The following is a 42,636-nucleotide window of genomic DNA, read 5'->3' as shown; positions in this document are numbered from 1 at the left end:
TCTCCTAATATCAATTATTCTTTATTTAATTATACACAAAAGTACCCTACGGGATAGACTTTTTTTAGAGTGTCTATTCTATAGGGTACATTTTATAAATGAAAGAAGATAGACTTTTTTCTTATGAAAATTATGAAAGAATCATAAATGTTTAATGTTGGTAATAGTATAAAATACAGTTATAATAATAAAGAAGGTGATGGAAAATGATTAATAAAATTTACCCAAACATTTATAGACAAGAAATAACCCTACCTAATAATCCTTTAAAGGTATTAAATAGTTATATAATTACTTCTGAAAATAAGAATTTAATTATTGATACAGGCTTTAACAGGAAAGAATGTAGTGAAATTTTCATGGAAAATATTAAAAAACTTAACATTGATCTTTCAAAGACGGAATTATTTATAACTCATTTACATTCTGATCATTCAGGTCTTGCAGCAGAGCTTAGCAAAGAAGTGCAAAAGGTATATGCAAGTAGTTATGATGGGGAAGTAATTAATAATATGACAAGCAAGGAGTATTGGAACAGACTAGAGGAATTTAAAAAAGTTTTTGATTTAGAAAAGGATAATGTATCTTTAAAAGATCATCCAGGATATAAGTTTTCATCAAAGGAAATTATTAATTTTGATGAAGTTAAACAAGGTGACATTATTAATGTAGGAGAATATTCTTTTGAAGTTATGGAAATCCCAGGACATACACCAGGACAAGTTGGATTATATGAAAAAGAACATAAATTATTATTCTGTGGAGATCATATATTGGATAGAATAACTCCAAACATAGCTTTTTGGACCTATGAAAAAGACATGTTATCCATTTATTTTGAAAGTTTAAAGAAGATATATAAATATGATATAGAAAAAATATTTACAGCACATAGGGGACCGGTTGAAGATTATAGAAAAAGAATAAAAGAGCTCTTTAAACACCATGAGAAAAGACTTAATGAAGTAAGAAGTATTATAAAAAACTATAAATATTCAGTTAGAGATACAGCATCTAAGATGGATTGGGAATTAAGATATGATGATTGGGAAGAATTTCCCAATGCTCAAAAATGGTTTGCTACAGAAGAAGCCATGTCTCATTTAGAGTACTTATTTTTTAATGGGGAAGCCTCAAAAAGTATGAAAGATGGTATTTTATATTATAAACTTCAGGATTAAGGGATAGTCCAAAGAAAAGATTGATTAAAAATCAAATTTAATGTAAAATGATAGAGGAAGACTAGGTTTTTTACCTAGCAATTAGGACTTAGGAAAAATCCTAAGTCCTTTTATATAATAAATAATAATTTAATAATGTAATACATTAGTTAAAAAAATGTTAATAATATAATGTACAATAATATGATATAACTATTATTAGGATAAATATAATAAATATTTCTATTTAAAAATCAATTAATTTATTATAAAATGTATGTAGTATATGTGAAAGGAAAGGAATAATATGGTAAAAAATAGGAAGATAAGAAAGAAAAAGAAGAAATTTTCATTTAAAATATTTGCATGTTTTTTATTATTTGAAATTGTATTTACTGCAGCCAGTGCTCCTTTTTTAATTTACTATGGTCCTTTTAAAAATTTAAGAAAAAATTTAGTAGGGGCAGCTATGAGTACATTAAGTCATCAATATATAGCTACGGCATTTCTTTCAGATAAAAAAATCAAAGAAATTTTACAAGAAGATGTTGTAGAAGTTTTAGAACAAGGAAATTCAATAAAAGATGTACAATTTAATAATAAACATGATAAAAATATTGAAAGATACGATATAGATGGTGGCAAATTTAAAGGATATATGTTAGTTGTTCATGATGCTAGTAGGGTAAAAGTTGGACATAGTAGTAAAATTCCAAAGTCAGGAGAATTAACAAGCAAGATAGCAAAAGATAATAAAGCTATAGCAGCTATAAATGGTGGAGGGTTTACAGATAAAAATGACGATGGAAATTGGACAGGTACTGGAGGACAACCAGTAGGAATACTAATGAGTAATGGTGAACTCGTACATAATGATATTAAAGACTTAAATAAAAAAGAAGATGTAATGGCCATTACTTCAAAGGGAGTTTTGCTAGTTGGAAAGTATAGTTTAAATGAAATGGAAGATTTGGATGTAAAAGAAGCTATAACCTTTGGTCCAGCATTAGTTGTTAATGGACAACCTACTATTAAGTCAGGTAATGGTGGACAGGGTCCTGCGCCAAGAACAGCTATAGGGCAAAGAAAAGATGGGTCTATTCTTTTATTAGTTGTAGATGGAAGACAGTTTAGAAGTATCGGTGCTACATTAAAAGATATACAGGATATTATGTTGGAATATGGAGCTTATAATGCAACAAACTTAGATGGGGGATCTTCTGCAACAATGTATTATGATGGTGAGGTAATTAATAATCCTTGTGATCCATTAGGTGAAAGATCAATACCTTCAGTTGTATATGTTGAACAATAAGGGAGAGTAACAATGAAAAGATTTAAAAAAGTATTTGCATGGATAATATTATCCTTAATAGTTCAGAGTTCTATGTATTTTTATATAGATAAATATTATTTAACTAATAATACTAAATTAAAAGCCACTAAGGTTGAGAAAAAGAATAATGATGAAAAACCAGATTTAGAAATAAAATTACCTGATAATGCTAAGAATATTAATATGTCTTTTGATGGTAAATATGCTGCATACTATGATGGTGATATTTTGAAAGTATTAGATACTAAAACTAATGAGGAAAGAGATATAGCCTTCGATGAAGGTACAGATTTATCCTATTATAAATGGTTATCTGATAGAAATAGAATGTTGATTGCAGAAAAACACAAAAGTGAAAATGGAGGATATAGATTTAAATTATCATACTATGACGTAGATAAAGATACCAAAGAAGAATTTAAGGATCTAACTTGGGGAGACGAAGGCTCCATTGTGGAGGATATTCAAGAGTCTACAATAACAAATGTAATGTATGTAAAAGTTTCTAGAGGCGGAGGAAATAGTAGGTTATATTGGATCAATATAATGGCAGAAATGAAAAGAGTGCCTACTAAAGTTCAAATGATAGGAGATATAGCTTTAATTTATCATGAAGATAAACTTTTATATGAAAGTATGACCTATAATAAAATATATGTTACTAACAAAGAAGGAACAATAGATATAGAAGGAGTAGAAAAACCTAAATTACTAGGAGTAGATATAGACGATAATGTATATATAGGTAAAAAAGAAAATGATAAAATATCAAAAGTTTATTATGGGAATTTAGAAACTCCTACAAATCAGTGGAGGTCAGTTCCTTTTGATCAGCCTATAGAAGAAAAAGATGTTCATATAACAAAAGAAGGTAAAGTTTTAATAAATGATAATCTAAACGGAATAGTTAAAGATGTGGCAACAGGTAAGGAAACTAAATATAAAGGTAAATTTCTTCAAATATACGAAGGTGGAGTTTCTTCTATAAGTGAAAATAAATTAATAAAAACTAAATTTAATTAGTTATAAACTCACTGTAAGTAATTTGCAGTGAGTTTTTAACTAATATAATAAAAATTAAAGAAGGTGATTGTTTTGACAGGAAAGTTATTAGCAAAGATTTTAATTATACCAGCAATTTTAATAGGATTTACATTTCATGAATTTGCCCATGCTATAGTTGCCGATAGGTTAGGAGATAAAACACCAAAATTTCAAGGAAGACTATCTTTAAATCCAATAGTTCATATTGATCCCATAGGATTTATTATGATATTATTAGTTGGATTTGGATGGGCTAAACCAGTACAAGTGAACCCATCGGCCTTTAAAAATTATTATAAGGATGATTTAAAAGTTTCCATAGCAGGACCTATATCCAATTTACTTATAGCTTTTATATTTGGTGGAATTATGTTTCTTATGGGGAAATTTACTCCTGTATATGGAGGGCAAGTGTTTGGTATATTATATTTAATAGTGGATTTTACCATAAGTATTAATTGCATGTTAGCTTTTTTTAATTTGATGCCATTACCAGGTTTAGATGGGTTTCATATATTAAGAGATTTATTTCCAAGGAAATTTTATAAGTATGGAGAGCAAATATATAGATATCAGATGTTCATACTCATGATTTTTATATTGACACCATTATCTAACTATTTAGTTTGGAAACCTGCTAACGTGACCTATGGATTAATACTTAGACTATTCAATATTATCTAGTAGGAAATAGCTAATAGTCATTCACTAAGTAGAGGAGGATTTTATGCGACTTAGAAAAAAGTGGTGGGCTAGACCAGAAATGGAGGCTTCATCTTTAGTAATAACAAATCCAAAAGAATATAAAGGAAAATGGATGGAAGAATTTAAAAACAATAATAGTATTCATTTAGAATTAGGATGTGGAAGAGGAGGATTTATGCAAGAAAAAGCTCTTAAAAATCCTAATATAAACTATGTGGCGGTAGACTTAAAAGATGAAATTTTAATTTATGTATTAAGAAAACTGAAAGAAAAAGAAATAGAAAATGTAAGGATTGTACCTTTAAATATAGCTTTTATAAGTGAAGTATTTGAAAAGGATGAGATAGAAAAGATATATATAAATTTTTGTAACCCATGGCCTAAATTAAGACATAATAAAAGAAGACTTACTCATAATAAATTTTTAGATGAATATAAAAAATTTTTGAAGGGTCAAGGTGAAATATGGTTTAAAACAGATGACATAGGATTGTTTGAAGATTCCCAAGAATATTTTAAAGAAAGTGGATTTTCCATAGAATATATAACCTATGATTTACATAAATCAGATTTTAAAGACAATATAATGACAGAATATGAAACTAAGTTTACATCTATGGGAATGAAAACTATGTTTTTAATAGCAAAATTAAAATAACCAATAAATAAAGTTTTGAACCCCGAAATCCATATTATAGCTAAAGTGCAGCTTCCAGATATGGATTTTTGGGAGTAATATCAGCAAAATAGATATATAGGCGGTAAAGAAGCAGATAATAAACATTTAGGAGGATTTTTATGAATAAGAAAATATACTCAGTTTTAATTGTGCTATTTTTAATTGTTTCCATGGCACTAATTTATTTTGTGATGCCTGTTTTCTCAGTGAAATTTTATTCTTTCTATATTGTTTTTATAATAAATTCAATACTAATAAGCATTATTTTAAGTTTGAAGAAAAACAAAGATAAAGACAAAGCTAATTTTAAAATTTTTTTAATTCCAACTGCATTAATAGGATTATTTATTTTAATGTTTATAATTAGTTTACCAATATTTAGAGCTAATAGCTATAAAGGATTATTGCCAACGCCTAAATATGAGGAGTTTTCAAAGAATATAAATCCAATTGATATAAAAGAGATTCCAACAGTGAATCAAAGATATGCGGAATTATTAGCAGATAAAAAATTAGGAGAAGAAACTTCTTTAGGTAGTAAGGTAGAACTTGGTACTTTAACTTTGCAAAATGTTAACGGTAAGCTTTATTATGTTGCTCCTTTAGTACATTCTGGTTTTATGAAATGGCTTTTAAATGATAGCACACCAGGGTATATAACAGTATCTGCAACCAATGATAAGGATGTAAAGTTAGTAACAAAATTAAATGGAAAAGATATAAAAATAAAATATCAGCCAAAGGCTTTCTTAAATGATGATTTAAAAAGACATATATACTTAAAAGGAACAATAAATAAAGGTATAACAGATTTAACTTTCGAATTAGATGATAAAGGAAATCCATATTTTACAGCTACCATATATGAAAATAAAATAGGTTTATCAGGGCAGAAAGCAGTAGGGACAGCCATAGTTAACCCAGAAACAGGAGAGGTTAAAAAGTATACTGTAGAAAACACTCCTAAATGGGTAGATAGAATACAACCTGAGCCTCTTGTAGAAAATAATTTGAAAAAATGGGGAAAATACATTAAAGGATTCTTTAATTTTTCAGGTCAAGACAAGCTAAAAACTACAGAGGGTACAGGAGTAATATATAACAATGGGAAATGTTATTATTACACAGGATTAACTTCTATAGGTAAAGATGAATCTAGTATTGGTTTTGCTTTAATAGACACAAGAACTCAACAAACAAGAATATTTAAAATAGCAGGAGCTACAGAAACAGCCTCTATGAAATCAGCAGAAGGTAAAGTGCAAAATCTAGGATATACATCTACTTTTCCTATATTAATAAATGTGGATAATATACCTACTTATTTTACAACTTTAAATGATAAAAATGACCTAACAAAAATGTTTGCTATGATTTCTGTAACAGATTATAATATCATAGGAACAGGAGAAAATATTACAGAATGTAAATCAAACTATATTAAAAACCTAGCAAGTAAAGGGAATTTAATAAATGTAGGTTCTACAGGAAAGGAAGAAAATATAACAGACACTATAGAAAGAATAAATTCCTATGTAGTAGGTAATTCTACAATATATACATTTGTATTAAAAAGTCATAAAGATAAAATATTTAATGCTGGAATATCTATTTCCGACGAATTACCTATAACTAAAGAAGGGGACAAGGTAAATATAAGATATGTAGATACAAAGCAGGATATTATTAATATAACTAGCTTTGATAATATAGAATTTAGTCAACAAAGTGATAAATAAAATATTAAAACAACAAGAAAGTGGCATTTTAAAATTTAAACTGCCACTTTTAATTTTCTCTTAGATTATTTACTAAATCATTATATATGGATCTTACACCCTTATGCCAATTTTTATCTTCAGCGTATTTTCGATTTATCCATTGAAAGGGGTCTTCACCCTGTGGTCTATCTTCGCATAAGTTTATCACTGTCCTACAGGCTATTTTTGAGGAATCAACAATATCTGTATTATATTCCATCCAACTATGAAAAACGTTAAAGGGATTGTTGGCAATTTTTTTAGAGGACTTGTCCGTTTTAGGTACAAAACTTTGTTCTTGTCCAGTTATAGCAAATAAAATTAAAGGATTTAAGTTAAATTCTTTTGCAGAATTAATAATAGAAGAAAAATAAGGTTCTTCTGATAAAAGAGAATTTCTATTTATTAAAAAAGTTTTAAGTTTTTCATTATCTATTTCTATATACTTAAAATAACTAGGAAGACTAGTAGAATTATTATTTTCAATTTTAGATATTAATAAATCATAATTAATAGTAGCTACATTTTCTACTTTATTAGAGAAAACATAAGAAGATACTTTTTTATAGCTATGGGTTAAAATTAGAATAAAGAATGTACATATAAAAAATAATATTAATTTATTATGGCGAAGCTTGAACACATTTTTTCTATTATTATTTTTAATAATGGAATTCTGCCAAATAGAAATCTCTTCACTAGAAACTATATCTTTAAATATATCTGATGTAATAGTATTATATATATCAAAATAAGAGATATTATCTTTATTATTGAATATAGTGTTTTTTAATAAAGATATTTTTATTTGTTTTTTATTACAATTTTTAATACCTATAAGGTGTTCTTCCAAAATGGAATGGATAGTTTCTGAAAGAATATTGGCTTTTTCTTTAGGGGTTTTTTCTAAGTGTTCTATATTTATAGTATGTCTGATTTTTAGAATTTCTTCTTTAGTTATTATTTTTTTATTGTTAAAATTTTTTCTATTGTTTACATACATTAAATCACCCTTTAATTAATTAACAATTGATGTTTAGCAACGCTAAACGAGTTTTCCATAGTGCAACTATCTGCCTTACATAATAAAATTAAAGACTTTCTGACGATAGGAAGAAAATTTTCATTAATTATTCATTGTCCATTATTAGTTATTCACTATTTAAAGGTTATCGTAAAAAGCATTAAATACTTTAATTTTGAAAATAAAAAGAGCCCGTATTAATAAATACAAGCCCCTTATATAGTTAATTTTATTTAGCGTTTTTAGCAGCTTCCAATACTTTTTCAAAATTAGGTTGATTTCCTATTTCACTTACATATTCTACATAAACTATGTTATCATCACTATCTATTACAAATACAGCTCTTGCAAGAAGACCTAGTTCTTTAACGTAAGTTCCATAATTTTTACCAAAGATTCTATCTTTAAAATCTGATAGTGTAGTTAAATTATCTATTCCGTTATCACCACACCATCTAACCTGTGCAAAAGGTAAATCCATGGAAATAGTATATATAGTTACATTTGGAATAGCACTTGCTTCTTTATTAAAAGTTTTTGTTTCTAAATCGCATACTGGAGTATCTAAAGACGGAATAGCTGAGATTATCCTTACTCCTTTTGTATCCTTAAATGAAAAATCCTCCATATTATTATTTACTACAGTAAAATCAGGCGCTTTATCACCTATTTTTAATTCATTACCTACAAGGGTAACAGAGTTTCCTTTAAATGTTACGTTCATAATATTGCCTCCTCAAATTAAAATTTATATTAGCTAATAATTATTATCTTTTATTTTTATATGTATATATTACCATATAAAAATAACAAAATCAAATTATCTTTGAAAAATATTCAAAGAGTTAATAATTGTGTATAATTATAGTGTCTACAATTTAAAAGGAGTGTATACATATGAAGAATAAATTTTTAAATGGAAAAGTAGCATTAATAACAGGAGCTTCTAGAGGTATTGGAAGAGGAATTGCAATTGAATTAGCAGATAAGGGAGCTTGTGTTATTGTAAATTATAGAAAAGATTTAAAAGGAGCAGAAGAAACAAAAAAGACAATAGAAGAAAGAGGTGGATATTGTAGAATAATTAAATGTGATGTAAGTTCATATGAAGATACTAAACTAATGATTGAAAAGATAATTAGAGATTTTGGGAAAATAGACATTCTTATAAATAATGCTGGTATATCCAAGATTGGATTGTTTATAGATATGGAGGAAGAGGATTGGGATAATATAATAAATACAAATTTAAAGGGTGTTTTTAATTGTTCTAGAAATGTTCTACCTTATATGATTGGTGAAAAAAATGGAGTTATAATAAATATATCTTCTATGTGGGGAAGCGTTGGAGCTTCTTGCGAGGTAATTTATTCCGCTTCAAAGGGAGGAGTAGATTCCTTTACTAAAGCTTTAGCAAAAGAAGTAGGGCCATCCAACATAAGAGTAAATGCAATTTCACCAGGAGTTATAAACACTTCAATGAATGAGTGGATGAGTTGTGAGGAAAAGGATAGCTTAAAAGATGAAATTCCATTATGTAGATTTGGTGAATGTGAAGATATAGGTAAGGCTGTAGTATTTTTATGTAGCGATAACGCAAAGTACATAACAGGTCAAATCTTAACAATAGACGGTGGGATGATATAAGCAATCAAATAACATATTGAACTCTAGTTTAGAAAATCTGATCTAAGCTAGAGTTATCTTAATATATATCTATATTTTCAAATAATTTTACAGATTTATTGATTAAATAATACATAAATAATAAAAATACACATACTTTCAATGGTGCTATATTGTTCAATTTTGAAATTGAATCGGATAAAAAAGATGGCTTTACAAGAAAAAATATAAATATAAGTGAAAAATAAAATAACATTATATATAAATTATATAGAAATATGATTATTGTGAATACAAAATTAGATAATATCATTAACGAAAATAAATCTTTTATGTTTAAAGTAAAAACTATTAAATCAGTATTTATATAATGCATTAAATTAGATAAAATATATAAGAAAGCTATAATAAATATATAATTTATATTAAAAAATATAAATTTACTTAAAATTATTTCCTTTCTTGTAACAGGTAAACTATTTATAGTAGAGTTAGATTCATTTAAAGATGAAATGGATAATATAATATTAAAAAATAAAATCATACTATAGTAAATAAATTTGTTAAGTGAAGCATTTCCCAAAAATAATTTCACACCTGTAGGCAGAAAAAATAGTACAATATATAATAAATGTTTTTTAGTTAGGTATAAATCTTTTAAAAGCATATTTTTCAAGGTTGCAACCTCCTGTCATGTTTTATAAATCTTTATCTTCAAATAATTTAATGGATGAATATATGGATAAGAAGATAAATAATAAAAAGAAACATAATCCCAAAGGACTTATTGAGTTTAAATTTGGAATTAAATTAGATAAAGAATAGAATCTTGAAACCATAATAAAAAATAAAAGAAAAATTGAAAAATTGAAGAATATAGGCTCTAGATAGTATAGTGGTATAAGTGTTCCAAATATAATATTTGCTAATAATATTAACGAAAACATATCTTTAATGCTAAAAATTATAAGTGTGGAATTGGCATTTATATAATTTATAAAATGACAAATTGTCCATGTAAAACCTATAACAGAAATAGAAATAATATTTAATACTATATATTTACTTATAATTATTTCCTTTCGAGTTATGGGTAAACTAATTAAAATGAAGCTGGATTTTTCTATGGAACAAATTGATAGCATGAGAATTGAAAGTACTATAATTTTATAATAATAAAATATATCCAAATCATTATTATGAAATAATCTTATAAATATTATAGGTATATGAATTAATATTAGAAATAATATTTGCTTTTTAATCAGATATAAGTCTCTTAAAATTATATTTTTCATATCTATCCACCTTTATTTAAAGTCTTTATTTTTTACTATAAACATGCATATTAAAATAGATAAAACTGTTAAACATAAAATAATAATTAGATATTTAAAATAATTATAGAAATTAAAACTTAAAAAATATTTTGAAAGCTTTATTGAGAGCATACCACCTATATACATTAAAAAAAATGAAATTACATTAATTATTTTTCTGAAAATAAAATATAGAATGAAGTGAATAAAACACCATGTTAATGCTATTAATGTGGTTAAACAAAAATAATTTATAGATATAAAAATAGCATTAGATACATTTGTTCCCGAAAATACTATTATTGAAAATAATAAAAAATAATATAAAAATACTAATATTGATGACAAATATTTAGAAATAATAATTATTTTTTTATCTATTGGCATACTTAAGAATAATTTAATTGAATCATTTCTGTCTTCTTTTGAATTCATGGAAATGTTGCAAATAAGGGAGGGAATCAATACAAGTATAGCAAAAGTTATATGAAAAGCTGATGTTTCAAAGATTCCACCAACCATAAAAAATAGCAGCATTGAACATACAAGCATTTCTGGTAATATAAGCTTAAAATTTTTTAATATAAGTGTCTTCAAGAAAGCCACCTCCTTATTATTCTATATCCATATTTTCAAACAATCTAATAGATGAATGCATAGATGAATACATAATTAATAAAAATAGAACTATACTAATAGGATTTAAAAAGTTTAACTTTGGGATTAAATAAGTGCTTATTGGATTTAATGAAAAAAATAGTGGAAGTAGTGCCAAAAGCAAGATATTAATATTATTTATTGAATAATATAAAGGTATAGTTATTGCACATATTATATTAGACAAAAATATAAAGGAAAGTATATCTTTTAAGCTTAAATTTATAGTACATAAATTAGAAAATTTAAAATAAGTTATATAGTTGATTAAAATTATAGAAAAAGCTATAAAGATAATAAGTAAGCTTAATATTATATACTTACTTATAATTATTTCTTTTCTAGTTATAGGCAAGCTATTAATAATAAAGCTACCTTTAATTTTATCATCGTTATATATAAGTCTTATTGATATTGCAATGGATAAAGCTAAAGGAATAAAATAGCCAAGGGCTTCAATACCATTATTTAAGATTAATGCTATAATTAAATAAATAGGAATTGCAAATATCCATCTTTTCATTATATATAAATCTTTTAAAATAAGATTTTTCACAAAAATCACCTCTTAACTATTTTTGGAGGTAAATACCATGATGTCATCTAAGGAAGCTTTATCTATTATAATAGAATCTCCAAATAAGTTTTGTATTTTGTTAACATCATCTGTTAAAGCTTCAAATCCAAAGGCATTTTCTTTTATTCCTATAAATTCATTCTTTAAATTATTGGTTAATAGATTTTTGTCACCTTTAACTAAGGCATAACTATCCATTATTTCTTCCCTACTTTTAGAAAAAACTATATTTCCTTTATTTATATAAGTTATATAATCAGCAATTCTTTCAAGATCAGTAGTTATATGAGTAGAAAAGAATACACTTTTATTTTCATTTTGCATTAATTCTAATAAAATATCTAAGATTTCCCTTCTAAACACAGGATCTAATCCCGAAGTTGGTTCATCCATTATAATTAAATCTGCATTATGAGAAAGGGCTATAGCCAGTGAAAATTTTATTTTCATACCCTTAGAAAGGGTTTTAATTTTTTTATCTGTATTCTTTAAATCAAATCTTTCTAAATAATTTTGAAAAGTTTCTTCATCCCAATACTTATAAAAAGGGGCTATTATTTTTTTCATTTCCTCCATAGTGAAGTTCTCATAATAATAGTTTTCATCATAAACAAAACCTATTTTTTCTTTTATTTCTTTTTCAAATTTTATATGATCTTTTCCAAATATTTTTATTTCACCTTCATCTTTTTTCAAAAGATTCATTATAAGTTTTATGGTAGTGCTTTTACCAGAACCATTTGGGCCAATAAATCCCATGATATACCCCCTAGGAAGGGAAAAGTTTATATTATTTAAGCAAAAACTTTTTTTATAATTTGACCAATCTGTAAACTCTTTTTTTAAATTAATAACTTCCAAAATATTGTCCATGATATACTCCCCTTAATAAATTATTTTTATCATTTCCATAATTTCTTGCAAACTTAAGTTCATAAGTTTACAATCATTAATTACCTCTGTTAATTTTTTTTCTATAATACTAAGTCGTCGTTCTCTTAAAAGTTCTTTGTTTTGGCTTGCTACAAAGGAACCTCTACCAGGTGTTGTTTCTATAAAACCTTCTTTTTCAAGTTCATCATAAGCTCTTTTAGTAGTAATAACGCTTATAGATAATTCTTTAGCAAGGTTTCTTATTGAAGGTAAAATTTCACCTTCCTTTAGCTTATTTGATAATATTAAGTTTTTAATTTGAGTTGCAATTTGCTCATAAATAGGTTCTTTTGAAGAATTTGATATGATTATTTTCATTTTTAAAATCCCCTTGTGTATATACTGTGCATATCGTATATATACAGTATATACAAAAAGGAATATATTGTCAACGGATTAAGAAAATATTAAGAATAAAATTAGTAAATTATTATAAATTTATGATATTATAAAGGTTATAGGGAGTATGAATGAGGAGTTGAAAAGTAGTGAATAAAAATACTATCATTGTAGTAGATGATGAAAAAGAAATAAGGGACTTAATATGTATATATTTAGAAAATGAAGGCTATAGAGTAATTAAAGCAGAAAATGGTATAAAAGCATTAGAATTATTAGAGAAAGAAAAGGTAGATTTAATAATACTTGATATAATGATGCCAAATATGGATGGAATTGAAGCATGTACTAAAATTAGAGAAGAAAAAAACATGCCTATAATAATGTTATCAGCTAAAACAGAAGATATGGATAAAATATGGGGACTTACTGCAGGAGCAGATGACTATATGACAAAACCATTTAACCCTTTAGAACTTATAGCAAGGGTAAAATCTCAATTAAGAAGATATAAAAAGTTTAATGTTCAAAATGGTTATATTAATGATGATATAATAGAAATAGATGAACTTACAATTAATACCGCAACCCACGAGGTTCAGGTTGGAGAAAAAAAAGTTAGACTTACTCCTAGAGAGTTTGATATATTAGAATTACTAGCTAGAAATAAAGGAATAGTATTTAGTATAGAAAAAATATATGAAAGAGTTTGGAAAGAAGAGTTTTTTAAATCAGATAATACAGTTATGGTACACATAAGAAAACTAAGAGAAAAGATAGAGGAAAATCCTAGAAAACCTAAGTATGTAAAGACTGTATGGGGTGTAGGCTATAAGGTAGAAAAGTTATAAAATTAAAGAGGTAAATATGATAAGAAAATTGATAAAATTTATATGGAGAGTTATTACCAAACCTTTTAGATATATATTTGGTAAAATAGGTATTAGATTAAAAAGATTATATAATAAATTATATATAATCTATGAAAATTTAATGGAAAAAATAAATAAAAATATAAGATTTCAATTAATAGTAACTTTTGGAGTGTGTCTATTTCTTTCATTTATACTTTTTACTATGTTAAGTTCATATTTTTCTAGTAAAAATGTTCAAACTACTATAGATTATAATGAGGATATAAAAAGAATATCTGAAAATGCTTTCAGAATTGGAGAAACTTTAGATAAAGGTAAATTGTCTTCAAAAGATGATGAAAAAATAAATCAATTAATAGATCAAAATTATGGAGAAAGATATAAAATATTAATAACAGACTTAAAAGGAAATATTATTTATAAAACCAAGAATACTTATGAAACCCAAGTTGATATATATACAGTTATAAAAAATGCTATGGCAATTGGAGAAAGAAATAGATATGAAGAATTAAATACCAACAAAGAAGTTGTGACTTTTTATCCTATAGAATTTACAGATGTAAGAGGATATGTAATAGTCAAAGCTTACCCAGAAGGAATAGTAAAAACCCATAGATATACTGATGGTGGAAAACCTTTTTTATCATTGGTAATATCAATAATGTTCTTTTTAGGGCTATTTTTTTATTTAACTGGTAAGAAGGTTCACTATATACAAGAAATTGCTGATGCCGTTAAAGAAGTTGCTAATGGGAATTTGAAATATAGGGTACAAAGAAAGGGAAATGATGAGATTTCCAATTTAGCAGACAATATAAATAATATGACAAATGAATTAAACAAGAGAATAGAAAAGGAAAGAGAAATAGAAAAGACGAAAAGTGAACTTATTACTAATGTGTCTCATGATCTAAGAACACCTTTAACATCAATACTTGGGTATTTAAACTTAATAAAGGATGGAAAATATAGTGGCGAAGAAGAAATGTTAGAGTTTATACAAATAGCTTACAATAAATCTGAAAAACTTAGAGTGTTGATTGATGAATTATTTGAATATACAAGACTATCTAGTGATGGGATTAAAATAAGTAAAGTAGAAATAGCACTAGATGAACTTATAGAACAACTTGTGGAAGAATTTATACCTGTATTTTTAGAAAATAAAATAGAGATTAAAAGAAATATAGAATCTAACATTAAGATAGATGCAGATGGAGATAAATTGGTAAGGGTTTTTGAGAATTTATTTATGAATGCAGTAAGGTATAGTTATAAACCAGGATTAATAAAAATAAACTTGATTAATGAATATGGATATGCTAAATTTTCTATAACCAATAAGGGGAAAAGTTTAAGAAAAGATGAGGTAGACAAATTATTTGATAGATTTTATAGAGTAGAAAAATCTAGATCTGAAACCACAGGAGGAACTGGCTTAGGTCTTGCCATATCTAAAAGTATAGTTTCACTTCATCATGGAGAAATATGGGGCAGTTGCCAAGGGGAAGAAATAACATTTTATGTTAAATTAAAAATAAGTGAAGGCAATTAAAATAAAGTAATGTAGGGGGATGATTAAAATAGAACAAATTAATTTAGAAAAAAGTAAAGGAAGAGCAGTGGCATTTATGCTATTATCCTCTTTTTGTTTTGCCGTTATGGCAGCTTTAGTAAAATTATCTGGAGATGTTCCATCTATAGAAAAAGCTTTTTTTAGGAACTTTGTAAGTTTAATAGTATCAATATATATAATTTTAAAAAATAAACAAAAACCTTGGGGGAAAAAAGAAAATAGAAAATACCTCATATTAAGAGGAATTATGGGAACAGCAGGACTGGTATGTTATTTTTATTGCATAGATAATATGATATTAGCGGATTCCTCTATGCTAAATAAAATGCATCCTTTTTTCACTATAATATTTGCAGTTATATTTTTAAAGGAAGATATATCTTTGATTCAAATTTTTTCTTTAATATTATCTTTTTTAGGAGCATTATTTATAATAAAGCCTAAATTTGATATGAGTGTTATACCAGCACTAATAGGTGTAGTTTCAGCGGTTTTCGCAGGAGCGGCATATACTCTTGTAAGACATTTAGGAGATAAAGAGAAAAGTTATACTATAGTTTTTTATTTTTCATTAATATCTGTAATTTCAATATTACCTTTCATGATATTAACATATAAACCTCTAAATTTATTTCAATTTATAGCATTATTAATGGCGGGGATATTTGCATCAATAGCTCAATATTCATTAACCTATGCATATAAAATTGTAGCAGCTTCTGAAATATCCATATATAATTATACAAATGTTATTTTTTCTCAAATAATAGCCTTTATTATTTGGAAAGAGTTACCGGACATATATAGTTTTATAGGATACGTGTTAATAATAGGTTCTTCTTATATTACTTATAAATATATGAAGAAAAGAAACTAAATAAAAATTTTGTGAAGCAAAATTTTTATTAATGAATAAGGAATAATGAATATTGAACAATTATGGATATTTTTTCTCCATTGACATTACGAAAAAATTTTAATTTTATAAAGACTTGATGTTTAGCTTTGCTAAACGAACTAATTTATAGATTAACTATATATCTTATTTAATAAAATTAAAGATTTTCTGACGAAAGGAAGAAAGTCCACCTAAATTATTCATTGTTCATTGTTAGTTGTTCATTAAAAAAAGCTGCGTCTCAGTTTTTTAAAACTGAGACGCAATTTTTTTATTTTTCAACAACTATTCCTGCTTGCACAAGCTTAACTCCATTTTCAATACTATCCCCTACTGGGCAAGTTTTCTCTATAAATTGTGCAAATTTGTTCAATTCTTCTTCGGAAGAATTGCTCTTGAAATGCATTTTATATCTAATTTCTGAATATCCAGGTCTTACATCAGATAATCCTAAGAAACCATCAGCATCAAAATCTCCTTCTAAGTCAACCCAGAAATCTTCAAGGTCTATTCCATTTTGTTCAGCAAAGGCAAAGGCAACAATAGTTTGGCATGCTCCAAGAGCACATAAAACTAATTCCATAGGATTCATTCCCTTATCTGTTCCGCCTAATTCTTCAGGCTCATCTAATAAAACTTTAAATCCTCTTGAAGTTGAATTTACTTGAAGGCCTTCAGGTAATTTTTTAGTAGTAGCTTTTAAAGTTTGTAACATTATAAAATCACTCCTTAAATTTCCATACTAATAATTGCTATTACAATTATTAGTATAGCAATTAATAATAAAAAAAACAATATAGAAGATAAATAATATTTTAAGTTATCATATATTATTTGCAAGAGATTGCATTAATATAATGTTTTCTGCCAAATAATAAAAAAGAATGTCTTAAAAGACACTCTTTGTATAATAGAATATTACAATTATTTATTGTCAGACTTTAATTCGTCTAAACATCCTTGACACACATTCTTACTTTTATAATGAACTACATCTTTTGCATTTCCACAAAATATACATGATGGGTTATATTTTTTTAGTATTATATGTTCTCCATCCACAAATATTTCAAGAGAATCTTTTATTTCAATATCAAGATTTCTTCTCAATTCTATTGGAATTACTATTCTTCCTAACTCATCTACTTTTCTTACTATTCCTGTTGATTTCATGTGTATTTACCTCCTTTATACAAAATTCGACTTTATTTAATTAAATAATAGCAAAAATAACATAAAAAGTCAACTATTTTTTTTCATAGATTAAGATAAACTTAACAACTTATTATACTTAATAAAATATTATAGAAGGATTAATTTATAAATTAATTACCAATAATAGATATATGCTATAATTATATAACATTAGAATTATAAGGAGGAATTAAATTTTATGTTAGAAATCGGAAAGATATATAATGGTTTTAAACTCATAGAAAAATCAAGATTAGAAGAAATAAATTCGGAAGCATTAGTATTTCAGCATGTAAAAACGGAAGCGAAGCTATTAAAACTTATAAATGAAGATGATAACAAAGTATTTGCTATATCATTTAGAACTCCACCAGAGGATAGTACAGGGGTGGCACACATATTAGAACATTCAGTTTTATGTGGATCTAGAAAGTTTCCATTAAAGGAACCCTTTGTGGAACTTATTAAAGGTTCTTTAAATACTTTTTTAAATGCAATGACATTTCCAGATAAAACCATGTATCCTATAGCTAGTAGAAATAAACAAGATTTCTTTAATTTGATGGACGTATATTTAGATGCAGTATTCTATCCTAATATATATGAACAACCTGAAATATTTATGCAGGAAGGCTGGCATTATGAAATAGAGAATAAAAATGAAGATATAGAATATAAAGGGGTAGTATATAATGAAATGAAAGGAGCTTTTTCTTCACCAGAGTCCATTTTATCAAGAAAAATAATGGAAACATTATATCCGGATACAGCTTATGGCGTAGAATCTGGAGGGGATCCTGATTATATACCAGAATTAACCTATAGTAAATTTATAGAATTTCATAAAAGATATTATCATCCATCTAATAGTTATATATATTTATATGGAGATGGAGATACCTTAGAAGAATTAAAATTTATAGAAGAAAATTATTTGAAAGATTTTTCAAAGCTAAAAATAGATTCTACTATAGAAGAACAAAAACCTTTTGATAGTATGAAAGAGATAAAAGTTGAATATCCTATATTACCAGATGAAAAAGAAGAAGATAAAACATTTTTAAGCTTAAATTTATCTATAGAAAAATCTACAAATAAAGAGCTTTATTTAGCTTTTGATATATTAGAACATCTTCTGTTAGAAACACAAGCAGCACCATTAAAGAGAGCATTAATACAATCAGGTATAGGTAAAGATGTATTTGGAAGCTATGAAAATAGTATATTACAACCTTTCTTTAGCATAATAGTAAAAAATTCTAATGCAGATAAAAAAGAAGAGTTTAAAAATGTAGTAATGAATACTTTAAAGAACTTAGTTAAAGATGGAATAGATAAAAAATTAGTTGAGGCTTCTATCAATATAAAAGAATTTGGATTAAGAGAGGCTGATTTTGGTGGTTATCCAACAGGACTTATATATGGTATAAAGTGTATGGATAGTTGGTTATATGATAAGGAGCCTTTAATGCATTTAAGATATGAAGAACAATTAAATAAAATAAAAACAAATGCTTTAAATAATAATTACTTTGAAAATTTAATAGAAAAGTATTTATTAAATAATTCTCATAGTTCTCTATTAATAGTTTCACCAGCAAAAGGAATTGCAGAAAAGAAAAATGAAAAAATAAGAGAAGATCTAAAAAACTATAAAGAAAGTCTATCAGAGCAGGATTTAGATAATATTATAAAAGAAACTAAACTTTTAAAAGAAAGACAAATAACTCAAGATAGTGAAGAGAATTTAAAGAAAATACCTTTACTATCTATAGAAGATATAGATAAAGATACAGAGAAGCTTCCAATAGAAGTTAGAGAAGAAAAAGATATAAAAGTATTAAAGCATAATATATTTACTAATAAAATAGCATATGTAAATTTGTATTTTAATATTTGCAATGTTCCTCAAGAGTTTATACCTTATGCTGGACTTTTATCTGGAATAATAGGAAAAGTTGATACTAAAAACTATAGTTATGAAGAGCTTTCAAAGGAAATAAATATCTATACAGGTGGAATAAGCTCTTCAGTGGACATATATTCAAACAGCAAGAAAGTAGATAAATTTATACCTATGTTTAAGGTGAGATCTAAATCTATGATTGATAAATTACCAAAACTTTTTGAGCTTTTAAAAGAAGAACTAATGCATAGTATATTTAAGGATCATAATAGAATTAAAGAATTAATATCTGAAATGAAATCTAGAATAGAAATGATTATATTCGACAAAGGACATTTAATAGCTGCTGGTAGAGTAGGTTCATATTTTTCAGCTGCAACAGATTATTCTGAAAAAGTATCAGGTTTAAAATTGTATAATTTTATCTGTGAATTAGAAAGAGACTTTAATGGAAATGAAATAGAGAATAAACTTAAAGAACTATGTAAGATTATATTTAATAAAGAAAATTTAACTGTGAGTGTAACCATGGAAGAAGAAGATTATGAAGAATTTAAAAAGAACTTTGATATATTATATAATGAACTAGGAAATAACAAAATGATAAATTGTAACTATGAATTTAAAGAACAACAGCTAAATGAGGGATTGATGACATCTGGTAAAGTTCAATATAATGCAAAGGGATATAATTTTAAAAAATTAGGATATGAGTATTCAGGTGCAATGAGGGTATTAAAATCTATAGTAAGTTATGATTATCTGTGGAATAAAGTTAGAGTACAAGGTGGAGCTTACGGATGTTTTGGGGTCTTCAATAGAAATGGAAATATGTTTTTTACATCTTATAGGGATCCAGCATTAAAAAATACTTTATCTGCATATGATGGAATGAAAAATTATATAGAAAATTTTTCAGGAGATGAAAGAGAAATAACTAAATATATAATAGGAACTATAAGTGATATAGATACACCCCTAACTCCATCAATGAAGGGAGAAAAAGCGGCAGCGGGTTATTTTAGTGATATAAGTTATGAGGATTTACAAAAAGAAAGAGAAGAGATATTAGATGTAAAAATAGAGGATATAAGGACACTTTCAAAGTTAGTTGACGATTGTATGAAGAAAAACTATATTTGTGTACTTGGAAGTGAAGAAAAGATAAGAGAAAACAAAGAAATGTTTAATAACACTCTAAATGTTTTCGAATGATGTGAGTCTTATGTTGAGTATTGGAAGCACTATCTTTTTAAAAGATAGTGCTTTTAAAAAGAAATATTAATCTAAATTTTGAGAAAAATTTAACAATTATATTGAAACAAGTCACCACATTTGTTAATATAATCTTAGATATGGGTAAAATTTTAAAGGGGGATAAATTTTATGAAATTTAAATTTAAAAAGACATTAGTTTTTTTTATGTTACTTATTTTTTCCTTTAGTATTTTAGGATGCAGTAAGGGTACTTCAGGTTCAGAGAAAAAATTTAAAGCAGGCAAATATACAGCTGAAGCAAAAGGACATAATGCTCCACTAAAAGTAGAAGTAGAAGTGGACGACTCATCAATTAAGGAAATAAAAATATTGGAACACAAAGAAACGCCGGGTATAAGTGATGCTGCATTAAAAGATATACCTAAAGGTATAGTAGAAGCACAAACCCTTGCGGTAGACACTATTTCAGGAGCTACTATAACAAGTAATGCAGTTATAGTAGCTATTACTGAAGCTTTAAAACAGGCAGGTGGAAATATAGATGAATTAAAGAAAAAAAGCAAAGATGAAGATGTAAAAAAAGAACAGGTTACTAAAGAAACCGATGTTATAGTTGTTGGAGCAGGTGGAGCTGGTATGTCAGCAGCGGTAGCAGCAGCTGAAAAAGGAGCTAAAGTAATAGTTCTTGAAAAAATGCCCATGATTGGTGGAAACACCATAAGATCAGGAGGAGCTTATAATGCTGTAGATGTTGAAAGACAAAAGGCTCAAGGAATAGAAGACTCTATAGATAAACATTATACTCAAACCTATGAAGGTGGAGACAAAAAAGGAGAATCCAAATTAGTAAAAATTCTTGTGGAAAATTCATTAGAGGGTAAGAAGTGGTTAGAATCCTATGATATGAAGTTTAATGATAAAATAGGATCTGTTGTAGGATCATTATGGCCAAGAACTCATCAAGCCTCTGACCCAGCTGGAATAGGATATATGAATGCTTTAAAAAAAGCGGCAGATAAACATAAAGTTGAAATACTGTTAAATACAAAAGCTACAGAATTAATAATGAATAATGGAAAAGTTGTAGGGGTTAAAGCAGAAGGAGAAAAGAATTTATACGAAATAAAGAGTAAAAAAGCTGTTGTAATGGCATCTGGAGGATTTGCAGCTAATGTGGAGATGAGAACAAAATATGTTCCAAACTTAACTAAAGATATGAAAACCACAAATCACCCTGGAGCAACAGGAGATGGAATAGTTATGGGAGAAAAGGTAGGAGCAGATTTAGTTGGAATGGAATATATTCAACTTCTTCCTATGGCTATAGAGCTTACGGGACCTACAATAAATGTTGAAAATTCAATATTTATAAATAAAGAAGGAAATAGATTTATAAATGAAGATAATAGAAGAGATAAATTATGTGAAGCTATATTAAAACAAAAAGACGGTCAATATTATATGATAAATGATTCTCAAATTGTAAAAGAAACTAATGAATTAGGAGATAAAATTTCTGAATTAATAGAAAAAGGAGTAGTTAAAAAAGCAGATAATTTAGATGAACTTGCAAAAGCGATAGGAGTACCTGTTGAAAATTTAAAAAAATCAGTAGAAGAATTTAATAAAGCAGTAGATAAAAAGAGTGATGCTTTTGGAAGAGGAGTATGGAAAAATAAAATAGAAAAAGGACCTTTTTATGCTACACTAAGATATCCAGCAGTACATCATACTATGGGTGGATTAAAAATAAATGAAAAAACCCAAGTTTTAGATAAATCAGGAAAAGTAATCCCAGGATTCTATGCAGCAGGAGAAATTACTGGTGGTATACATGGTGGAAATAGATTAGGTGGAAACGCATTACCAGATACAATTGTTTTTGGTAAAATAGCAGGGGAAAATGCAGCCAACGAAAAATAATTTAATTAATATACTATAAAAGCCCTTATTTGAGGGCTTTTATAGTATATTAAGGAGATGATTGAGAATATGAAAGAAGAATTCTTTTTTTACAGCAAAGATAATACTAGAATATATTGCACTAAATACATTCCTAAGGATAAGTTAAAAGGAGTAGTTCAAATAATTCATGGCATGGGGGAAAATAGTAGTAGATATGAACATTTAGCTATGAAATTTATAGGAAATGGATATGCTGTATATATGCATGATCATAGAGGACATGGTAAAACAGCAGAAGTAAGAGAAAACTTAGGGCATCTAGGAAATGGAGATGTATTCTTAAAAATGATATATGATATGAAAGAAGTTACTGACATAATAAAAAGTCAATTAGGAGAAGTGCCTGTATTTTTATTGGGGCATAGTATGGGATCTTTTTTATCCCAAAAATATATTTCGCTTTTTGGTAAGGAGCTAAAAGGGGTAATACTTATGGGAACAGACGGAAGGAAAGGAAGAATTTTAGATATAGGCATTGCACTTTCTAGAAAAGAAATAAAAAAACATGGTAGTAAGCATAAAAGTAAGAAATTAAATAGAATATGTTTTTTAAATTGTCATTTAGCTTTTATTCCAAATAGAACTAAGTTTGATTGGCTAAGTAGTGATACAGAGGAAGTAGATAAATTTATAGAAGATGATTTTTTAGGATTTTATTATGATAATTTATTTTTTTATTACTTTTTTAAAGGATTAAAAGATATACATAAAAAAAGTGTAATGAATAAAATACCAAAGAATCTTCCAATATATATATGTGGAGGCTCAAAAGACCCTATAGGAAGGAATGGAAAAGGGCTTTTAAATTTATATAATATGTATAAAAACATGGGTATCAAAAGTTTAACTTGTAAAATATATGAAAATGGAAGACATGAAATATTAAATGAAAAAAATAAAGACAATGTTATGGAAGATATAATAATCTGGATAAATAGGCATGTATAAATTAGGGCTTATGGAAAAGTAAGCCCTAAAATTTTACTTTATGCAATATTTCATTTCAAGTTTGTATGGATTATAAGAAAGCTTAGATTTTCTAAGTCCTTCTATTCCTAAATCTTGTTCACGATTTATATAAGTAATATCATCTAAATATTCTTCTATAAATGTCCTATTTATAAATGGATATAAACCTCTTACATTCACATCAGCTTTTTCTATATGAATTATTGCCATATCACTATTTACCTTTTCACCTAGAGTAAAGGCAGATAATTTATCATTTACATAAACAGCCATTCCCATAACATCTAATTTATCAAAGTTTTTTAAAACATCTTCTATTCCAGAAATTTCATGTAAAAGATAGCCTTTACAATCATTTTGACGACACCATTCCATAGCGGTATTAAGACATTCATTTGCTATGCTTTCTGTAATTTTAGCAGTTCTATACTCATAATTTTTTATAAAAGCATTATAATGATTTTTTTTGGAATGAAACTTTTTACCAGAAAGGTTTTTTAAATCTTCCTTTAAGTATATATAATCTGCATTATCCCTATCCTCTTCTATTGTAAAATTATTATCATAAAGTTCTTTAAAGTCCTTTACAAACTCTTCTTCTGCATCCTTAAAAAGATAATCCATATTATGTTTTTGCCTATATTTTATAAGTTCGTCTACTATCTCTTTTAGATTTTCTTTTTCATAGCCTATAGGTTGAGTAAATTGAGTAGTACCATCATAGTCAACTTTTTTTATTATTAAAACATCATTTAAAATAGTATAGGTTACATCAGAACCTTTTCGCCATAAATATTGATTTGTAAAGGAATACTCACTTGTTTTAAATTTATATGGCTTTATATATTTATCAAAAATTTCTTTATCCTCTAATGTTAGAGGGCTAAATTGTAACATAAAAACACTCCTTTTAGGTAAATACAATGTTAACCAATAAAGTATATTATATTATAAATCATAAAATAAAAAAAGGGTAATTAAATTATTTACATAGATAACTATATAATATTATAAACACATATTATACAATATATCAAAATTTTAAAGTAAATTGTTATAAAACAAAAAGATATACGGAATATCTATTTCCGTATATCAGTAAAGGGGGAGGTTTAATACAAACAAATGTATTAAATTATTATATATATTTATCTTGTAGCATGTTTATATTATACTGGTTAAATATTAAAATTAATTTATAAAACTATTAAGTTTTAATAAATTTTACCTTTCTAGATTCATATAATAGTTAGAGATTAATTAAAGAAAGGTATGAAAGTTTTGATAGGAGAAGAAAAAATAAGAGAATTCACAAAAGAAGTGATTTTACAATTTGGAGAAGAAATTCAATGCATATTACTTACTGGCAGCTATGCTAGAGGTGAAGTTTGTGAAAGTAGCGATATAGATATGTGGTTATTCTTTAAAGAAATAAGTTTTGATATATTAAAAACTATAGCCTATATATTAAAAGACCTTCCTAGAACACCTAAACTGACCCCTAAATGTACAACCTTTCAAGAAAGCCTAAATAAACATTTTGCTAAGGAATATAATCCATTACAGTATAGAACAGATGGTATTGTATTATATGGTAAAATTCAACTTCCATACCCCAAAAAAGAGGAATTCATAGAAGAAAGTAAATATTTATCTAACTACGTTATCATGGGAATAAGACATTATATAGCAATTGGAGAAGATGAAGAAAAATTATTGAAAAGAAAAATACAAAGAAGGATTTTAAAACCTTTAATGTGGGCTTTCAGATATAAATATGCAGGAAAATATGGTGAGTATCATAAAAAATTAGATAAATTAAGATTGGTTTGTAATAAGGATGAAAAAGTACTTATTGATATATATAAAACTGCTTTAAGGGGAGATTTAAAAGGGTATGAAGGCAGGGTAGATTATATATTTACATTGTGCTATAGGGTTTGTAGTAATATCCTAAATTGGTAATAAAATGTAATATTAATTTATTTACAAAATATATATAGAATAGGGAAAAAACCTTTAATATAATCTGATTTTTAACAAATATTTGGAGGGGAACAGATGGAAAAAAATAATTATTCAAAGGAAGTTAAAAAAACTTATACTCCACTACTAGCAATAGAGGAAGCTTCAAGATGTCTTTTATGTTATGATGCACCCTGTAGTAAGAATTGTCCTGTAGATACGAAACCAGATGAATTCATAAGATCTTTAAGATTTAAAAATTTAAAAGGGGCAGCAGAAACCATCAGAAAAAATAATATATTAGGTGGAGTATGCTCAAGACTTTGTCCTTATGATAAATATTGTCAAAAAAATTGTACAAGAGGAAAAATTGATAAGCCTATAGATATAGGATCACTTCAAAGATATTTAATAGAATTTGAGAAAAACATAAGATTAGATACGTTAAATAAAGTTGAAATTAATAAGGAAAAGGTGGCCATTATAGGATCGGGTCCTGGAGGATTATCAGCGGCTGCATCTTTAGCTCAAAAAGGATATAAAGTTAATATTTTTGAGAAGAAAGAAAAATTTGGTGGTTGGTTAACTTATGGAATACCAGAATACAGATTACCACAAAATTTAGTGGATTATGAGATTGATATTATAAGGAAATTAGGGGTGGAATTTAAGGCTAATTGTAATGTAGGTAAAGATATTACGATAGACGATTTAAAAGAGAAAGGATTTGAAGCTATTCTATTAGCTTGTGGACAACAACAAAGTAAAGAATTAAACATAGAAGGAATAAAGTTAAAAGGAGTATTAAAGGGAACAGAATTTTTATCTGAGGCTAAATTAAGTAATGGGAACTTAGAAGTAGGGCAAAAGGTTATAGTTATAGGTGGTGGAGATGTGGCTATAGATTCCGCAGTAACAGCTAAATTACTTGGAGCGGAGGATGTGAAAATAGTATATAGAAGAAATATAGAAAAAATGCCCTCAAATAAAAATGAGAGAATCTATGCACATAATTTAAATATACCTATATTTACGGGAATAAAGCCTTATAGCTTAATAGGAAATAATGAGAAGGTTATTAGTTTTAAAGGTGTAGGGATGTTTGATGATTCTAGTTTAGAATTGGAAGTGGATACAGTTATATTTGCTATAGGGCAAGAATTAGAAGATCTTTCCTATATAGATGAATTAAAAATTGAAAATAATGAGGTTCTGGTGGATGAAAATTTAAATACCAGCATAGAAGGAATATTTGCCTGTGGAGATATTATAAAAGGAAATAAAACAGTAGTGGATGCAGTTGCAACGGGTAAAAGAGTTGCTATAGAAATAGAAGAATATATAAGAAGAAAGGGAGATGTTAGGTAATGAAAAAAGTAGATTTATCCATTGAATTTTGTGGGGTGAAATGTGAAAATCCATTTTTCTTATCATCTTCTCCTGTTGGACACAATTATGAAATGTGTGCTAAGGCCTTGGAAACTGGATGGGGAGGAGTAGTGTTTAAAACCATAGGATTTTATTTACCAGAGGAAGTTTCTCCAAGATTTGATAATTTAAGAAAGGAAAGCACATCTTTTTTAGGATTTAAAAATATGGAGCAAATAGCAGAATATCCATTAGAATATAATCTAGAGCAGATCAGAAAAATAAAAAAGAATTATCCTTCAAAGGTTCTTATAGCTTCTATAATGGGAGAAAATGAAAAAGAATGGACAGAACTTGCTAAAATGGTAACAGAGGCAGGAGCTGATATTATAGAGTGTAACTATTCTTGTCCACAAATGGCTAGTGGTGCTATGGGATCAGATGTTGGACAAAGTCCAGAACTAGTAAAAAAATATTCTAGGGCAACTAGAAAAGGTAGTAAACTTCCTATACTTGCTAAAATGACTCCTAATATTGGACATATGGAGATACCAGCTATTGCTTCCATTGAAGGGGGAGCTACAGGTATTGCGGCTATAAATACTATAAAGTGTATTACAGGAATAAATTTAGATAATCAAATATCTCTTCCAATAGTGAATGGAAAATCGTCTATATCAGGATATTCAGGTAAAGCTATAAAACCAATAGCTTTAAGATTTATAGCACAAATGAGTCAAAATGAGAAATTGAAAGGCGTGCCAATTAGTGGTATAGGGGGAATAGAAACTTGGGAAGACGCACTAGAATTTATAATGCTTGGAGCTAGAAATGTTCAAGTAACTACAGCCATTATGCAATATGGATATAGAATAGTAAAAGATATGATAAAAGGAGTATCTTATTATATGGAAGAAAAGGGATTTAATAATTTAGAAGAGCTTGTTGGTATAGCATTAAATAATTTAATTCCAGCAGAAGAATTAGATAGAGGATATATAGTTTACCCTAATTTTCATGAGGAAAAATGTATAGGATGTGGAAGATGCTATATCTCTTGCTATGATGGAGGACATCAAGCTATAGAATGGAATACTGAAGAAAGAACAGTAAAGTTAAATAAGGAAAAATGTGTGGGATGTCATCTATGTTCTAATGTCTGCCCAGTGCAGTGTATAGATTATGGAGAAATAGAATTTAAAGAAGGTAACAAAGAAAGAGAAGTAATTTTATAATGGATGATTAACAATGAACAATGAATAACATATGGATATTTTTCTTTGTTTTACTCTGAAAAGTTTTAAATTTAAGTTTGTTAAGCTGAAGTTTAATATGGCAGTTTATATAATTAAAAATTTTTCGTAATGAAAATGGAGAAAAGTTATCCGTAGTTGTTCATTATTCACTGTTCATTAAATAAAGGTTTTATCTTTAAATGTATTTACAACTATTGCATCAACTAATGCTATGCCAACAAGCATGAAGCTTTGCTTTAGGACGATAACTGGAGATAGTGCGAAAGTAAAGCTAGATAGCATTACACAATACATGATGCTTCCACTTGATTTATAAAGAGCGGTTAGTAGTATACTTATTCCAACTAAATATGCTGCGAATTGTGCATAAAACTGCGGTAGTATGATAAAATTTGGTATATAGATAAGTGGTAAAAACCATAGCGACCAAAAAAGCCCTGTTGTAATACAGGATTTCCAAAATCCATTTCTTTCTTCGTAGTTTGGTTGTACTATTCCCCTCCATCCAATTTCTTGAGAACCTAGTATAACTATCATTATAGGAAGATAACGAAAAAAATCTATAATACTGCCATATTTATAGACATTTTTTAAAAGAATGGCAAAACCATAATGTGTAATTAAAAATATTGGGATTAAAACAATGGCTTTTGGAGCTGTAACTTTTTTTAACTTAGCTGTAAATCCTCTTATTCCACCTAGAGTTTTTTTATTCAAAGCATATACAATAAAAGCTGAAATAAGTGGGCCTAAACATCCAAGAATAAAAAAGGATAGATAAAGAGGATTACTAAATATATCCTTGAATACAATCTTAGAATAAACTATTATGCCAAAACATATATAACTTATGATAAAGGATATTAATAAAAATTGATTAGAACTCTTTTTCAAGATTTGTCCTCCAATAATTTATATTTGGTCGATGCTTGTAGACAATCATTACAATTATATTACCATATTTATATCTAAATATCATTATTTTTGGTATTTATACTTAGTTTTAAATAAGTTATAGAATTTTCGTGATATTAATTATTTAATTGCAATTATTACATTTGAACTCATCAAATCATAAAATATATGAATTATTCAGAAAATAAAGTTATTTTATATTGACATTCCATATTTTTCATTATACAATTAAATTGGTCGGTGATGTATGATGCATCATGCAAATATATATTGAATTTCAAGGAGGAGTTTTGTTATGGATTATATGGATTTAAGTAAGTACCCTGCAGAACCTTTTAAAATTAAGAGTGTTGAGCCTGTTAAAATGATTTCAAGAGAAGAACGTGAAATAGCTATGAAAGAGGCTGGATACAACACATTTAATTTAAGATCAGAGGATGTATATATTGATTTACTTACTGACTCAGGAACCAATGCTATGAGTGATGCTCAATGGGCAGGTATGATGATTGGAGACGAAGCTTATGCTGGAAGTAAAAACTGGTTATTTTTAGAATCAACTATAAAAGAATTATTTGGATTTAAACATGTTGTTCCTACTCACCAAGGACGTGGTGCAGAAAATCTCCTTTCAAGTATAGCTATTAAACCAGGGCAATATGTAGCAGGAAATATGTATTTTACAACTACTAGATATCATCAAGAAAAAAATGGTGGTATTTTTGTAGATATAATAAGAGATGAAGCTCACGATGCAAGTATAGATATTCCTTTTAAAGGTAATATTGATGTTAATAAATTAGAAAAACTTATTGAAGAAAAAGGTGCAGAAAACATAGCTTATGTATGCCTTGCTGTTACTGTAAATCTAGCAGGTGGACAACCAGTTTCTATGGCTAATATGAGAGCAGTTAGAGAACTTACAGCAAAACATGGAATTAAGGTATTCTATGATGCTACTAGATGTGTTGAAAATGCATATTTTATAAAAGAACAAGAGGAAGGATATGCAGATGTTTCAATTAAAGATATAGTACACGAAATGTTTAGCTATTCCGATGGTGCTACTATGTCTGGTAAAAAAGATGGTATTGTAAATATCGGTGGATTCTTAGCAATTAATGATGAAGAGTTATTTGGAAAAGCTAAAGAAATAGTAGTAGTTTACGAAGGTATGCCATCCTATGGTGGTATGACTGGCCGTGATATGCAGGCTATAGCAATTGGATTTAGAGAAGCAATGCAATATGAATATATAGAACACAGAATAAGACAGGTTAGATATCTTGGAGATAGATTAAAAGAAGCGGGAGTTCCTATAGTTGAACCAGTTGGAGGACATGCTGTATTCTTAGATGCAAGAAGATTTTGCCCACATCTAGATCAAGAGCAATTCCCAGCTCAATCACTAGCTGCTTCACTTTACATTGACTCTGGTGTTAGATCAATGGAACGTGGTATAGTTTCAGCAGGCAGAGATGTTAATACAGGCGAAAATCATAAACCAAAATTAGAGACAGTTAGACTTACTATTCCAAGAAGAGTTTACACTTACAAACATATGGATGTTGTTGCTGAATCAGTTATACATCTATATAAGCATAAAGAAGATATAAGACCACTTAAATTCACTTATGAACCTGCACAATTAAGATTCTTTACTGCAAAATTTGATTATGCAGACTAATTAGAATAAAAATTTATTATTCTATATTTCCAGGCACAATGCCTGGAAATATAGAATATATATTATAAAGAAATATAACTGATCAGAAATAAGAATACTACTTTATAATGACTCCTATTATAAGGTTAAAAGTGGGGAGGAAATATATGAAAACTGAAGTTACTCAAAATACTCAAAAAGTTGCTAAGTTTGAATCCAAATGGGGATTTGTATTAGCATGTGTAGGTTCTGCCGTAGGTATGGCCAATGTCTGGGGATTCCCTTACAAATTAGGTAGCAACGGTGGTGGAGCATTTTTAGTAGCTTATATTATATTTATAGTTCTTTTTAGTTATGTAGGACTTTCTGCAGAATATGCAATTGGTCGTAGGGCAAAGACTGGAACACTTGGTGCCTACGAAAATGCTTGGAGGTCAGGTGGTAAAGAAGGCATTGGAAAAGTTGTGGGTTGGCTTCCTCTTGCAGGTTCTATGTGTATAGCAATAGGATATGCAGTAATTATTTCTTATGTATTAAAAGGATGGAGTCAATCTGTTACAGGTACCCTTATGACGGTTGATACAGGTGCATGGTTTGAGTCCTTTGCTATGACAGACTATTCAGTTGTTCCATATCATTTAATAGTTGTTGTTGGAACATTGCTGACATTGACACTTGGTGCAGATAGTATTGAGAAGTCTAATAAAATTATGATGCCATTGTTTTTTATATTATTTGTAATTCTTGCTATTCGTGTAGCTTTATTACCAGGGGCAGTAGAAGGATATAAATTTATGTTTATGCCAAGATGGGAAGCCTTGAAAGATCCTATGGTCTGGGTTTGGGCAATGGGTCAAGCCTTTTTCTCCTTATCTGTAACTGGTAGTGGTATGATTGTATATGGTGCATATCTATCAGACAGTGAAGATATTGTAGATGGAGCAAAAAATACTGCCATATTTGACTTAATTGCAGCAATGGTTGCAGCATTAGTTATTATACCTGCTTGTTTTGCATATAATGTAGACGTTGGATCAGGCCCAGGACTTCTTTTTGTAACCTTACCCAAAATACTACAAGATATACCAGGAGGCAGAGTATTTGCAATAATATTATTTACAGCAGTAGTATTTGGTGGGGTATCCTCTCTACAAAACATGTTTGAAGTAGTTGGAGAATCATTAATGTATAAATTCCCTAAATTAAAACGTATTCCTATGCTAATATTACTTTGTATAATTTGTTTTGGTATAGGTGTTAATATGGAACCTATATTTAAATGGGGACCATGGATGGATCTTATATCTATATATATTATTCCAATTGGAGCAACTTTAGGTGCTATATCTTGGTTCTGGATTATGAAAAAAGAAGATCTACTTGATGAAATCAACTTAGGAGCCAAAAAGAAACAAGGAGACTTATGGTATAATCTAGGCAAATATCTTTATGTACCCTTTGCAACACTTTTATGTTTAGTTGCTCTATTTATGAAAGTATCATTTTAAGGTTTAATAAATATTTTAAGGAGGTTGTGGTGAATTATCGCTCAACCTCTTTTGTTTACATAATAAAAAATTAATGGTATAATATATCAAATTAATTTATTTTGCTTAATAAAAAAGACAGGAGTAGTAATGTGTTAATTAACAAAAAAACTTTAAGTGATCAAATTTATGATATATTAAAAATGGAAATATTAAAAAGGGAAATTCCATTTGGCTCAAAGCTTGTAAATAGGACATTACAAAAAAAATTTGGAGTTAGCTCATCTCCTATTCGAGATGCTATAAACCGTCTAAATCAGGATGGACTTATTACATCTATCGACAAATCTGGAGCAACAGTGGTTGATTTTGATTACGATTTTTTTCTTGAGGTCAATGAGGTGATTTTATATGTAGTTAACACCGGTGTAAAATTGTCTTTTGAGAAATCCGACACCGAAGAAGTATGTAAGTATTTAGAAAAGTATTTATTACTTCAAGAGAAGTATATAGGTACTGATGAATTCTATGATTATGATTATAAGTTTCATAAAACATTTATTAAATACTCTAAAAATACTAGATTAGAAAAGATTTTTAAAGAATACAATGTTCTTCATGAAATGCTTGTTAGGAGTTATTATGAGCCTGAGACCTTTCAAATTCAGGAAGATAGTATTAAGATGCATAAGCAAATATTAGATGCGTTCAGAAATAAGAACTATGGATTGGCAATGACATTTACCGAAGAACATTATAAAGGTGCTGAAAAGATTTTTAAGAAAATGTTTGAAGAGAAGAAAGAAAAACTGAAAGAGGGCAATTGAGGTGATGCATTTATGAAAAAAATAAGAAATAGTATAAAAAAGATAAGTTTTATATTTATAATAGTAGCTATGATTTTTTCAATGGTTGCTTGTTCAGAAATAGGTGAACAAAGTTCTACAAGTAAATCAAATAATGGAATTTTAAAAGTTCATTACATTAATGTTGGACAAGGAGACAGTATATTAGTACAGCAAGACAATGAAAATATGTTAATAGATGCAGGTCCCAACTCTTCATCAGAAAAATTAGTAAATTATTTAAAACAAAATGGTATTAAAGAAATAAAATATTTAGTAGCCACACATCCTCATGAAGATCATATAGGAGGAATGAACAAAGTAATAAATAATTTTAAAGTGGAAAGTGTTTATATGCCTAAAAAAATTGCTAATACAAAAACTTTTAAGAATATGGTAGAAGCTATGAAGAAAAACAATTTAAAAGCTAAAACACCTCGTGTTGGCGATAAAATTAATTTAGGTGATGCTAAGTTTACTATATTATGGCCAAATGAACAAGAGCAAAGCAATACAAACAACTATTCTATAGTTTTAAAAGGGCAATATGGAGAAAATACTTTCTTATTTACTGGTGATGCGGAACAATTAGCTGAAAAAAGTATATTGAGAAATAATACGGATATTAGAGCAGAAGTTTTAAAGTTAGGACATCATGGAAGTAGTACATCTACATCAGACAAATTTTTAGAAAAAGTAAACCCTAAATATGCAGTTGCTAGTTGTGAAAAGGGTAATAGTTATGGACATCCACATAGAGAAATTGTGAAGAAATTAAAAGATAAAAATATAAAACTTTATAGAACAGATGAAAATGGAGACATTGTATTAATAAGTGATGGTAAGAATATAAAATTTAATGTAGAACCTGGAAGTTATAATTCAGGAAGTAGTAGTAAAAAGAAATGAAGGGATTTTCCTTTCGTTTCTTTTTTATTTAAGAAAAACTCATAAAATAATATAGTGGGAATATCTTTATAATAATGAACATCTAACAATGAATAATTTCTGTTTATAAGATAATACAAATAGTTAATTAAATAAAAGTGATAGTTACTTAATATAGAATTTTTTACTAATATGGGTTATAATGATGATGTAGGAATTTTTAATAAATAGCAAGATTTATTTCAAAAAAATGATATAATAATTTAAAGGGGGCATTTCATGGGTAAAAAGAAAATGAATCTTGTAACTAAAATTATGCTAGGATTAATACTGGGTGTTTTTGTAGGTTTATTTTTTACTTCGTCACCTGCCTTTGCAATAAACTATATAAAACCTTTTGGAACTTTATTTTTAAATCTTATAAAAATGACCATAGTTCCATTGGTTTTTGCATCTTTAGTAGTAGGGGCAGCTAGTATAGGAGATGTAAAAAAACTAGGTAGAATTGGTGGAAAGACTATGATCTACTTTTTTGTAACTACAGCTATTGCTATAGTTATAGGATTGGTGCTTGCTAATGTATGTAAACCAGGTGTTGGAGTGCCACTGGCAGTAGATGCACAAGTAAAAGCAACAGAAGCACCCTCCTTAGTAAAAACTTTATTAGACATAATTCCGACAAATCCAATAGACGCTTTAGCTAAGGGGAATATGCTACAAATAATATTCTTTGCAATATTTACAGGAGTTGGGGCAACTTATATAGGTGAAAAGGGGAATGCATATTTAAAATTTTTTGATAGTTTAGCAGAAATAATGTATAAAATAACTGAAGTTATAATGGGATTAGCTCCATACGGAGTCTTTGCACTTATGGTTCCAGTAGTTGCAGAAAATGGTCCAAAGGTTTTACTACCTTTATTAAAATTAATAGCTGTTTGTTATTTAGGATTTATATTACATGGTATACTAGCCTATTCCTTATCCGTTGCAGTATTTTCTAAAATATCACCTTTAGAATTTTTTAAAGGAACATCAACATCTACCATGATAGCTTTTAGCACCAGTAGTAGTGCAGGCACATTGCCAGTAACTATAAAAACTGTTAGAGAAAAATTTGGAGTGTCTGAAGGAATTGCAAGTTTTATTTTGCCATTAGGAACTACTATTAATATGGATGGGACTGCTATATATCAAGGAGTATGTGCTGTATTTATAGCCCAAGCCTATGGAATGAATTTAACTCTAAGTCAACAATTAACTATACTTTTAACAGCATTACTTGCATCTATAGGTACAGCAGGTGTACCAGGAGCAGGATTTATGATGCTTATGATGGTATTAAGTTCAGTTGGACTTCCATTAGAAGGAGCAGCTTTAATTGCCGGTATAGATAGAGTTTTAGATATGGGAAGAACTGCTATAAATGTTACAGGAAATGTAGCCGCCTCAATTGTAGTAGGAGCTAGTGAAAATGAAATAAACTATGAAAATGCAAGCATAAAGAAAACAATGAGTAGTTAAAAAGGCAATGTCTTATGAGTAAAATAGTAGGGATAATTGGGGGAATGGGGCCTAAAGCTACGGTAGACCTTTACAATAAAATTGTAGACTACACAGATGCAAGCTCTGATCAAGATCATTTACATGTTGTAATCGACGGCAATGCTAAAATACCTGATAGAACAAGTTATATATTGGGGAATGGAAAAAGTCCTTTAGATGAACTCGTAAAAACTGGAGAAAGGCTTAAAAATGCAGGAGCAGATTTTTTAATAATGCCCTGTAATACAGCACATTATTTTTACGATGAATTATATGAAAAGCTTAATATGCCTTTTATTAACATGATAGAAGAAGTAGGAAAATATATTGTAACTAAACATGGAAAAATAAAAGTTGGGCTCTTGGCAACACTTGGAACATACCAAGGAAAGATATATGAAAGATATTGTAAGGAATTAGGGTTAGATATAATTATACCAAGTAAAGAGGTAAGACAAAAAGTTTCAGATGCAGTGTATATAGTAAAAAGTGGACAAAGAAATTTTACTAAAGAATTTGCAATGGATATGTTAAAAGAGTTTAATGAAAAAGATGTAAATGCAGTTATATTGGGATGTACTGAATTACCTCTAATATTTCAACCTTTAGAAAATGATTTAAAAGATTTTGAGTTCATATCTTCCACAGATATTTTAGCCAAGGAAACAATAAAAAGGGTTAAAAAATAGCTATTTATTCAAACTTTATTTATTTAAAATAGTATAAGGGAGGAATTTTATATGCAATACAGATTAGAAAGTGATTCAGTAGGTGAAAAAAGAATACCAAAGGATGCTTATTATGGTGTGCAAAGTCTTAGAGCACAAGAGAATTTTATGATAACAGGAAAAAAAGTCCACACGGAAATGATAAAAGCATTAGCAGAGGTAAAAAAAGCAACAGCTATGACAAATATGCAAGTGGAACTTTTAAGTAAAAAAGCAGGTAACGCCATTGTAAAAGCTTGTGATGAAATAATTGAAGGAAATTTACAAGAACAGTTTATAACTGATCCTATACAAGGTGGCGCAGGAACATCTATGAACATGAATTTAAACGAAGTAATTGCTAATAGAGCAGTAGAAATATTAGGTGGGGAAAAGGGAGATTATAGTATAGTTCATCCTAATGATCATGTAAATATGGGACAATCTACTAACGATGTTATTCCTACAGGGGGAAAAATAGCAACTATAAGACTTTTAGATAGAGCATTAATGTCATTAGAAAATTTAGTAGATGCACTTACAAATAAATCTAAGGAATTTGATCATATTATAAAAATGGGGAGAACTCAAATGCAAGATGCTGTACCAATAAGATTAGGACAAGAATTTAAGGCATATTCAAATGCTATAAAAAGGGACATAGTTAGAATTAAGAGAGCAAAAGAAGAATTATATCATGTAAGTATTGGGGCTACAGCTATAGGTACAGGTATAAATGCTGATGAGGAGTATGTAAAAAATATAACACCAAATTTATCAAAAGTAACAACACTTAGCCTAATTCAATGTGAAGATTTAGTAGATGGAACTCAAAATCTAGATTGTTTTGCTTCAGTATCATCAAATTTAAAGGTTTGTGCTTTAAGTTTATCTAAAATAGCTAATGATTTAAGACTTATGTCCTCAGGACCTAGAACCGGTTTTGGAGAAATAAATCTTCCAGCAAAACAAAATGGGTCATCTATAATGCCAGGAAAAGTAAATCCAGTAATAGCTGAAGTTGTAAACCAAGTTGCATTTAGTATTGTAGGAAATGATGTAACTATTAGCATGGCTGTTGAAGCAGGACAATTAGAATTAAACGCATTTGAGCCGGTGTTATATTATAAGTTATTTGAATCTATTGAAATATTGAAAAATGGTGTGGATACATTTATTCATAATTGTATAAATGGTATAACAGCAAATGAGGAAAGATGTAAAAAGTTAGTGGATAATAGTGTTGGAATAATTACTGCAATATGTCCACATGTAGGATATAAAAAAGCAGCTAAAGTAGCAAAAACTGCTATACAGACTGGAGAATCTGTAAAGGAGCTTGTATTAAAAGAAAATTTATTATCAGAAAAAGAATTGGATACAATACTTGACCCATTTGGAATGACTAAACCAGGAATATCTGGGAAAGAGCTGTTAAAAAAGTAAAAAGGTTATAAAAAGTCTGCAAAAATGCAGACTTTTTATTTACTAGATGGTAAAATTTAATTAGGATGAATATAAGAAGGAGGAAGAATCATGTATAATTTTGATGAAATAGTTGATAGAAGAAATACATCAGCCGTTAAATGGGATAAGCCTAAAATACTATACAACAGAGATGATATAATTCCCATGGGTATAGCTGATATGGATTTTAAAACTGCTCCAGAAATAATTTCTGCAATAAAAAATAGGGTGGAACATGGAGTGTTTGGGTACTCTTATTTAGACGAAGATTACTATAATGTTTTAATAAATTGGTTGGATAATATACACAATTTTCAAATAAAAAAAGACTGGATATGTACAGCACCTACAATAGTTGCAGCTATAAGTTGGATGATTCAAAGCTATACAGAAAAAGGCGATAAAATAATAATACAATCTCCTGTATATCATCAATTTAAAAGATGTATTGAAAGTGATGGACGTATTGTAGTAAATAATCCATTAAAATATGAAAACAATAAATACTTTACGGACTTTGAAGATTTAGAAAGTAAGATAGATTCAAAGGTAAAAATGATGATTCTATGTAATCCTCATAATCCAGGAGGAAGGGTTTGGAAAGCAGATGAATTGAAAAAGTTAGGAGATATATGTTTAAAGCATAATATTTTAATAATATCTGATGAAATACATTGTGATTTAGTATTTAAAGGTCATAAACATATACCTTTAATCAATGTAGATGAAAAATTAAAAGATATATCCTTAATATGTGTTTCTCCAACAAAAACTTTTAATTTAGCGGCACTTCATGTTTCAAATGTTATTATTCCAAATAAAGATTTAAGAGATAAATATTTAAATACAGCATATAAAAATGCAGTAGAGGGCATAAATGTATTTGGAATAGAGGCTATGAAGGCTGCCTATAAGTATGGAGAAAAGTGGTATAGGGATATGTTACAGTATGTAGAAGATAACTACAATTTTCTATGTAATTATATAGAAAAAAATATACCTAAACTAAAAGTATCTAAATCAGAAGGAACATATTTAGCATGGATAGATTTTAGGGCTTTATCTATGGATTGTGAAGAGTTAAGAGATTTTATGATAAAAGAAGCAAGAGTTCTTTTTGATGAGGGGCATGTATTTGGTAAAGAGGGACAAGGTTTTCAAAGAATAAACTTAGCTTGCTCTAGAATACTTTTAAAAGAAGCTTTAGATAGAATATATAAAGCTGTAGAAAATATTAACAAACTGTAAACAATGTGGAAAATTTAAAAAAAGTAGTTGCAAAAGGATAATAATTATTATATAATAACAATTGTAAATAAGAGATATATGACAGGAGGAATTTAAAATGAAAAAATTTGTATGTACAGTATGTGGATATGTTTATGAAGGGGATGTGGCACCAGAAAAATGTCCGCAATGTAATGTTCCATCAGATAAATTCGTAGAACAGGTTGAAGGAGAACTTGCCTGGGCAGACGAACACGTAATAGGAGTTGCTAAAGGAGTAGATGAGGAAGTAATAGAAGGATTAAGAGCTAACTTTGTAGGGGAATGTACTGAAGTTGGTATGTATCTTGCAATGAGCAGACAAGCAGATAGAGAAGGATTACCAGAAGTAGCAGAAGCATATAAGAGAATAGCTTTTGAAGAAGCAGAACATGCTGCTAAATTTGCAGAATTATTAGGAGAAGTTGTAACAGATTCTACTAAGAAAAACTTAGAAATGAGAGTAGAAGCTGAGTATGGAGCTTGTAGTGGTAAAAAAGAATTAGCAACACTTGCTAAAAAGTTAAACTTAGATGCAATACATGATACAGTTCATGAAATGTGTAAAGATGAAGCAAGACACGGTAAAGCATTTAAAGGTTTATTAGATAGACATTTCAAATAAATAGAACTTTATATAAAACGCAAAAAACGACTTATATAGGTCGTTTTTTGCGTTTTATATAATTCAAAATACTGTAAGCATAAGATATAATGTAAAGTATAGTATATAAAAAGGAGAGGATTATATGTACAAATTAATAGCATTGGATATAGATGGCACTCTTCTAAATAGAGAACATGAAATTTCAGATGAAACCATAGATACAATAAAAGAATCAATGGATAAGGGAATAAAGATAATTTTGGTATCTGGTAGAGATTATTCTGCTGCGGAACCATATATAAAAAAATTAGAAACAAAAGATTTGTTTTTAGGTTTAAATGGAGCTAATATATATGATAATGAAGGTAAGATTATTCATAGTGAATATTTAGATAAGGAAATAGTAGAATACATAATAGAACTATGTGAAAAAGAAGATATATATATTGTTCTTTTTATAGAGAATAATACTTATGTAAATGAAATTTCAGATTTTATGGGAATAGATAATTATGTATTTAACTCCATAGAAGTTGGACAAATTTCAAAGTTCTACAAGGAACAAAATGTAACAAAAATTCTTTTAACACATAAAGAGGAAAAACTTATACCTATTAAAGAAAAATTAGATTCTAAGTACGGCAGTAAAATAAACTCTCAATTTTCATTACCTCAATTTTTAGAAATATTTAATGGAAAAATAAATAAGGGGGTTGCTTTAAAAAGGATATGTGAAAAGTATAAAATACCCAAGGAAAATGTTATGGCAATAGGAGATTGGGACAATGATATAACAATGATAAAATATGCAGGATTAGGTATTGCAATGGGAAACGGATCAGAAAATATTAAAGAAGCAGCAGATTTTATAACAAATAGCAATGAGGAAAATGGAGCTGCTTATGCTATTAAAAAATTTGTACTAAGGAAGTAAGAGTTTGAATAAATGATTAAATTTATTGACTATAAAAAATAACTATGATACCATGAACATGTAAACAATTAAATAAATTTAGGGGAGCTTATAAAAATAGGCTGAGAAAGAGATGTTATCTCTGACCCTCATAACCTGATTTGGCTAATACCAACGTAGGGAACATTGTGTATTGTAGTTATGGCATAAGTCCATAACAATATCTATACATATGTATTTTGAGGGAAAGTTTAAAACTTTCCCTTTTTTATTTTAATAAAAAGGAGAGGAATAAAATGAATTATACAACTCAAATGGATGCTGCTAAAAGAGGAATAGTTACCAAGGAAATGGAAACTATAGCTAAAAAAGAAGGCATAGATGTAAAAAAAATAATAGAATGTGTAGCAAAAGGTAGTGTTGCTATACCTGCAAATAAAAATCATAAAAGTTTAAGTGCCGAAGGAGTAGGACAAGGGCTAAGAACTAAAATAAATGTAAATCTAGGTATATCAAAAGATTGTTGTAATGTAGATAGAGAACTTGAAAAAGTAAAAAAAGCTATAGATATGAAGGCTGAAGCCATAATGGATTTAAGTTGTTTTGGAAAGACACAAGAATTTAGGAAAAGATTAATAGAAATGTCACCAGCCATGATAGGAACTGTTCCAATGTATGATGCTATTGGATTTTATGATAAAGAGTTAAAAGATATTACCGCAGAAGAATTGCTAGATGTAATAGAAACTCATGCAAAAGATGGAGTAGACTTTATGACTATCCACGCAGGACTTAACAGAGAAGCTGTGGAAATATTTAAGAGAAATGAAAGACTTACTAACATAGTATCCAGAGGAGGGTCTCTTCTTTATGCATGGATGGAACTTAATAATAAGGAAAATCCTTTCTATGAACATTTTGATAAAGTACTCGATATATGTGAAAAATATGATGTTACAATAAGCTTAGGAGATGCTTGTAGACCAGGTTCAATACATGATTCTACAGATGCAAGCCAAATAAAAGAACTTATGACTTTAGGGGAATTAACTAAAAGGGCATGGGAAAGAAATGTTCAAATTATAATAGAAGGACCTGGACACATGTCCTTAGATGAAATAGAAACAAATATGAAATTAGAAAAAAAATTATGTTATAATGCACCTTTTTATGTATTGGGGCCTATAGTTACAGATATAGCTCCTGGATATGATCATATTACAAGTGCTATAGGAGGAGCAATTGCTGCAACTTATGGAGCAGACTTTTTATGCTATGTAACTCCAGCAGAACACTTAAGACTTCCTGATTTAGATGATATGAAAGAAGGTATAATAGCAACTAAAATAGCAGCTCATGCAGCAGATATTGCTAAAGGAATAAAAGGGGCAAGAGAATGGGATAATAAAATGTCCGTTGCAAGAAAAGAGTTAGATTGGGAAAAGATGTTTGATTTGGCTATAGATAATGAGAAGGCAAGAAAGTATAGAAAGAATTCAACACCAGAGGTTAACGATAGTTGTACAATGTGTGGAAAAATGTGTGCTGTTAGAAATATGAATAAGGTTATGCAAGGAAAAGATATAAATATATTGAGAAACGAGGATAAATAAAAATTTTGCGTGACAAAATTTTTATTTAATGAACAAGGAATAATGAATAATGAACAATTGTGGATATTTTTTCTCCATTAACATTACGAAAAAATTTTAATTATATAAAGACTTAATGTTTAGCTTTGCTAAACGAACTAATCCATAGATTAATTATCTACATTATCTAATAAAATTAAAGATTTTCTGACCAAAGGAAGAAAATCCACCTAAATTGTTCATTGTTCATTGTTAGTTATTCATTAATAAAAAAGCTGTGTCGTAGTTTTTTTAAAATGTACCCTATAGAATAGACACTCTAAAAAAAGTCTATCCCGTAGGGTACTTTTGTGTATAATTAAATAAAGAATAATTGATATTAGGAG

At 27.9% G+C, this 42,636-nt stretch carries 39 protein-coding genes and 1 riboswitch; of the genes, 27 read left to right on the top strand and 12 right to left on the bottom strand.

All coding sequences use genetic code 11. The features are described 5' to 3' along the window. Positions 1-206: 206 nt before the first annotated feature. The 6 genes from B5D21_RS12730 (at position 207) to B5D21_RS12705 (ending at position 6,663) form a co-directional block, all read left to right on the top strand. On the top strand, positions 207-1,181 hold the full coding sequence (locus tag B5D21_RS12730; protein ID WP_011099052.1) for an MBL fold metallo-hydrolase: 975 nt from the start codon (positions 207-209) through the stop codon (positions 1,179-1,181). 286 nt (positions 1,182-1,467) lie between these two features. Continuing rightward, entirely contained in the window at positions 1,468-2,475 is a 1,008-nt protein-coding gene (locus tag B5D21_RS12725; protein WP_011099053.1) for a phosphodiester glycosidase family protein, read from the top strand. Positions 2,476-2,487: 12 nt separating this feature from the next. After that, on the top strand, positions 2,488-3,519 hold the full coding sequence (locus B5D21_RS12720; RefSeq protein ID WP_011099054.1) for a hypothetical protein: 1,032 nt from the start codon (positions 2,488-2,490) through the stop codon (positions 3,517-3,519). Between the two features lie 66 nt (positions 3,520-3,585). Further along, a complete protein-coding gene (locus B5D21_RS12715) occupies positions 3,586-4,224 on the top strand; it encodes a site-2 protease family protein (protein ID WP_035110536.1) in 639 nt (212 codons plus the stop codon). A 43-nt stretch (positions 4,225-4,267) separates the two neighbouring features. Then, positions 4,268-4,903 (top strand): tRNA (guanosine(46)-N7)-methyltransferase TrmB, encoded by a 636-nt coding sequence (trmB, locus tag B5D21_RS12710; protein WP_011099056.1) that lies wholly within the window; start codon positions 4,268-4,270, stop codon positions 4,901-4,903. Between the two features lie 140 nt (positions 4,904-5,043). After that, the gene (locus B5D21_RS12705) at positions 5,044-6,663 is read left to right on the top strand and encodes a hypothetical protein (protein ID WP_011099057.1); all 1,620 of its coding nucleotides are present in this window, start codon (positions 5,044-5,046) and stop codon (positions 6,661-6,663) included. 49 nt (positions 6,664-6,712) lie between these two features. Here the strand turns inward: B5D21_RS12705 and B5D21_RS12700 are convergent, their stop codons facing one another. Further along, on the bottom strand, positions 6,713-7,687 hold the full coding sequence (locus B5D21_RS12700; protein ID WP_011099058.1) for a hypothetical protein: 975 nt from the start codon (positions 7,685-7,687) through the stop codon (positions 6,713-6,715). 250 nt (positions 7,688-7,937) lie between these two features. Beyond that, positions 7,938-8,432 carry a thiol peroxidase gene (gene tpx / locus B5D21_RS12695; RefSeq protein WP_011099059.1) on the bottom strand — a complete coding sequence of 165 codons (495 nt, stop codon included), beginning with the start codon at positions 8,430-8,432 and terminating at the stop codon, positions 7,938-7,940. Between the two features lie 173 nt (positions 8,433-8,605). Between tpx and ymfI the strand changes: the two genes are divergently transcribed. Beyond that, complete coding sequence (ymfI, locus tag B5D21_RS12690) at positions 8,606-9,355, top strand: elongation factor P 5-aminopentanone reductase (RefSeq protein WP_011099060.1); 750 nt, start codon at positions 8,606-8,608, stop codon at positions 9,353-9,355. 58 nt (positions 9,356-9,413) lie between these two features. Here the strand turns inward: ymfI and B5D21_RS14510 are convergent, their stop codons facing one another. The 6 genes from B5D21_RS14510 to B5D21_RS12660 are packed head-to-tail and all read right to left on the bottom strand — an operon-like array spanning position 9,414 to position 13,138. Beyond that, entirely contained in the window at positions 9,414-10,001 is a 588-nt protein-coding gene (locus B5D21_RS14510) for an ABC-2 transporter permease (protein ID WP_242651285.1), read from the bottom strand. A gap of 31 nt (positions 10,002-10,032) precedes the next feature. Next, positions 10,033-10,632, bottom strand: coding sequence for an ABC-2 transporter permease (locus B5D21_RS14505; protein ID WP_011099062.1), 600 nt, complete (start codon positions 10,630-10,632; stop codon positions 10,033-10,035). Positions 10,633-10,644: 12 nt separating this feature from the next. Further along, positions 10,645-11,250, bottom strand: a complete 606-nt coding sequence (locus B5D21_RS12675) for an ABC-2 transporter permease (RefSeq protein ID WP_035124750.1) — start codon at positions 11,248-11,250, stop codon at positions 10,645-10,647. A gap of 16 nt (positions 11,251-11,266) precedes the next feature. Further along, positions 11,267-11,866 (bottom strand): ABC-2 transporter permease, encoded by a 600-nt coding sequence (locus tag B5D21_RS12670; RefSeq protein ID WP_035127877.1) that lies wholly within the window; start codon positions 11,864-11,866, stop codon positions 11,267-11,269. A gap of 12 nt (positions 11,867-11,878) precedes the next feature. Next, positions 11,879-12,760 (bottom strand): ABC transporter ATP-binding protein, encoded by an 882-nt coding sequence (locus B5D21_RS12665; RefSeq protein WP_011099065.1) that lies wholly within the window; start codon positions 12,758-12,760, stop codon positions 11,879-11,881. A 12-nt stretch (positions 12,761-12,772) separates the two neighbouring features. Next, complete coding sequence (locus B5D21_RS12660; protein WP_011099066.1) at positions 12,773-13,138, bottom strand: GntR family transcriptional regulator; 366 nt, start codon at positions 13,136-13,138, stop codon at positions 12,773-12,775. A gap of 170 nt (positions 13,139-13,308) precedes the next feature. On the opposite strand from B5D21_RS12660, the gene B5D21_RS12655 reads away from it, so the two are divergent. The 3 genes from B5D21_RS12655 to B5D21_RS12645 are packed head-to-tail and all read left to right on the top strand — an operon-like array spanning position 13,309 to position 16,490. Further along, the gene (locus B5D21_RS12655; protein WP_011099067.1) at positions 13,309-14,010 is read left to right on the top strand and encodes a response regulator transcription factor; all 702 of its coding nucleotides are present in this window, start codon (positions 13,309-13,311) and stop codon (positions 14,008-14,010) included. A gap of 16 nt (positions 14,011-14,026) precedes the next feature. Then, positions 14,027-15,592 (top strand): HAMP domain-containing sensor histidine kinase, encoded by a 1,566-nt coding sequence (locus tag B5D21_RS12650; protein ID WP_011099068.1) that lies wholly within the window; start codon positions 14,027-14,029, stop codon positions 15,590-15,592. Between the two features lie 19 nt (positions 15,593-15,611). Then, a complete protein-coding gene (locus tag B5D21_RS12645; RefSeq protein WP_011099069.1) occupies positions 15,612-16,490 on the top strand; it encodes a DMT family transporter in 879 nt (292 codons plus the stop codon). 292 nt (positions 16,491-16,782) lie between these two features. Here the strand turns inward: B5D21_RS12645 and B5D21_RS12640 are convergent, their stop codons facing one another. Both B5D21_RS12640 and B5D21_RS12635 read right to left on the bottom strand, forming a co-directional pair. Further along, complete coding sequence (locus B5D21_RS12640; protein WP_011099071.1) at positions 16,783-17,226, bottom strand: OsmC family protein; 444 nt, start codon at positions 17,224-17,226, stop codon at positions 16,783-16,785. 209 nt (positions 17,227-17,435) lie between these two features. Then, complete coding sequence (locus B5D21_RS12635) at positions 17,436-17,684, bottom strand: AbrB/MazE/SpoVT family DNA-binding domain-containing protein (protein WP_023437649.1); 249 nt, start codon at positions 17,682-17,684, stop codon at positions 17,436-17,438. Positions 17,685-17,904: 220 nt separating this feature from the next. Here B5D21_RS12635 and B5D21_RS12630 point away from each other — a divergent pair, with 220 nt between their 5' ends. The 3 genes from B5D21_RS12630 to B5D21_RS12620 all read left to right on the top strand — a co-directional run bounded on the left by B5D21_RS12630 (position 17,905) and on the right by B5D21_RS12620 (position 23,742). Further along, positions 17,905-20,826, top strand: coding sequence for an insulinase family protein (locus B5D21_RS12630; protein WP_011099072.1), 2,922 nt, complete (start codon positions 17,905-17,907; stop codon positions 20,824-20,826). A gap of 171 nt (positions 20,827-20,997) precedes the next feature. Further along, a complete protein-coding gene (locus B5D21_RS12625) occupies positions 20,998-22,752 on the top strand; it encodes a flavocytochrome c (protein ID WP_011099073.1) in 1,755 nt (584 codons plus the stop codon). 69 nt (positions 22,753-22,821) lie between these two features. Continuing rightward, entirely contained in the window at positions 22,822-23,742 is a 921-nt protein-coding gene (locus B5D21_RS12620) for an alpha/beta fold hydrolase (RefSeq protein ID WP_035110248.1), read from the top strand. Between the two features lie 33 nt (positions 23,743-23,775). On the opposite strand, the gene B5D21_RS12615 is transcribed toward B5D21_RS12620, so the two are convergent. Beyond that, positions 23,776-24,660, bottom strand: coding sequence for a DUF2156 domain-containing protein (locus tag B5D21_RS12615; protein WP_035110247.1), 885 nt, complete (start codon positions 24,658-24,660; stop codon positions 23,776-23,778). Positions 24,661-25,035: 375 nt separating this feature from the next. On the opposite strand from B5D21_RS12615, the gene B5D21_RS12610 reads away from it, so the two are divergent. From B5D21_RS12610 to preA, 3 genes are all read left to right on the top strand, one after another. Continuing rightward, entirely contained in the window at positions 25,036-25,728 is a 693-nt protein-coding gene (locus B5D21_RS12610) for a nucleotidyltransferase domain-containing protein (protein WP_011099076.1), read from the top strand. Positions 25,729-25,824: 96 nt separating this feature from the next. Next, on the top strand, positions 25,825-27,096 hold the full coding sequence (locus B5D21_RS12605) for an NAD(P)-dependent oxidoreductase (protein WP_011099077.1): 1,272 nt from the start codon (positions 25,825-25,827) through the stop codon (positions 27,094-27,096). Beyond that, a complete protein-coding gene (gene preA / locus B5D21_RS12600; protein WP_011099078.1) occupies positions 27,096-28,331 on the top strand; it encodes an NAD-dependent dihydropyrimidine dehydrogenase subunit PreA in 1,236 nt (411 codons plus the stop codon). The genes B5D21_RS12605 and preA overlap by 1 nt, the downstream gene beginning before the upstream one ends. Before the next feature lie 177 nt (positions 28,332-28,508). On the opposite strand, the gene B5D21_RS12595 is transcribed toward preA, so the two are convergent. Continuing rightward, positions 28,509-29,246 carry a CPBP family glutamic-type intramembrane protease gene (locus B5D21_RS12595; protein WP_011099079.1) on the bottom strand — a complete coding sequence of 246 codons (738 nt, stop codon included), beginning with the start codon at positions 29,244-29,246 and terminating at the stop codon, positions 28,509-28,511. Positions 29,247-29,562: 316 nt separating this feature from the next. Here B5D21_RS12595 and B5D21_RS12590 point away from each other — a divergent pair, with 316 nt between their 5' ends. The 11 genes from B5D21_RS12590 (at position 29,563) to thiC (ending at position 42,271) form a co-directional block, all read left to right on the top strand. Beyond that, complete coding sequence (locus B5D21_RS12590) at positions 29,563-30,954, top strand: tyrosine phenol-lyase (RefSeq protein ID WP_011099080.1); 1,392 nt, start codon at positions 29,563-29,565, stop codon at positions 30,952-30,954. Positions 30,955-31,100: 146 nt separating this feature from the next. Then, positions 31,101-32,441, top strand: coding sequence for a sodium-dependent transporter (locus B5D21_RS12585; RefSeq protein ID WP_035110243.1), 1,341 nt, complete (start codon positions 31,101-31,103; stop codon positions 32,439-32,441). Between the two features lie 131 nt (positions 32,442-32,572). Then, on the top strand, positions 32,573-33,247 hold the full coding sequence (locus tag B5D21_RS12580; protein ID WP_035124756.1) for a GntR family transcriptional regulator: 675 nt from the start codon (positions 32,573-32,575) through the stop codon (positions 33,245-33,247). A gap of 12 nt (positions 33,248-33,259) precedes the next feature. After that, on the top strand, positions 33,260-34,174 hold the full coding sequence (locus B5D21_RS12575) for a ComEC/Rec2 family competence protein (RefSeq protein WP_011099083.1): 915 nt from the start codon (positions 33,260-33,262) through the stop codon (positions 34,172-34,174). A 258-nt stretch (positions 34,175-34,432) separates the two neighbouring features. Further along, positions 34,433-35,677 (top strand): dicarboxylate/amino acid:cation symporter, encoded by a 1,245-nt coding sequence (locus B5D21_RS12570; RefSeq protein ID WP_011099084.1) that lies wholly within the window; start codon positions 34,433-34,435, stop codon positions 35,675-35,677. Between the two features lie 14 nt (positions 35,678-35,691). Next, the gene (cuyB, locus tag B5D21_RS12565; RefSeq protein ID WP_011099085.1) at positions 35,692-36,387 is read left to right on the top strand and encodes a cysteate racemase; all 696 of its coding nucleotides are present in this window, start codon (positions 35,692-35,694) and stop codon (positions 36,385-36,387) included. A gap of 51 nt (positions 36,388-36,438) precedes the next feature. After that, complete coding sequence (locus B5D21_RS12560; RefSeq protein WP_011099086.1) at positions 36,439-37,851, top strand: aspartate ammonia-lyase; 1,413 nt, start codon at positions 36,439-36,441, stop codon at positions 37,849-37,851. A gap of 90 nt (positions 37,852-37,941) precedes the next feature. Continuing rightward, on the top strand, positions 37,942-39,120 hold the full coding sequence (locus B5D21_RS12555) for a MalY/PatB family protein (protein ID WP_011099087.1): 1,179 nt from the start codon (positions 37,942-37,944) through the stop codon (positions 39,118-39,120). A gap of 97 nt (positions 39,121-39,217) precedes the next feature. Beyond that, positions 39,218-39,763, top strand: a complete 546-nt coding sequence (locus B5D21_RS12550; RefSeq protein WP_011099088.1) for an NADH peroxidase — start codon at positions 39,218-39,220, stop codon at positions 39,761-39,763. Between the two features lie 124 nt (positions 39,764-39,887). Beyond that, a complete protein-coding gene (locus B5D21_RS12545; protein ID WP_011099089.1) occupies positions 39,888-40,679 on the top strand; it encodes a Cof-type HAD-IIB family hydrolase in 792 nt (263 codons plus the stop codon). Positions 40,680-40,749: 70 nt separating this feature from the next. Beyond that, a riboswitch (TPP riboswitch) is annotated at positions 40,750-40,858 on the top strand. Positions 40,859-40,954: 96 nt separating this feature from the next. Next, a complete protein-coding gene (gene thiC / locus B5D21_RS12540) occupies positions 40,955-42,271 on the top strand; it encodes a phosphomethylpyrimidine synthase ThiC (protein ID WP_011099090.1) in 1,317 nt (438 codons plus the stop codon). Positions 42,272-42,636: the final 365 nt, after the last annotated feature.

This window comes from Clostridium tetani, assembly GCF_900167265.1.
GTDB classification, from domain to species: domain Bacteria; phylum Bacillota; class Clostridia; order Clostridiales; family Clostridiaceae; genus Clostridium_G; species Clostridium_G tetani.
This window is presented reverse-complemented; position numbering and strand designations above follow the sequence as displayed.

Bases quoted from the DNA above. Each gene is read 5' to 3' on its own strand.
- B5D21_RS12730 (WP_011099052.1), top strand. From the start codon at position 207: ATGATTAATAAAATTTACCCAAACATTTATAGACAAGAAATAACCCTA.
- B5D21_RS12725 (WP_011099053.1), top strand. From the start codon at position 1,468: ATGGTAAAAAATAGGAAGATAAGAAAGAAAAAGAAGAAATTTTCATTT.
- B5D21_RS12720 (WP_011099054.1), top strand. From the start codon at position 2,488: ATGAAAAGATTTAAAAAAGTATTTGCATGGATAATATTATCCTTAATA.
- trmB (WP_011099056.1), top strand. From the start codon at position 4,268: ATGCGACTTAGAAAAAAGTGGTGGGCTAGACCAGAAATGGAGGCTTCA.
- B5D21_RS12705 (WP_011099057.1), top strand. From the start codon at position 5,044: ATGAATAAGAAAATATACTCAGTTTTAATTGTGCTATTTTTAATTGTT.
- B5D21_RS12700 (WP_011099058.1), bottom strand. From the start codon at position 7,687: ATGTATGTAAACAATAGAAAAAATTTTAACAATAAAAAAATAATAACT.
- tpx (WP_011099059.1), bottom strand. From the start codon at position 8,432: ATGAACGTAACATTTAAAGGAAACTCTGTTACCCTTGTAGGTAATGAA.
- ymfI (WP_011099060.1), top strand. From the start codon at position 8,606: ATGAAGAATAAATTTTTAAATGGAAAAGTAGCATTAATAACAGGAGCT.
- B5D21_RS14510 (WP_242651285.1), bottom strand. From the start codon at position 10,001: ATGCTTTTAAAAGATTTATACCTAACTAAAAAACATTTATTATATATT.
- B5D21_RS14505 (WP_011099062.1), bottom strand. From the start codon at position 10,632: ATGAAAAATATAATTTTAAGAGACTTATATCTGATTAAAAAGCAAATA.
- B5D21_RS12665 (WP_011099065.1), bottom strand. From the start codon at position 12,760: ATGGACAATATTTTGGAAGTTATTAATTTAAAAAAAGAGTTTACAGAT.
- B5D21_RS12660 (WP_011099066.1), bottom strand. From the start codon at position 13,138: ATGAAAATAATCATATCAAATTCTTCAAAAGAACCTATTTATGAGCAA.
- B5D21_RS12650 (WP_011099068.1), top strand. From the start codon at position 14,027: ATGATAAGAAAATTGATAAAATTTATATGGAGAGTTATTACCAAACCT.
- B5D21_RS12645 (WP_011099069.1), top strand. From the start codon at position 15,612: ATGATTAAAATAGAACAAATTAATTTAGAAAAAAGTAAAGGAAGAGCA.
- B5D21_RS12640 (WP_011099071.1), bottom strand. From the start codon at position 17,226: ATGTTACAAACTTTAAAAGCTACTACTAAAAAATTACCTGAAGGCCTT.
- B5D21_RS12635 (WP_023437649.1), bottom strand. From the start codon at position 17,684: ATGAAATCAACAGGAATAGTAAGAAAAGTAGATGAGTTAGGAAGAATA.
- B5D21_RS12630 (WP_011099072.1), top strand. From the start codon at position 17,905: ATGTTAGAAATCGGAAAGATATATAATGGTTTTAAACTCATAGAAAAA.
- B5D21_RS12625 (WP_011099073.1), top strand. From the start codon at position 20,998: ATGAAATTTAAATTTAAAAAGACATTAGTTTTTTTTATGTTACTTATT.
- B5D21_RS12620 (WP_035110248.1), top strand. From the start codon at position 22,822: ATGAAAGAAGAATTCTTTTTTTACAGCAAAGATAATACTAGAATATAT.
- B5D21_RS12615 (WP_035110247.1), bottom strand. From the start codon at position 24,660: ATGTTACAATTTAGCCCTCTAACATTAGAGGATAAAGAAATTTTTGAT.
- B5D21_RS12610 (WP_011099076.1), top strand. From the start codon at position 25,036: ATGAAAGTTTTGATAGGAGAAGAAAAAATAAGAGAATTCACAAAAGAA.
- B5D21_RS12605 (WP_011099077.1), top strand. From the start codon at position 25,825: ATGGAAAAAAATAATTATTCAAAGGAAGTTAAAAAAACTTATACTCCA.
- preA (WP_011099078.1), top strand. From the start codon at position 27,096: ATGAAAAAAGTAGATTTATCCATTGAATTTTGTGGGGTGAAATGTGAA.
- B5D21_RS12590 (WP_011099080.1), top strand. From the start codon at position 29,563: ATGGATTATATGGATTTAAGTAAGTACCCTGCAGAACCTTTTAAAATT.
- B5D21_RS12585 (WP_035110243.1), top strand. From the start codon at position 31,101: ATGAAAACTGAAGTTACTCAAAATACTCAAAAAGTTGCTAAGTTTGAA.
- B5D21_RS12575 (WP_011099083.1), top strand. From the start codon at position 33,260: ATGAAAAAAATAAGAAATAGTATAAAAAAGATAAGTTTTATATTTATA.
- B5D21_RS12570 (WP_011099084.1), top strand. From the start codon at position 34,433: ATGGGTAAAAAGAAAATGAATCTTGTAACTAAAATTATGCTAGGATTA.
- cuyB (WP_011099085.1), top strand. From the start codon at position 35,692: ATGAGTAAAATAGTAGGGATAATTGGGGGAATGGGGCCTAAAGCTACG.
- B5D21_RS12560 (WP_011099086.1), top strand. From the start codon at position 36,439: ATGCAATACAGATTAGAAAGTGATTCAGTAGGTGAAAAAAGAATACCA.
- B5D21_RS12555 (WP_011099087.1), top strand. From the start codon at position 37,942: ATGTATAATTTTGATGAAATAGTTGATAGAAGAAATACATCAGCCGTT.
- B5D21_RS12550 (WP_011099088.1), top strand. From the start codon at position 39,218: ATGAAAAAATTTGTATGTACAGTATGTGGATATGTTTATGAAGGGGAT.
- B5D21_RS12545 (WP_011099089.1), top strand. From the start codon at position 39,888: ATGTACAAATTAATAGCATTGGATATAGATGGCACTCTTCTAAATAGA.
- thiC (WP_011099090.1), top strand. From the start codon at position 40,955: ATGAATTATACAACTCAAATGGATGCTGCTAAAAGAGGAATAGTTACC.